This is a genomic window from Streptomyces sp. NPDC002513 (assembly GCF_053595355.1).
This window is the reverse complement of the sequence record NZ_JBSFXK010000010.1, coordinates 115,344-171,137: the sequence shown is the minus strand read 5'-3', so window position 1 is coordinate 171,137 and position 55,794 is coordinate 115,344. Positions and strand designations below refer to the sequence as shown.

Below are 55,794 nucleotides of genomic sequence, written 5' to 3'. Positions count from 1 at the left end.
GTCGCGATGCGGTCCGCGACGGGCTCGGCGACTCTGGAGACGTAAGCCAGGCGTCGGGAGGAGCGCCCCATGCACTGGGAGACGATCCGCAAGGACGCCGCGCCCCGTGTGCCGCCGAATCTCGCCGACTACGACCAGGCCCGCACCGATTTCACCTGGTCACAAGCGCGTAGCTCGCTGGCCGGCCTGCCCATCGGCGGTCTGAACATCGCACACGAGGCAGTCGACAAGCACGCCGGTCCGGAACGCGCGGACAAGCCCGCTCTGCGGTGCGTCTCCCGGGACAACACCGTCTCGACCGTCACCTACGGCGAACTGGCCCGTCGTGCCTCCCGCTTCGCGAACGTCCTGCAGTCGCTCGGCGTCGGCCGTGGCGACCGCGTGTTCACCCTGCTCGGCCGCTGTCCCGACCTCTATGCGGTGGTGCTGGGCTCGCTGAAGAACACCAGCGTGCTGTGCCCGCTGTTCTCCGCCTTCGGCCCCGGTCCGGTGGAGCAGCGGCTGCGCCTCGGTGATGCCCGGGTCCTGGTCACCACCGCCGCCCTGTACCGGCGCAAGGTGGCCGACCGGCGGTCCTCTCTGACCGGGCTGGAACATGTGCTCATCGTCGGACCGGACGCCGGCGAACTGCCGGGAACGGTCTCCTTCGACGACCTCGTGTCCGGCGCTCCGGAGACCTTCGCCATCCCACCCACCTCCCCCGAGGACATGGCCCTGCTGCACTTCACCAGCGGTACCACCGGCACCCCCAAGGGCGCCATCCATGTCCACGAGGCGGTGGTGGCCCACTACGCCACGGCCGCGTTCGCGCTCGACCTGCACCCCGAGGACGTGTACTGGTGCACGGCCGACCCCGGCTGGGTCACCGGCATGTCGTACGGCGTCATCGCCCCGCTCGTCCACGGTGTGACGGTGGTCGTCGACGAGGGTGACTACGACGCCCGGCGCTGGTACCGGATCCTGGGCGAGCAGCGGGTCACCGTCTGGTACACCGCGCCCACAGCCCTACGCATGCTCATGCGTGCCACGCCCCGGGAAGGCCCCTACGACCTGCCGCGCTCCTACGACCTGTCGGCGCTGCGCTTCATCGCCTCCGTCGGCGAGCCCCTCAACCCCGAAGCGGTGGTGTGGGGCCAAGAGGTGCTCGGGCTGCCGGTGCACGACAACTGGTGGCAGACCGAAACGGGCTGCATCATGATCGCGAACTTCGCTGCAAGCGAGATCCAGCCCGGCTCGATGGGACGGCCGCTGCCGGGCGTCGAGGCTGCCGTACTGCAGCAGGGGGAGGACGGCCGGGCACTGATCACCGACGGCAGGGTCACAGAGGTGGAAAGCCCCGGTGCAGAGGGTGAGTTGGCGCTACGCCCGGGCTGGCCGTCGATGTTCCGTGGCTATCTGCACGACACGGAACGGTACGAGGCCGCGTTCGCGGACGGCTGGTACCTGACCGGCGACCTGGTCAAGCGGGATGCAGACGGCTGGTACTGGTTCGTGGGGCGCGCCGATGACGTGATCAAGTCGGCGGGGCACCTCATCGGCCCGTTCGAGGTCGAGAGCGCGCTGATGGAGCACGCGGCGGTCGCTGAGGCCGGGGTGATCGGGCGACCGGATCCCGTGGCCGGGAACATCGTCAAGGCGTTCGTGTCACTGCGCCCCGGCATCGAACCAACCGCGGATCTGGAGCGGGAGTTGCTTGCCTTCGCCCGTCGGCTGCTGGGTCCTGCCGTCGCGCCGAGAGAGATCGTCTTCGACCAGAACCTGCCCAGGACCCGCAGCGGCAAGATCATGCGCCGACTGCTGCGCGCGCGTGAACTCGGCTTCCCTATAGGGGACTTGTCCACCTTGGAGGGATCGGTATGAGCCTGGCGCGACCCGCCCCCGTCCCGAAGACCGCGGCTGCCCCGAAGCCTGCGAAGAAGATCTCGAAAAGCAAGCAGGGCGCAAGGACCGGGCTTCCTGCCGACCGGACGGCCGCCCGGCACCGAGTGGACCTGCTGGAGGCGATGCTGCGCATCCGCCACTTCGAGGAACGCTGCGTCGAGTTGTACAGCGCCGCGAAGATCCGCGGTTTCGTCCACCTCTACATCGGCGAGGAGGCCGTAGCCGTCGGCGTCAACGAGGCACTGACGACGGACGACGCTGTGGTCTCCACCTATCGCGAGCACGGTCACGCGCTGGCCCGGGGCATCCCGGCCGGGGCCGTGATGGCCGAGATGTACGGCAGGACGACCGGGTGCAGCGGCGGTCGGGGCGGGTCCATGCACCTGTTCGACGCGAGCCGCCGCTTCTACGGCGGCAGCGCGATCGTCGCCGGCGGCCTGCCGCTGGCCGCGGGTCTCGCCCTCGCCGACCACATGCGCGGGCAGGACCGCGTCACCTGCTGCTTCTTCGGCGACGGTGCCTTCGCCGAAGGCGAGTTCCACGAGACGGCGAACCTCGCGGCCCTGTGGAACCTGCCGCTGCTGCTCGCCTGCGAGAACAACCTCTACGCCATGGGCACGGCCCTCTCGCGGGAGCACGCGCAGACCGACCTGGCCATGCGCGCCGCCTCCTACGGCATGCCCGCCTGGGCCGTGGACGGCATGGACGTCGAAGCCGTCGAGCGGGCGGCCCGTTTGGCCACCGAAGGCATCCGGGCCGGCACCGGACCGCACTTCCTGGAGCTGCGCACCTACCGCTTCCGCGCCCACTCCATGTACGACCCGGACCGCTACCGCGACAAGGCGGAGATCGAACAGTGGAAGGCCCGCGACCCGGTCAACCGGCTCGTGGACCGCATGCGCCAGAACGGTGAGCTGGGCGACAAGGAGCTCTCCCGGATCGAGCACCACCTCGTCGAAGAACTCGAGAGCGCCGTCGACGCGGCCGAACAGGCGCCTGAGGAGCCGGTCGAGAACCTGCTCCACCACGTCACCAGTGCTTCGACGGGGATGGTGAGTTGACCATGGGCGCCGGCGTGACCGAGACGTCGAAGACGACCTACCGGGAGGCGATGCGCGAGGCTCTGCGGGAGGCCCTGCAATCCGACGACCACGTGTTTCTCATGGGCGAGGACGTCGGCCGCTACGGCGGATGCTTCGGCGTCAGCCTCGGCCTGCTGGAGGAGTTCGGCCCCGAACGCGTTCGCGACACCCCGCTGTCGGAGTCCGCGTTCGTGGGAGCGGGTATCGGTGCCGCACTGGCCGGGATGCGGCCGATCGTCGAGATCATGACCGTCAACTTCAGCCTGCTCGCCCTCGACCAGATCCTCAACAACGCTGCCACCCTGCTGCACATGTCGGGCGGCCAGCTGCCCGTCCCGCTGGTGATCCGCATGACGACGGGCGCGGGCCGTCAGCTCGCGGCACAGCATTCGCACAGCCTGGAAGGCTGGTACGCCCATATTCCCGGCATCCGGGTGATCGCCCCGGCCACCATTGAGGACGCCCGCCACATGCTGGCACCGGCGCTCGCCGACCCCGACCCTGTGCTGATCTTCGAACACGGAAGCCTCTACAACGCCTCCGGCGAACCCGCCCCGGCCACCGCCTCTGTGGACCTGGACCACGCAGTGGTCCGCAGGCCCGGCACCGACATCTCCGTGATCACGTACGGCGGTTCGTTGCCCAAGGCCCTTGTCGCGGCGGACGAGCTGGACGCCGAGGGCATCAGCGCCGAGGTCGTCGACCTGCGCACGCTCCGTCCTCTCGATGACGAGGCCATCGGCGCCTCCGTGGCCCGCACCCACCATGCGGTCGTCGTCGACGAAGCATGGCGCACCGGGAGCCTCGCCGCGGAGGTGTCCGCCCGCATCGCCGAGCGGTCTTTGTACGAACTGGACGCGCCCGTCGAACGGGTGTGCAGCGCGGAGGTGCCCATTCCCTACGCCCGGCGGCTGGAGGAGGCGGCCCTGCCGCAGACCGCCGACATCGTCGCGGCCGCGCACCGGGCGGTGGATTGAACCATGGCCGAGTTCACCATGCCGTCCCTGGGCGCCGACATGGACGAGGGAACGCTCCAGGAATGGCTCGTACAGCCCGGTGACCCGGTCCACAAGGGAGATCCGGTGGCCGTCGTCGAAACCGCGAAGTCCCTGATCGAGGTGGAGTGCTTCGAGACGGGGACGATGGAAGAGCTGCTCGTCGAGCCGGGCACGACGGTGCCGGTGGGCACTCCGCTCGCGCTGATCGAGCCGACGACGGCAGAACCCAGGAGACCCGAGAAGGCCGAGAGGAAGCCTGAGAAGGCCGTGGAGGAACCACTGGTCCGACCTTCACTCAGGCGCCCGAGACCTCCCCTTGGGGCGGGCCCCTTGGTCCGACACCTCGCGGAGCAGAGCGGCATCGACCTGGAAACCCTCCGCGGATCCGGGCCCGGGGGGCGCGTGACCCGAACCGACGTCGAGGAGGCAGCGGCCGCGGCTAATGCCGCTCTGCCCTCGCGCGTACGGGCCACCCCCCTCGCCCGCCGCCTCGCCGCCGAACTGGGCGTCGACCTCACCTCGGTGATCGGGACCGGCAGGGAGTCCGCCATCCGCGCCGCGGACGTGCGCGAGGCCGCCCCCGTCCGTGCGGCTGCCGCCCAGCCCCCACGCCACGTCACCGCACCCGTAGGAGCTTCACGTCCTTCAAAGGACCGGACGGCGGCCATGCGTCAGGCGATCGCCGGCCTGATGGCCCGCGCCAACCGGGACATCCCGCACTACTACCTGGCCACCACCGTCGACATGGCCGCCGCGATGGACTGGCTGCACGAGCACAACCGGCGCAGCCCGGTCGCCGAGCGCCTGCTTCCCGCCGCCCTGCTGCTCAAGGCGGTCGCCCTCGCGGTCCGAGAGGTACCCGCGCTCAACGGTTTCTGGACCGACGACCACTTCGCCGCAGGCGAGGGCGTACACCTCGGCATAGCTGTATCCCTGCGCGGCGGAGGGCTCGTGGCCCCCGCCCTGCACGATGCCGACACCCTCGAACTCCCTCGGCTGATGACAGCCCTGAAGGACCTGGTCGCGCGTGCCCGCACGGGCAGGCTGCGCAGCTCTGAGGTCTCCGACTCCACGATCACCGTCACCCATCTCGGTGATCAGGGCGTGGAAGCGGTCCTCGGCGTGATCTACCCGCCCCAAGTGGCCCTGGTCGGCTTCGGGCGGATCGTCGACCGGCCGTGCGCCGTCAACGGCCTGCTGGGCGTGCGGCCGGTCGTCACGGCCACCCTGTCGGCAGACCACCGAGCGACGGACGGTGTCGTCGGGTCCCGCTACCTGACGGCGGTCGACCGCCTCCTGCAGAACCCGGAGCGACTGTGAACCGAACTGATGCACTGGATGTGGTCAAGGAGTCGATCGCCTATGTCATCCCGGGCGCCGACGTGGACACGCTAGGGCTCGACGACGCCTTCCGCGACGCTCTCGAGATGGACTCGCTGGACTTCCTCAGCTTCATCGAGACCCTCAGTGAACGTACCGGCATCCGCATAGACGACGAGGACACGCCGCAGCTCACCACGCTGTTCGGCTGCGCCGACTTTCTCGTCGCCCGTACGACGTGAGGTGCCGTGGCCTGCGGCAGCCAGGGTCCTGTCCTCTTCGTCGACGCATCATGGGCCATGGAGGATCCGCATACGGCCAACGGCTCGTAGGCCCAGTGGCCGCGCCTCCGTGTTCACCCGGGTCAGCGCACCCTCCCCCGCGGCTTCAGCGGCACGGGCGGCAGTTCCGGTGCCGGCAGCGGAGCGCCGTCGTACCCCTTCACCTCGCCGAAGCGCGAGCCCGCCATCCAGTCGGTACGGGCCTGCGCGATGTCCTCCTGAGTACGGCCGAGGAAGTTCCACCACATGATCAGCTCCTCCGCGAACGGCTCGCCGCCCAGGAGCATCAGCTCCGCGTCCGACTCCGCGCGCAGCGGGAGTCCGGTGCGGCCGCAGCCGAGGTAGAGCATCGACCCCGGCAGGACCGGAACTCCGTCGACATGGGCCTCGCCGGACATCGACAGCACCGCGTACTCGAAGTCCGCCTCCAGCGGAAGTCGTACGTCCGCGCCGCGCGCCAGGGCCAGATCGGCGCCGACGATCGGGGTGAACGCCGTGCCGGGGGACCGTGCGCCGTCGATCTCGCCCAGGATCAGGGTGGCCCTGAGGCCCGGGGCCGTGACCATGGGCAGTTCGGGGTGGTACTCGAAGTGCGGGTCGGTGTGCCGGTGGCTGTCCGGCAGGGCCACCCACAGCTGGGCCCCGTGCAGGAAGCGCGCATGGGGCCGTGGGCTCTCCTCGGAGTGGCTGATCGCCCGTCCCGAGGTCATCAGGCCCAACTGACGCGGGCGGATGGTCCGGAGGCTGCCCGTCGAATCGCGGTGCAGGACCTCGCCCTCGTGCAGCCAGCTCACCGTCTGCAGGCCCATGTGCGGATGCGGGGGGACCTGCATGCCCGGCTCGTCGGCGATGTCGTCCGGACCGTAGTGATCGACGAAACACCAGGCGCCCACCATACGGCGGCCCAGGTTCGGCAGCAGTCGTCGGACCTCCGTCGACTCGCCGAGCCGGACGCGGCGCGGACTGAGGAGCTCGCGCACCGGTTCCGCCACCACGAACCCGCGGCCCCCGCACACGGCGGGCACCGCCTCGCGATCAAGATTGCTCATGCCGCCCAACCTAGCCCCGCGCGCACACCCACGTCTGCCATCGACCGGCCCGTCGAGGGGCTCGTCCCGTCGAGCCGACCAGTCGGCCCAACCGGCCGGTCCGCCCCGGCCCGCCCCGCAGGCCCGCTCCCCCGGCCATGGAATATTCGACCCACCCCTGAGGTTGTGGGGGCCATAAGGAGGTCAGAGTGGAAAAGACGTACTACGACTACGGGACGCACTCGGAGCGTTGGGAGCGGGCCCTGAAGTACTTCGACGACAAGGACTACACCGCGGCCGCGCGCGTGCTCAGTACTCTGGTCGAGGAGGTGCCGGAGCAGAGCGGAGCGCGACTGCTGCTGGCCCGCGCCTACTACCACTCGGCCCAACTGCGGCGCGCTGAGGACGAGTTGCGCGGCATCGTGGAGCGCGACCCGGTGGAGCACTACGCCCGCCTGATGCTCGGGCGCACGCTCCAGCGCCAGGGGCGCGAGGCCGAGGCCGAACCGCATCTGCGGATCGCCGCCGCGCTCGCGGGTGACTTCGCGGAGGTGTGACCCCCGGCCCGCCGGGGACTGACGGCCCGTGTCCGGTACCACCGGACACGGGCCGTCGTGCGTGTTCCGGCTCCCTCACAGAGTCGTCGCCGCGTTCAGGATCAGGAACATTGTCACGGCCGCGTTCGCCGACGACATCGCCGACAGCACGGTGCCGACGGCGGCGCCCCACGCCGCGAGTCCCACCGCCGTGCCCACCGGCGGCCAGGAGCGGGCCACGGGCGCGGGCGCGAGCAGGGCCGCCACCCGGCGCGGCACCGGCCCCGCGGCGGCCAGCCCCGCCAGTGTCGGCGCCGGGGTGCCGCGGGACAGCAGCGCGGCCCGGCCGATCGCCCGCGCGACCACCCGGCGGCTGCCGACCGTCCGGGCCGCCTCCTCGTCGGCCCACCGCTCCGTGGTGTAGACGACGGCCGTACGCAGCGGGGCCAGGAACGGGTTCGCGCGCGCCGCCAGCCGCACCGCCAGCAGATACCGGTGGTGACCGGATGTCAGATGGGCGCGCTCATGGGCGAACAGGGCCCGGCGCTCCGCCGGGGCGAGCCCGTCCAGCAGGGCCGTGGTGACGACGACCCGGCCGGGCAGGTGGGCCGCCGGACGAGCTGCCGTGCGGCCACGCCTCGTCGCCCGCCCCCGCCGGCCACCGCGTCCACCGCCGGGCAGCGCATAGGCGTAGGGCTCGGTCTCGGGCAGCACGGCCACCGAGCGGCCGGGCAGCCCGGCGAGGGTGCGGCGGGCCCTGCGGACGATCCTCCGGTGGCGCCGCACGGTCGCCGCGCACGCCCCGGCGACCAGGGTCAGCGCGGGGATCGCCGCCGTGCCCGCGATCTCGTCGTGCGGGACGGCGGAGCGCACCTCGGGGTCGGACCAGCCGTCCGGAAGGGGGTTCCCCGGCAGCCCGGCGGTGCCGACGACCATGAGCAGCGCGAGGCAGAGCGTGCTGCACACGGCCATCACGGAGGCGACAGCGGTCAGCAGCCGGGTGGCCGTACGCGGATGCAGATGCAGTTCGGCCAGGCGTGCCACCGGCCACGCGCTGAGCGGCAGGACCAGCGGGAGGAAGACGAAGACCCCCATGTCAGTGCTCTGTGCCGCCGTCCGCCGGGTCCGCCCCGTCCGCCGCGTCGAGGAGGGCGCGCAGAAGCTGCTCGTCGTCGGGCGGCAGCGCGGTGACGAAGCGGGCGAGGACGGCCTCCCGGTCGCGTTCGCCGTCGAGCAGGCGGCGCATCTTCAGCGCCGCGAGACCCGCCACGTCCGCGGTGGGTATCCAGACGAAGGAACGTCCCTGCCGTTCGCGGGCGACAGCGTCCTTGGCGAGCAGCCGGGTCAGGATGGTGACGACGGTGGTGTACGCGAGGTCGCCGCCGAGGCGCTCCTGCACCCAGGCCGCGGTCACGGGCGCGTCCGCCTGGCGCAGCGCGCTGAGCACCTGCCCCTCCAGCTCGCCCTGTCCACGCCGCCGGGGTCCGCGCCGCGGCTGTTCGCGCTGTGCCATGTCCGTCTCGGCTCCCTCCGGCGTCCGCGTACCGGATCACGCTACCCGGCCCGCCGTGGGAGCGTGCCGCGACGGTGGCCGATCTCGCCGAGGACGACGTCCACGGCGAGGAAGGCCGCGAGCGGGACGCCGAGCAGCGGAATGGAGAAGCCGAGGACCGCGACGGCCGCCAGGCCGGGGACGGGGACCCGCGGCGGAACCCGCTGCCTGTGCCACAGGAGCGTCCCGCCGTCGCGTCCGCCGTCGACCCGCCTGTCATGCTGGCGCGATGGCATCCGATATCGCCCGCACCGGCGCCCACGACCGCCCGCTCGTCGACCTGATCGAGCAACTCCTCGCGGCGGGCGGTCCGTTGCCGATCGTCGCGGCGGGTGATCCGGTGCTGCGCCGTGGCACCGAGCCCTTCGACGGGCAGGTGGACCCGGCGCTCCTCGCGCGCTTCGTCACCGCCCTGCGCGAGACGATGCACGCGGCGCCGGGAGTGGGGCTCGCGGCGCCGCAGGTCGGGGTGGCGTTGCGGATCGCGGTCATCGAGGACCCCGCGCCGGTCCCCGAGGAGATCCGGGTGGCGCGCGGGCGGACGCCGCAGCCCTTCCGGGTGCTCGTCAACCCGTCGTACGAGGCGCTCGGCACCGAACGGGCCGCCTTCTTCGAGGGCTGCCTGAGTGTGCCGGGCTGGCAGGCCGTGGTGGCCCGGCACGCCCGGGTGCGGCTGCGGGCGCTGGACGAGCACGGGGCGACGGTGGACGAGGAGTTCACGGGCTGGCCGGCCCGGATCGTCCAGCACGAGACGGACCATCTGGACGGCATGCTCTACCTGGACCGGGCGGAGCCGCGCTCGCTCTCGTCGAACGAGGCGATGGCCGCCCGGTGGATCCAGCCGACGCCGGAGCGGGCCGCCGCGGAGCTGGGGTTCACACTGCCGGGCTGACCGGCGACGCCGTCCGGCGGGGGACGGCGCGGGGAGCCGGGCCCGCGCACGGGTGTTCGGGCCCAGGATCCCTCGGTGCGAGCGGTGCGATGGGGTCAGCCCCGGTAGGCCTCCAGCAGGCGCAGCCACACCTCGCTGATGGTCGGGTACGAGGGCACCGCGTGCCACAGGCGGTCGATCGGGACCTCGCCCGCGACGGCGACGGTGGCGGAGTGGATCAGTTCCCCGACGCCGGGGCCGACGAACGTGACACCGAGCAGCGTCTCGCTGTCCAGGTCGACGACCATGCGGGCGCGGCCCCGGTAGCCGTCGGCGTACAGGCCCGCCCCCGCGACCGACGACAGGTCGACGTCCACGCCGCGGACCCGGCGCCCCGCCTGCTCCGCCTCCGCCAGGGAGAGGCCCACGGCCGCCGCCTCCGGGTCGGTGAACACCACCTGCGGGACGGCCCCGTGGTCGGCGGTGGCGGCATGGGCGCCCCAGGCATTCGTCTCCAGGAGCGGGACGCCCGCCGCGCGGGCCCCGATCGCCGCGCCCGCGATGCGCGCCTGGTACTTGCCCTGGTGGGTGAGGAGCGCGCGGTGGTTGACGTCGCCGACGGCGTACAGCCACTCGCTGTCCGTCACCCGCAGGCTGTCGTCGACCGACAGCCAGGAGCCGGGCTCCAGGCCGACGGTGTCCAGGCCGATGTCCTCGGTGCGGGGTGCCCGGCCGGTGGCGAAGAGAATCTCGTCCGCCTCGACGCGGTCGCCCGCGTCCGTGACGACGACGACGGTGTCGCCCTCGCGCCGGACCGACTCGACCGAGGTACCGGTGCGCACATCCACGCCCGCGTCCGCGAGGGCCTCGGCGACCAGTTCCCCGGCGAAGGGCTCCATGCGCGGCAGCAGGCCCTTGCCCCGCACGAGGACGGTGACCTGGGAGCCCAGGGCCGCCCAGGCCGTGGCCATCTCGGAGGCCACCACGCCGCCGCCCACCACGATCAGCCGTGCGGGCGCGGCCTTCGCGCTCGTCGCCTCCCGGCTGGTCCAGGGGCGTACCTCGGCGAGCCCCGGCAGGTCGGGCAGCAGGGCCCGGCTGCCGGTGCACACGGCCACCGCGTGCCGGGCGGTGAGCACCTGCTCGCCGTCGGGGCCGCTCACCGTGACCCGGCGGGGTCCGGCCAGCCGCCCCTGCCCCCGGTAGAGGTCGGCCCCGGTGCCGTCCAGCCAGCGGACCTGGCCGTCGTCCTGCCAGTCCGACACCTCGTAGTCGCGGTGGGCCAGGACCGCGGGCACGTCGAGGTCGCCCTGCGCCAGATGGGCGAGGCCGGGGACGCGCCGTGCGTCGGCGCGGGCGATCACCGGGCGCAGCAGCGCCTTGCTGGGCATGCACGCCCAGTACGAGCATTCGCCGCCGACCAGTTCGCTCTCGACGACCGCGGTGGAGAGTCCGGCGGCCCGGGTGCGGTCGGCGACGTTCTCGCCCACCGGCCCCGCACCGAGCACCACGACGTCGTACGCGATGGATTCCGTTTCCGTCATGGGCCCAGTCTGGTTGGTGGTGTGCTTGCTCCGCCACACGGGTAGGCGCGCGGAATACATGACCCTGACGTGCCGTTGTGGACAGCGGCCCAGCCAGACACCAGGAAGAGGGAAGCAGATGACCAACACCGTGGAGCTGACCAAGGAGAACTTCGACCAGACGGTCACGGACAACGAATTCGTCCTGATCGACTTCTGGGCGTCCTGGTGCGGGCCGTGTCGTCAGTTCGCCCCGGTCTACGAGAAGGCCGCGGAGCAGAACCCGGACCTGGTGTTCGCCAAGGTCGACACCGAGGCGCAGCCCGAGCTGGCCGCGGCCTTCGACATCCAGTCGATCCCGACGCTCATGATCGTCCGGGACCAGGTCGCCATCTTCGCGCAGCCCGGCGCCCTGCCGCAGGCCGCTCTCGACGACGTCATCGGCCAGGCCCGCAAGCTGGACATGGACGAGGTCCGCAAGTCCGTCGCCGCGCAGCAGGAGAAGGCCCAGCAGAACGGCGAGTGACGTCGGGGGCCGCTCCACCGCATGTCGAGCCGCCCCCTCCCGCGTTACGCGACGCCGTCGCGGCGCGGTGGGGGCTCAGCTCGATCCGCGGTGCACGATCCGCGCCCCGAGGACGGTCGTCGGCGCCGACCAGGGTCGTCTCCCAGCCCGTTCTGGTGCCGTCGGCGGCTCAGTTGGAGGCGGACCGAAGAGGGCACGAGCGGTGTCCGCCGGCCGCCGACGCGCGGGCCCCGCAGGCGCGTTCGGGCCGTACGCTGGGCCCATGGACGATGCGTCGATGGTGGGCTTGATGGGACGTGTCACCGGCACCGTCGGACCCGGACTGGTCGGCGAGGTGATGGTTCGCGCACGCGGCGGCGCCGAGCACTTCCTCGCGTATCCCGCGGACGGCAAGAGCCGGATGGAGCGGGGCACGGTGGTCATGGTGGTGGAGCATCTGCCGCCGCGGACCGTGTACGTCGAGGCGGCGTACGGCAGTTGAGCCCGCCGCCGCCCAGGTGAGGCGCCCGCATCAAGATTGCAACAAGGATCCCTCAGCGTCTTCACCCCCGCCCTGCGAGGGCGGACACTCCCTTCGTTCGGTGCCGACCCGGCACCAGGCAAAGGGGGCGTATGCCGATGGTCATCGGCGTCGTCGCGGGGGCTGTCGTCCTCGCGCTGGTCTTCATCGTTGTGGTCTTCAAGCTCATGTGGCGCGTCGCGGAGCCCAACGAAGCACTGATCATCTCCGGTTCGAAGCATCGGACCGAGGGCCTCGAGGAAGGCATGGGCTTCCGCATCGTCACGGGGCGCGGCACGCTGGTGCTGCCGGGTGTGCAGGCGGTGCGCAAGCTCTCGCTCGACCTCAACGAGACCGAACTGCAGGTGGACTGCGTGACCCACCAGGGCATCCCGCTGAAGGTGCGGGGCGTGGTCATCTTCAAGGTGGGCGACGACTTCGTGTCGATCGCCAACGCGGCCCGCCGCTTCCTCGACCAGCAGCGGCTGATGTCGGACCGCGTGCACAACGTGTTCGCGGGTCATCTGCGGTCGATCGTGGGCGGGCTGACGGTCGAGGACATGATCCGCGACCGGGAGAAGCTCGCCGGCCAGACCCGCGCCGCGTCCGGCACGGAGATGGAGAAGCTGGGCCTGATCGTGGACTCGCTGCAGATCCACGAGATCGAGGACCCGACGGGCTACATCCAGAACCTCGCCATGCCGCACGCGGCGGCGGTGCAGCGGGACGCGCGCATCGCGCAGGCGGAGGCGAATCGTCTCGCCACCGAGGCGGAGCAGCAGTCGTTCGCGCGGATGGCGGAGGCGACCCGGGACAGCGAGATCCTGCAGGCCGGCTACCAGGCCGAGCGTGACAAGGCGGCCGCGAAGGCGCATCAGGCCGGCCCGCTCGCCGAGGCGGCGGCCCGCCAGGAGGTCGTGGTGCAGGAGACCCGTGTCGCGGAGCTGGAGGCGCAGCGGCGCGAGCAGCAGCTCCAGGCGGACGTCCGCAAGCCCGCGGACGCGAGGGCGTACGAGAAGCGCACGCTGGCCGAGGCCGAGCGTGACGCGCGGATCTCGGCGGCACAGGCCAAGGCGAGGGAGACCGAGCTGGCGGCCGGGGCCGAGGCGACGCGGGTGAAGACGGCCGCGGGTGCCGAGGCGGAGGCGACGAAGACGCGGGGCGCCGCCATGGCGCAGGCGACCCGCGACACCGGTGAGGCGGAGGCGGCCGCCGCCCAGGCGAGGGGGCTCGCCGAGGCGGAGGCGACCCGGGCCAAGGGTCTGGCGGAGGCGGAGGCCATCAAGGCACGGGCCGCGGCCCTCGCCGAGAACCAGGAGGCCGTGGTCGCGCAGCAGCTCGCCGAGAAGTGGCCGGAGATCGTCCAGGCGGGCGCGTCCGCCTTCGGCAATGTCGACAACATGGTGCTGCTCAACGGCGCAGACGGCATGGCGGATGTGTTCGCCAAGGCCCTGACGATGGGCGGCGCGGGCCTCGGTCTCGCACGCCGGCTGCTGTCGTCGATGAACGGCGACGAGACGGCCGCGAACGGCACGCCGGCGCACCCGGCCGCCGGGCTCGACAGGTTCGCCCCGCCGCGGCCGGAGAAGGTCACGGTGGAGGGGGGCGAGGGCTGAGCCCGGGAGGCGTCGACCGGTAGGACGCCGTGAGGCTTGGGGCGTACGGCGATCGGTCGCCGTACGCCTCAGGCGTGCCGGGCGCCGGGTGCCCGGCGGGCGGCCGATCGTGATGCCGCACCGCTTGCATCACCGTCCTGACGGGTGATGGCGGGCCGCGGCGAGACGGCCGGACACGCCGTGCCGGCCCGCGGTCACGGGCCTCGCCAGATGTTGTCGAAGGCCGCCTTCTCGACGGCCCGCCGCTGTCGTACGGCGGTCAGTTCCGTCACCGCGTCGTCGACGGCGGCCAGTACCGTCCCCGTCGCGCCCTCGGTGACCTCCGGGGGCTCCTCCGCCGGCGCCTCACGGACGCCGATGGTCGCTGCGAGCGTGGCGAGCACGGGTTCCCCGGCGGCCCATCGGTCCGCCGCCTGCCGGCGGGCCGGGGAGTCGACCGGCGTGGCTTCGCCGGTCCAGGCGGGCAGCCAGCGGCGGCGCTGCCGGGCGAGCAGGCCCTCCTCCTCGAACGCGGCCAGATACACCGAGGACAGGCCCTGGCCCCGGCGCCACAGCCAGTCCTCGACCGACTCGTACGGCGGTTGCCGCGTGAGCGCCGCCGCGGCCTCCCGCAGCAGGCGGTCGTCCGTCACCGGCGGGTCGCTCGGCGCGATGAGGACGCCGTCCAGGGTGAGGGCCCGTAGGTCCATGAGGTCCAACAGCTCGGCGCCCGCGAGCGCGAGCGACAGGTCACCCGTTTCGGCGCGCCGGCCGGGGGCGGCGTCCAGCGCCACAGTCAACAGGTCCCGTGCAGTGGCCATGCGTGCCTCCACGACGCTTGCCCGACGATCTCCTGGACATCATGCCCGCGTTCTCATGGCGGCGTGCCCCAGCTCGTCCGGCCTCACGTCCACGACCGCCGCGTCGCCACACCGCCGATCGGGCCCCTCGGGCACTGCGTCCGGCGATCACCGGGCGTCGCGCCGCGGTGCCGCAGGGGATGCACCCGCAGCGTACGGCGCCGATGCTGGAGGGAGGGGGAACCTTCCGCGAGGAGGCCACGATGTCCATGATGGACAAGCTCAAGCAGATGCTGAAAGGGCACGGGGAGCGCATCGGCCACGGGGACGACACGGCCCGCCGGACCGCCGACGAGACGATGCGCAACCGCCCCGCCGGGCAGGCCGACAAGGGCCCGGATGCGCTCCGGGACCAGTTCCAGCCTCCGCGGGACCAGGACAACCCGCCCCGGCCGTAGCACGGGGCGGCGCCCACGGTCAGGACACGCGGCGGCCGTAGGCGCCGGGCGGTCACGCGACCGGCGTTCTCGTCCTCCCCCGCGCTCCCCTCGCGAGCCCCGTCGGCCCGGCCGGCGGGCCTGGTTGACGGCGTCTCAGGTCGCCGACCCGGTGCGGACCCGCTTCCGGCCGGGCTCTACCGTGAGCCGCGTGACTGCGTTTACCGATGAAGACGTCCCCGGCCGCCACGGCCCCTCCGCGACCACCGAGGCCGACCCCCGGGCGGTGGGCCGGGTGCGGACCGAGTACTCCCCCGCGCACGACGGTGATCCCGACCCGGGAGAGATCGTCTGGACCTGGGTGCCGTTCGAGGAGAACGACGGGCGCGGCAAGGACCGCCCGGTGCTCGTGGTCGCCCGGGAGCCGGGCGGCACCCTGCTCGCCGTACAGCTGTCCAGCAAGCGGCACGACGGTGACCGGGAGTGGGTGCCGATAGGCAGCGGTCCCTGGGACCGGTCGGGGCGTGACTCCTGGGTGGCCGTGGACCGTGTGCTGCGGCTGCACGAGGACGGGATGCGGCGGGAGGCGTGCGCGCTGGACCGGATGCGCTTCAATCTCGTGGTGCACCGGCTGCGGGAGCGATACGGCTGGAGCTGAGGGGCCGGGTCAGGCGGCGCCCACAGCCGCGAGCGTCCGTCCGAAGGCGGACGGCCACCGGTTCACCCGAACGGTCCATCAGGCGCCGGGCGGCTTCCGGGCCGCTTTCCCCTGCTCATCCCGAAAGCCGTGGTCACCGGGCGCACCGGCGGCGTCTCCACCGGCCCGGGCCCCTGCTCCGCGTGCCGACGCGGGCGGCCTCCAGCGCCGCCGCGACGGCCGCCGGACGCCCCTCGGGCGTGCGGTGGGCGCCCGCCGTGACGATGGCCCTGTGTCCGCTGCGCGATCCCGCGCAGGCGCGTGCTCACGGCGCCACCCCCGTGGGCGCCGTGAGCACAGGGCGCGCGGTCGCCCGCGGCGCTCCGCCGGTCTCCCCCGTCGTGCTCATGAACGCATGGTGAGCGATGCTGGTCCTACGTCGCAACAGAGTTTCCCAGCGCCGGGAATCACCGTTTCCGGCCCGGGAAACAGGGAGGAAGCAGTCCGCGAAGCTCCGCTGCGCACTCTTGTGCGCATGCACACGAGGGTCTTGGGTGGGACGAGCGACGCCGGCCCGGCCCATCCGATGCCGGGCCGACGGCATGGTGGAATCTCAGGAGGATCCCGACATGTCCGATTCGGTGAGTGACCGTGCGGAGCCCCGCTCCGCGGTCACCGAAGCCGAGGTGGAGGCGCTGGTCCGCGGTATCTGTTTCAAGACCGGACCTCCTCGCGCGCTCGGCGTCGAAGTGGAATGGCTCGTCCACGAGCTGCGCCGGCCGTGGCTCCCGGCGCCTCCCGAACGTCTTCGCGCGGTCTACACCGCGTTGCGGACCCTGCCCCTGCGTTCGGCCCTCACCGTCGAACCGGGCGGCCAGCTGGAACTCAGCTCCGCCCCCGCCGCCTCCCTCATGGAGTGCATAGGGTCCGTCTCCGCCGACCTCGATGCGGTCCGCGCCCTGCTGGCCGAGGCGGATCTCGGCCTGAGCGGCTACGGCCACGATCCCTGGAACCCCCCGCGCCGCTTCCTGCGCGAGCCCCGCTACGACGCCATGGAGCGCTACCTCGACCGCACCGGTCCCGAGGGGCGGTCGATGATGTGCTCCTCGGCCTCCGTCCAGGTGTGCCTGGACGCGGGCTACGAGGAGCCCGGCCCGCTGGGGCACGGACGGCGCTGGTGGCTGGCGCACCGGCTGGGCGCGGTGCTGGTCGCGGCGTTCGCCCACTCCCCGCTGTCCCGGGGCCGGCCCACGGGCTGGCGCTCGACCCGGCAGTCCCTGTGGGCCGCCATGGATCCGGGGCGTTCCGGCGCACCGCCCCTCGTGGGCGATCCGCGGGCCGCCTGGGCCCGGCATGTGATGGACGCGCCCGTGATGTGCGTCCGCGGCGGGCCCGGCCCCTGGCATGTGCCCGACGGCCTGAGTTTCCGTGCCTGGGCCCGGTCCGCGGACCCCCCGGACCGCAGCGACCTCGACTACCACCTCACCACGCTGTTCCCTCCGGTCCGGCCCCGCGGACACCTCGAACTCCGCATGATCGACGCACAGCCCGGCGACGACGGGTGGATCGTGCCGCTCGCCGTGACGACGGCGCTGTTCGACGATCCCGAGGCCGCCGAGACCGCCTACCGGGCCGTCAAACCCCTGGCCGAGCGGGCGGACTCGCTGCCCCCGCCGCGCCATGCGCTGTGGGTGACCGCCGCGCGGAAGGGGCTGGCCGACCCGGAGCTGCGCGAGGCCGCCGTCGCCTGTTTCGCGGCCGCGGCCGACGCGCTGCCGAGGCTCGGCGCCACCGACGACGTCCGGGAAGCCGTCGCGGAGTTCACCGACCGCTACGTGGCCCGGGGCCGCTGCCCCGCCGACGACCTGCTGCTCCGGTTCCACGGGAAGGACACCCGTTCCGGCGGGGACGACACCCGGTTCCACGGGAAGGACATGCGCTCATGACCGACGCCCGGCCCCCGTTCGCCCCCGGCACGCTGCGGGAGCGCGCGCTGGACGCACTGACCACGGCGCGCGACCGCACCGCGCTCCTGACGACCTGTGTGGACGACCCCGATCTCACCGCCCAGCACTCCCCTTTGATGTCGCCCCTGGTCTGGGACCTCGCGCACATCGGCAACCAGGAGGAGCTGTGGCTGCTGCGCGCGGTCGCCGGACGCGAGGCCATGCGGCCCGAGATAGACGGGCTGTACGACGCCTTCGAGCATCCGCGCGCCGAGCGGCCCTCGCTGCCGCTGCTGTCGCCCGGCGAGGCCCGCCGCTATGCCGCGGAGGTACGGGGGCGGGCCCTGGACGTGCTGGAGAGCACGCCGTTCGAGGGCCGTCGGCTGACGGAGGCGGGCTTCGCCTTCGGCATGATCGCCCAGCACGAACAGCAGCACGACGAGACCATGCTGATCACCCATCAGCTGCGCCGGGGGCCGCAGGCGCTCACCGCCCCGGACCCGGCACCCGCACCGCCGTACACCGGCCCGTCCGAGGTCCTCGTGCCGGGCGGCCCGTTCACCATGGGCACCTCGGCCGAGCCATGGGCGCTGGACAACGAACGGCCCGCGCACCAGCGTGAGGTGCCGGCGTTCTTCATCGACGCCCTGCCGGTGACGAACGCCGCCTACCAGGCGTTCATCGAGGACGGGGGCTACGGCGACGAGCGCTGGTGGACGCCCGAGGGCTGGGCCCACGTCCGCACCCACGGTCTGACCGCGCCGCTGTTCTGGCGCCGCGAGGGCGGCCAGTGGCTGCGGCGGCGCTTCGGCGTCACCGAGGCCGTACCGCCCGGCGAGCCCGTTGTGCACGTGTGCTGGTACGAGGCGGACGCGTACGCGCGCTGGGCGGGGCGCAGGCTGCCCACCGAGGCCGAGTGGGAGAAGGCCGCCCGCCACGACCCGGTCACGGACCGGTCCCGGCGCTACCCGTGGGGTGACGCCGATCCGACGCCCGAGCACGCCAACCTCGGGCAGCGCCACCTGCGTCCGGCGCCGGCCGGCAGCTATCCGGCGGGCGCGTCCGCGCTCGGCGTACGGCAGCTGATCGGTGACGTGTGGGAGTGGACGTCGGGCGACTTCACGCCCTACCCGGGGTTCACGGCGTTCCCGTACAAGGAGTACTCGGAGGTCTTCTTCGGGTCCGCGTACAAGGTGCTGCGCGGCGGTTCGTTCGCCGTGGACCCGGTGGCCTGCCGGGGTACGTTCCGCAACTGGGACCACCCGGTCCGGCGCCAGATCTTCTCGGGTTTCCGCACCGCCAGGGACGTGTGATGTGCCGCCATCTCGCCTGTCTGGGGCCTGAGGTGCCGCTCGGACGCCTTCTCATGGAGCCTCCGCACAGCCTGTACCGGCAGGCGTGGGCGCCACGGCGGCAGCGGCACGGGTGCGTCAACGCCGACGGGTTCGGGGTCGGCTGGTACGCCGCGGGCGACCCCGTGCCGGCGCGCTACCGCAGGTCCGGCCCCATCTGGGCGGACACCTCCCTCACCGACCTGGCGCGGGTCGTGCGCTCGGGCGCCGTCCTGGCCGCGGTACGCGACGCGACACGCCCCGACCCCGACCTCGAGGCCGCGGCGGCGCCGTACGCCGGGGACCGATGGCTGTTCAGCCACAACGGAGCCGTCCGGGGATGGCCGGATTCGATGGCCGCACTCGCCGGTGCGCTGCCCCCGGTGGAGCTGCTCTCGCTCCAGGCGCGCTGTGACTCGGCGTTCGTGTGGGCGCTGCTGCTGAACCGGCTGCGGGCCGGTATCGAGGACGGGAAGGCGCTGGCCGACACCGTGCTGGAGGTCGCCTCGGCGGCCCCCGGCTCCCGGCTGAATCTGCTGATCACCGACGGCGAGACGATCACCGCGACCGCGTGGGGCGACACGCTGTGGTACCTCACCGGGCCCGGCGAGCGCGTCGTCGTGGCCTCCGAACCGTACGACGACGACCCGCACTGGCAGGAGGTACCCGACCGCACCCTGCTCTCGGCCACCCGCTCCGGCGTCGTGCTGACCGCGCTCAAGGACCCGCGCGACGACACGGCACCCGCACCACCCGAGGAGTCCCGCACGTGAGCCCGTTCCTTGTCACCCGCACCCTGCCCGAGGACGCCACCGAGGCCGCGCTGCGCGCCGATGTGCTGCACGGCCTCACGAACACGCCGAAGACCCTCCCGCCGAAGTGGTTCTACGACGCGCACGGCAGCGAGCTGTTCGAAAAGATCACCGAGCTGCCGGAGTACTACCCCACGCGCGCCGAGCGGGAGATCCTGATCGCCCGCTCCGGGGAGATCGCGGCCGCGACCGGCGCCCGGACGCTGGTCGAGCTGGGCTCCGGCTCCTCCGAGAAGACCCGCCATCTGCTGGACGCGCTGACCGGCCTGCGCACCTATGTGCCGGTGGACGTCAGCGAGAGTGCGCTGACCCAGGCGGGACACGCGCTGATCGCGGAGCGGCCCCGCCTCGACGTCCACGCGCTCATCGCCGACTTCACCACGGGGCTCGCCCTGCCGGACACGCCCGCGCCGCGGCTCGTGGCGTTCCTGGGCGGCACGATCGGCAATCTGCTGCCCGCCGAGCGGGCGGTGTTCCTCACCTCCGTACGGGCCCTGCTGTCGCCCGGGGACGCCCTGCTGCTCGGCACCGACCTGGTGAAGGACGAGTCGGTGCTGGTCGCGGCGTACGACGACGCGGCCGGGGTGACGGCCGCGTTCGACAAGAACGTGCTGACCGTGGTCAACCGGGAGCTGGGCGCGGACTTCGACCCGGACGCGTTCGACCATGTGGCCCTGTGGGACGCCGGCAACGAGTGGATCGAGATGCGGTTGCGGGCCCGGACGGCGCAGACCGTGAAGATCCCCGCGCTGGACCTGGCGGTGGAGTTCGCGGCCGGGGAGGAACTGCGCACGGAGGTGTCGGCGAAGTTCCGTAAGGACGGGGTCCGGCGTGAACTCTCCTCCGCCGGACTCGGGTTGACGCACTGGTGGACGGACGCGGAGGGGAGGTTCGCCCTGTCCTTGAGCGTGGCGCGCTGACGTACGGCACGGGGCATCCGTGCCGCCACCGGCACCCGTCGTCACGGGCCCCGCTCGCTGACAGCCTCACCTGGCCCACTCCCGGTCACGGCAGGCGGAACCGCCCGCGGGCGCAGACCCGCCCGCCATCGGGAGTGGGCCCGCGGCGGCTCCGGCCGCGGGCCGAATTCAGGGCCGACCGGCCCCCACCGGACCCCGGACAGCCCATGGGATCGCCCTCCGATCCGCTGGATGCTCGAGGTGTCGAGAGATGGGGAGGAGGGACCCGTGAGGGCGGCCGGCGCGCTCAGCCGACACCCTGTCCACGCCCCGCTCGCGGACCACGCCACCTCGCGCATCCGCCCGCGACGCCGAGTGATCGCGAGCTGATGCGGGGGGTTCTGCGGCCGAGACGCGCGCGGGCACCTGCCACGCGGACCACAGGACCCGTATCCGCGCCGACGCCGCTGAGGAGGAACAGCCATGAAGCACAACAAGGTGGGCTCGGTGATGACCTCGGATGTCGTCCGGGCCGAGTACGGCACTCCGTTCAAGGAGGTCGCGCGGCTGCTCGCCGACCACGGGATCAGCGGACTGCCGGTCGTCGACGAGGACGACAAGGTCATCGGCGTGATCTCCGAGACGGACCTGGTGGCCCGGCAGTCGGAGGCCCTCGACGCGGACCAGCCGAGGCGCCACTTCGGGATCACCGAGTTGACGCCCAGGACCCGTAGGCAGGCCGCCAGGTCCAGGGCCTTCACCGCCGGCCAGCTGATGGCCGAACCGCCCGTCACCGTGCACGCCGGGGAGACCATCGCCGAGGCCGCCAGGAGGATGGCGCAGCGGCGCGTCGAGCGGCTGCCCGTGGTGGACGAGGAGGACCGTCTCGTCGGCATCGTCACCCGCCGGGATCTGCTCCAGGTGTTCCTGCGGTCCGACGCGGAGATCCGCAACGAGGTGATCGGGGACGTGCTGGGGCGCGCCCTGCGACTGGCGCCCCGAACCGTCGACGTCTTCGTGGTGGAAGGCGTGGTCACCCTCGCCGGCCGGTTGGCGCGCAAGAGCGAGACGGAGATCGCCGTCTCCATGACCAGGCAGATCGACGGCGTGGTCGCGGTGATCGACCAACTCGCCTACCGTTTCGACGACTCCCTTCCGCCACCCGAGGAGCGGTCACGGCACGCCATCGCCGACGACTGGCCGCGCCATCGCTGAGAGGAGGTGACGGGTCCATGGCCGCACAGCCGTCGCCGGACGCGCCGGGAGGCCGCCCCGCGAGCGACCTCGGGCGGCGGATCACGCGACGGCGCGAGGAGTTGGGCGTGTCCCGGGAGGAAACCGCCGCGCGGGCGGGCATGGCTGCCGGCTACCTCCAGTACCTGGAGGAGCAGCCCGCCGCCGCACCCGGCGCCGCCTCCCTGCTGAGGCTGGCCGGAGCGCTGGAGACCACCGTCCGGGAACTCAACGGCGGCGACGTCGGTCTTCCGCCCGCCCTGGGACAGGCGGCGCGTCACCCGAAGTTCACCGAACTGGACCCGCGGGAATGCTGGGACCTGCTCTCGACCCACGGGGTGGGGCGGCTCGCGGTGCCCACCGCCTCCGGGCCGGTGATCGTCCCGGTGAACTACAGCGTCGTCGAGGGGGCGGTCGTCTTCAGAACACACCTCCACGCGGCTCCGGCCAGGGCGCGGGGCTCCCAGGTGGCCTTCGAGGTCGACCGCGTCGACGGAGCGTTGAGCGAGGGCTGGAGTGTCCTGGTGCGCGGACCCGCCGACGCCGTGACGGATCCCGACTCCGTACGACGCCTTCAGGAGGGGGCGCACAGCAAGCCCTGGGCGGGCGGACGGCGTGAGCTGTGGATCCGCATCGAGCCGCTCAGCGTCACCGGACGCAGGATCACCGTGTGAGGGACGGATCCGGTTCGGGACAGGTGGAGGGAGCCGCGCGGCTCCGGATCTCGGTACGGCCCCATGCCCGGGCCAAGGGGACGTCTGTATCGCGGACCGCCGCCCGGTGCGGCACGGTGGAGGGACGTGTGACACCCGCCGCGCGGAGAGGAGCACCCGCATGACCGACCACACCTACCGGGTCACGGAGATCGTCGGCAGCTCGCCCGAGGGCGTCGACCAGGCCGTACGCAACGCCATCGCCCGCGCCTCACAGACCCTGCGCAATCTGGACTGGTTCGAGGTCACGCAGGTCAGGGGCCGGATCGAGAACGGGCAGATCGATCACTACCAGGTCGGTCTGAAGGTGGGCTTCCGCCTGGAGGGCGGCGAGTAGTCCCGCTCCTCTCAGGTGCGCCCCTCCCGCTCCTGAGCGTCCCTCAGCGCGGCGGAGGGCGATGCCCAGCGGGCGCGCACGACGGTGAACCCCGCCCGTTCGGCGTCCTGACAGACGAGCTCGTCGTCGTCGACGAGCATACGGACCGCACGGCCCCGGGCCAGCTCGCGGAGCAGTTCCAGCTTCGTGACGCGGGCGGGCCTGCGGTCGCCGTCGGACCGCATGTACACCCGCCCCCCGGGCAGTCCGTGAGCGGCGAGCCAGTCGACCGTGTCGCGCCGGCAGCGCGCGGGCCGCCCGGTCAGATAGACCAGCTCGCACTCCTCGGCGGTGCGCAGCGCGAGCGCGACCCCCTCGGCCAGCGGCGGATCGTGCGGCGCGGACGCGAAGAACGCCTTCCAGTCGCGCGGCTTCCGCTCCAGGAAACGCTGCCGGTGGGCGGTGTCGGCGAGGGTGTTGTCGATGTCGAAGACGGCAACCGGCCCGCTGCTGTTCGTCACCGGCCCACTCTACGAGGGCCCCCGAGCCCTGGAGCATGCGGCCCCTCAATCGGCCGGCCCCGCGGGCACCGGGGAGCACGTTCCGGGGATGTGCACGCCCGCCACGGACGCGCGCGGCGGGCCGTGTGCCCCGTACGGCGCAGCGTGCGACACGGCCGTCCCGCGAGGCCTCCCTCACCTGGCTCAGCACTGCGTCACGACAGATTCTCGTACAGCAGTGGTATATGACCCATCCATGGCCAATCCTCACGTTGCGGACCGCATGCCGATAACGCAGGGTCAAGGTGTGAGAGCACTCTCGCCCGCCCCCGCCGCCGAAGAGGCCGGGGGCACAGACCGTCGCGTCCGCCTTCCCTTGCGCTTCCGGCTCCTGCCCGGTGCCGGACCGGCCCTCGGCCTGTTCGCCGCCATCCGTCTCACGGGGCTCGTGGCGATAGCCCTGGCGAACCACTCCCTGGGCCATCCGCTGCTCAAGGGTCTGGCCCACTCATGGGACTCGCGCTGGTATCTGCACATCGCCCAGCACGGCTACGGCACCCAGACCCACGTCCTGGCCTCCACCGGCGCCGTGCAACGCGACTGGGCGTTCTTCCCCCTGTATCCGGCGCTCATCCGTGCCGTGTACACCGTCCTGCCGATCACTCCGGGCGCCGCCGCCCTGCTGATCGCCTGGAGCGCCGCGGCGGTGGCCGCGTACGGCATCTACACGATCGGCTACCACCAGTACGGCCGAGCGGTCGCCACCGCACTCGTCGCCGTCTGGGCCGCCCTGCCCCACTCCGTCGTCCTCGACATCGCCTACACGGAGCCCCTGCTCACCGCGCTCGCCGCCTGGTCCCTGTACGCCGTGCTCACCGGACGCTGGCTGTGGGCCGGGGCGCTGGCCGCCCTGGCGGGCCTGTCCCGGCCCACGGGGTTCGCCGTGGCCGCGGCGGTGGCCGCCGTGGCGGTCCAGGAGATCGTCAAACGGCGCGGCCGGGTGCCCGCCCGCCTGTGGATCGGCACCGCGCTCGCCCCTCTCGGCTGGGTGGGCTTCGTCCTGTGGGTGGGCGCGCAGACGGGTGATCTGTTCGGCGGCTACTTCACGGTGCAGCGCGCCTGGGACTCCCGCTTCGACTTCGGCCTCGGCTCCCTGCACTTTCTGAAGGGGCTGCTCGAACACGGCGGCCGGGCCGTCTACCCGCTGGCCCTGGTGATCGTCGTGGCGGCGGTCCTGCTGTTCTGTCTGCTGTGCCTCGAGCGCGCCCCCCTGGCGCTGATCGTCTACGCGGGTGTGCTCGTGCTGATCACGGTCGGCGGCTCGGGCCCGTACGCGTCGAAGCCGCGCTTCCTGCTGCCGGCCTTCCCGCTGCTGATCCCGCTCGCGCACGGCCTCGTGCGCAGTTGGCGGCGGCGTCCGAAGCACGCCCTGCTGATCGGGGCCACCCTCGCCGCCGCCTCCGTGGCCTACGGCACCTATCTCCTGGCCGCAGGCCACACCCCGCTGTGAGGCGCGGGCCTCAGCGGTTCGGCTCGGCCCTGCTGATGTCCGCGAGGGCGGAGCGGGGGTCCTCCACGGCGGCGAGGTCGCCGAGGCTGACGATGCCGACCGGGCACCCGCCGCTCTCGACGACGGGGAGCCGGCGCACGGCATGCCGGCGCATCAGCTCGACCGCGTGGTCGGTGGTGTCGTCGGGCGAGAGGGTGATCACGGGCGGACGGGTGCACACCGAGCCCGCGGTCACGGTGTCCGGGTCGCGGTCCCCCGCCATGGCCCGGACCACGATGTCGCGGTCGGTGAGCACGCCGAACAGGTCCCGGTCGTAGGTCACCAGGACGTCGCCGACGTCCTGCTCGCGCATCAGACGGGCCACCCGGGTCACCGACGTCATCGGCTCGACGGCGACCGCGCCCCGGGACATCACGTCACGTACCTGTCTGCTCATGGGAACCTCCCGGATCGTCTCGTCGGAGCACGCCCCCGGCTCCGCACCCGGCCGGGTGCGGCCCGGCGGCGGCACTCCAGCCGCTCCAGCGGCGGACGGCGACCACGATCACCGGTCCGTCCGGCGGCGTCGTGCGGTACTGGGGGTACTTCTGTGCCAGCAGAGTCAGGGCCGCCCCGTACTCCTCGCGGTCCCGCGTCGCCGGCGCACCGGGCGGCACCGTCCGCGCGTCTCCGTCGGCCCGTACCCACCACAGCCGTTCCCAGTCCTCGTCGTACGCGTCCGCCAGCAGGCAGACGGCCGGCTGGACGGCGATGTTGCGCAGCCGCTTCAACCGGTGGGACTGCTTGGGCTTGCGGTCGACGGCCATGACGATCCCGTCGTCGCCGCGCCGTGCGAACACCACCGGTACGAGGTGGGGCCGTCCCGCGGAGTCCACGGTCGCAAGACGCGCCACCCGGGCATCCGTGAACCGTCGTCGTGCCTCGTCCTCGGGCATCCGTGGCACCGTCCGGTCCTCCTTCCGGCGCGTCCCCGGGTACCCGGCGTCCGGCCTCCTACACGATCACCGGGCCCCCGCACGCTGCCGCCCGGTGCGGATGTCGGCTCCGGGGCGGCGGGGCAGACTGGAAGGACAGATCCGTGCTTCACGGGCCGCCCGGCAAGGAGGCCGCCGTGGAATTCGACGTGATCGTGGAAATCCCGCAAGGATCACGCAACAAGTACGAGATGGACCACGCACTGAACCGCCTCCGCCTGGACCGGATGCTGTTCACGTCCACCCGGTATCCGGCCGACTACGGCTACATCGAGCACACCCTGGGCCGGGACGGCGACCCGCTCGACGCCCTCGTCCTGGTCGGCGACCCCACCTTCCCGGGCTGTGTGATCGAGTGCCGTGCCGTCGGCATGTTCGTGATGAAGGACGAGAAGGGGCCCGACGAGAAGGTCCTCTGCGTCCCGGCACACGATCCGCGCTACTCCTCCGTGCAGGACATCGACGACGTCCCCACCTTCGACCGGCTGGAGATCACCCACTTCTTCGAGGTCTACAAGGAACTGGAGCCCGGCAAGTCGGTCGAGGGCTCCCACTGGGAGGGACGCGAGCGGACGTACGCGGAGATCGACGCCGCCCGTCGGCGTGCCGCGGAGCAAGGAGGGACCGCGGCATGACGGCCGATCCTCACTCCCTCTCCGAGAGGCTCACCCTCGTCTGCGGCGACTGCGGGTGCGTCTGGGACCCGGTGTTCCGGGTCGTGCACTTCACCGACCGGGCCGGGTTGACGTCGCAGGCCTACGTCGACGAGCGGGGCCGGGTGCTCAGGTCGCCGCCGGCCGACGCGGTCTGCCCCGGGTGCGACGGCGTCAGGGTGCACGCCCTGCCGCCGGGCCTCGCCGCCCGGGCGCACGCCGCCGAAGACGCCGTCCACGAGCGCTGTGACCACCAGCCGCGTCCACGGCACTTGTCCCGGGTTGTTCAGCCGTGGGCGCCTTCCCGTGCGCGGGGAAGCACCGTGACGCGACGGAAGTTGCATGCGTCGCGGGGAAGGGACGGAAGGGGCGGAAGAGACTCGGACGGGGGATGGGTCTGGTGGGCCTGCAGCGCCATGCTCACCAGGCTCAACAGCAGGTCGACATCGGTGTCGCAGTCCAGGTGCACCGTCACCCAGCGCGAGCCGGGCACCATGCGGATGGCGGTCGACCCGGCGAGGTCGCCGGAGAAGCGCCGCAGGGCCCCCCAGGTCAGATGCAGGTCCGCCTCGCGGTCGGTGTGGAAGTGGACGATCTCGCTGTACCGGGAGCGAAGTCCCCGCCCGGTGCCACAACTGGCAGGCTCCGCCGTGAGGTCGGGCCAGGCCTTGAGTCGCTCCAGGGCGCGTTGGGCCAGAGTCATGAGCCCATCGTCGCCTTCTCACCCCCCGGACACCAGAGGTTGAGCGTTCCGTAACCGGGACGTGAGGTTACCGACCGTGACGGAGCGGTCCGGAATGCGACAAGGAAGCGGGTGGCCCCGGCCTGTTACGGGGGAGGTGGCCGGGGCTCGTCACCGACGCTACGCCGGCCGGTCCGGCCGTTTTGACGTCATGACGGAACGCTGACGGCGAACCGGCCGACGCTGACGCGTTGTTGACGCTCCCGCGCAGGCGCGTCAGCGGGCCGGGGATCACTGCTCGAAGCGATAGCCCATCCCGGGCTCGGTGATGAGGTGGCGGGGGTGGGCGGGGTCCGTCTCCAACTTGCGGCGCAACTGGGCCATATAGACGCGCAGGTAGTTGGTCTTCTCGCTCCGGGTCGCTCCCCAGACCTCCTGGAGCAGGTGCTGCTGGGTGACCAGCCGCCCCGGGTTGGTGACCAGGATCTCCAGCAGCTGCCACTCGGTCGGGGTGAGCCGCACCTCGCTGCCGTCACGTGCCGCCTTCTTGGCCAGCAGGTCGATGGTGAAGCCCTCGGTCGTGATCCGGTTCGCCTGGGGGGCGATCGGCGCCTCCTCCGAGCGGCGGACGGCGGCCCGCAGCCTGGCGAGCAACTCGTCCAGGCTGAACGGCTTGGTGACGTAGTCGTCGGCGCCCGCGTCGAGGGCCGCCACCTTCTCCCCCGAGGACTGACGGGCGGACAGCACCAGTATCGGCACGCGGGTCCAGCTGCGCAGTGCCTTGATGACGTCCACACCGTCCATGTCGGGCAGCCCGAGATCGAGCAGGACCGCAGCGGGCTGGTGGGCCGCTGCGAGACTCAGGGCGGTGGCGCCGTCGGGGGCCGCGTCCACGTCGTAGCGGCGGGCTTGCAGATTGATCACGAGGGCCCGGACGAGCTGCGGGTCGTCCTCCACCACCAGCACCCGGCTCATGGGGGTTTACCTCTCCTTCCGTACGGAATCACCGATATCGGCGGTCGACCGCCGCAACGCAGGCAGAAGCCGGCCGCGCCGGAGCATCTCCGGGACCGCCGGCTCCGTGGGGGCGTGCGCCCTCAGTGTTTCGCCACGAGTTCCTTCAAAACGATATTGAGCTGAAGGACGTCCACACGGGGTTCGCCGATGAAGCCGAGGCCGCGACCCTGGGGGTAGTCCCTGACCAGGATATCGACCCGGGCGACGGGCAGGTCTTCCTCGGCGGCGACCGGGTGGACCTGGAGGCCGGTTCAAGCCGTGGAGATGTCCGGGTGTACGAGCCGCCGCCGTCCGGAAAGGCGCGACGACCTGGCGGTACGAGGCCACGAGCACCGCCGGCAGGGCCGCGTGCGGAACGGCACGCGGTGCACTCAGGTTCTGGCCGCCTCGGGCCGGTTCCCTACGCTCATTGCGCGTTCTTCGCGCCGCGAGCGGCGACCTTGACGCTGCTTGACATCCCGTGTGACGCGGGCGACACGGGACAGCGCTGCCTCGGCGTCAAGAAGCGCGGGGGTCTCGTCAGGGTCGTATCAAGGCGGCTCTCTCCCGGCTCCCCCGCTGGTTACCGTCGGCGGTATGGAAGGCCGCGACCACACGCGACACAAGGTGACCTGCGCGCCTGCGGGAGAACCCGGGAGGACGGTGTCCGACCGCCGCTGGGCGAAGGAGCTGTACAGCTCGGTCCGCTGCGCGGTCGCGCTCCTGGCGATGCTGCTCCTGATCGACTGGGGCGTCGGCGACGCGACCCCGTGGCGCACCGCGCTGTGGTGCGCGCTGTCCCTGCTGCTCTTCGTGGTGCTGTGCCCCCGGCGGATCTCCGCGGGCGAGGGCTGGCTGTCCTCGCGCGGGCTGCTGCGCACGCGGCGCGTCCGCACCGACCTGCTGGTGTCGGTGCGCTGCCTGGACGGCGTCTCCCAGCGGCTCGTGCTGCGGGACGCGTTCGGCGAGCGGGTCGAGCTGGATCCCCGGGTGCTGGTGGACAATCCCGACCTGTGGCACCGCCTGTACGAGGACGCGCGTGCTTCGGCGCAGCGCGGCTGTCTGATGTGCGGGGAGACCGCGCTGCGCCGCGTCCAGCGGCGGATCGACCGCGAGACCGCCCTGACCGTGTTCAAGGTGTCGGGGCTGGAATAGCGGCGTCGAGGCGCCGAAGGTGCCGGGCCCGCGGCCGGGGCGAGCCGGTCGCGGGCCGCCGGCGGGCGGCCGTGGGACCGCGGATGCCCCGGAAGAGGTGGGGCCGGCGCAGGACGGTGTCGGTGCTCATGGGGCACCTCCTGCGCTGAGCGCACCCTGCGGGTGCCGTTGTTCGGCGGGCTCGGCGACGGGCAGGGCCAGCACCATGGTCAGGCCGCCGCCGGGGGTGTCCTCGGGGGTGAGGGTTCCGTGCATCGCCTCGGCCAGGCCCTTGGACAGGGCGAGGCCGAGGCCGAGGCCGGTGGTGTTGTCGCTGTCGCCGAGACGTTGGAAGGGCTCGAAGAGCCGCTCGCGCCCGGCCTGGGGCAGGCCGGGACCGCGGTCCACGACGCGCAGTTCGACGCGGCCCGCCAGAGCGCTCGCGGTCACCAGCACCGGGGCGCCGGGCGGGGTGTGGCGGGCGGCGTTGCCGGCCAGGTTGGCGACGACCCGTTCCAGCAGGGGCGGATCGGCCAGTACCGCGGGGATCTCCTCCACGGCGGCGGCCTCCACGCCGGGGATGTCGGCGAGCGCGGCCGGCAGCACCTCTTCCAGCGTGGTGGCGCGCAGGTTCAGGTTGAGGGCGCCCGCTTCCAGACGGCTGAGGTCGAGCAGGTTCTCCACCAGCCGGTTGAGCTTCGCCATGGACTCGTCGGCGGTGGCCAGCAGTTCCTCCCGGTCCTGCGGTGAGAAGTGCACGTCATGGCTGCGCAGCGAGGTGACGGCGGCCCAGCCCGCGGCCAGCGGGGTGCGCAGGTCGTGGCCCACGGCCCGCAGCAGCGCCGTACGCAACCGGTCGGCGGCCCGCACCGGTTCGACCTCGGCGGCGGCCTCGGCGAGCCGGGCCCGCTCGACGGCGGATCCCACGTGCGCGGCGAAGGCGCCGAGGACCCGCCGCTCGGAGGCGGACAGGGTGCGGCCGTGCAGTGCGAGGAAGGCCCCGGGGCCGGCCGGTACGGCGGTGACGCCCTCGGCGTCGGGTTGCTCGTCCACCAGTTCGACCGACGTCATGCCGAAGGTCTCCCGCGTGCGTTCCAGCAGGGCCGGGATCGTCTGGCCGCCGCGGACGATGCTGCCCGCGAGCGAGGACATGGTCTCCGCCTCGGCGGTCGCGCGGGCCGAGCGCCGCGACAGGCGCAGCGAGCGGTCGACGGCCCCGGCCACGGTGGCGGCCACCACGACGAAGACGCCGAGGGCGAGGAGCGCGTTCGGATCGTCCAGGGTGAACTGCCCGACGGGCGGGATGAACCAGTAGTTGAGCAGCAGGGAGGCGGTCACGGACGCGATCACGGCCGAGGCGACCCCGCCGATGCAGGCCACGCCGACCACGGCGAGCAGAAACAGCAGGGTCTCGCTGGTGAGGTTCACGGTGCCGCGGACCTGGGCGAGGACGGCGGTGAGCAGCAGGGGCAGCACCAGTCCGGCCACCGGGCCGGCGACCAGGCGGGCCGTCGAGAGTGTGCGGCGCCGCGACGGCAGCAGCGTGCCCCGTCCGGCGCGCTCGTGCGTGACCCGGTGCACATCGATGTCCCCGCTGAGCGCGGTCACGGTCTCCGCCGTGCCGAGACCCGTCAGGAACCGCTCCAGGCGCCCGCGGCGGCTGCTCCCCAGGACGAGCTGGGTGGCGTTCTCGGCCCGCGCGAACTCCACCAGGGCGGTCGCGATGTCGTCGCCGACGATCGAGTGGTAGCTGCCGCCGAGGTCCTCGATGAGCCGCCGCTGCCGGGCGAGGGAGGCGTGCGAGGCGCCGGCGGCCAGCCCGTCGCTGCGGGCCACGTGCACGGCGGCCAGATCGCCTCCGGCCGACCGGTCGGCGATCCGGGCCGCCCGCCGGATGAGCGTGTCGCCCTCCGGGCCGCCGGTGAGGGCGACCACGACCCGCTCCCGGGTCTCCCACACCCCGCCGATCGCGTGCTCGGCCCGGTACGTCTGGAGCGCGTCGTCGACCCGGTCGGCCACCCACAGCAGAGCAAGCTGGCGCAGCGCGGTCAGGTTTCCGGGCCGGAAGTAGTGGGCGAGGGCCGCGTCGATCTTCTCCGGCGGGTAGATGTTGCCGTGCGCCATACGGCGGCGCAGCCGCTCGGGCGAGATGTCGACCAGTTCGATCTGGTCGGCGCGGCGTACGACGTCGTCCGGCACCGTCTCGTGCTGCGGCACCCCGGTGATCTTCTCGGCGACGTCCTTGAGGGACTCCAGGTGCTGGATGTTGACCGCGGTGACGACCTCGATCCCGGCCGCCAGCATCCGTTCGACGTCCTGCCAGCGCTTGGGGTTGCGGCCGCCGCCGGGCACATTGGTGTGGGCCAGGTCGTCGACGAGCACGACGTCGGGCCGGCGGCGCAGCACCGCGTCCAGGTCCAGCTCGGAGAACTCCGCCGTGGGCGAGACGCACCGGGCCCGGGGCACGACCTCCAGGTCCCGCAGCATCTCCTCGGTGTGCGGTCGCGCGTGGCACTCCGCGAAACCGACGACGACGTCCGCGCCGCGGGCAGCCCGGCGCCGTCCCTCGTCGAGCATCCGGCAGGTCTTGCCCACCCCCGGGGCGGCTCCGAGGTAGACCTTCAGTTGTCCGGGCCGTACATCACTCATAGCAGCCGAAGCGCTCCGCTCACTGACTCAACACCCCCGCGGGCAAGGGTGACTTCTTGTGTCCGCTGCTCTCACGGAAGCCCCCTCCGGGGCCGGTCGGCACCGTCGTTAGCGCATCCTTGGCGCGGCCCACCTGGACCTTGACATGGTCTTGACGTGTCCGGGGTCCGAGAGCGCGAAGGCGGGTGCCGGAACGTCCGGCCGACGGGGGAGCCCGAGCGGGACACCACGGCCGGCCGCTCCCTGGGCGGGACGGGTTCGCGGTCGCGACGACCTCGGCCGCCCTCACCGGCCGACGGGATGTCCATGGGAGGTGCGCCCACCGGCCGCGCCCTCACCTCGGCACAGGGGACGGAAGGGGAGGCCGGGCAGGTACCGCCACCACGGCCGGGGGACGGGGCGGCGGCACACGCTCCGGCGCCCCGAGCACACCGGCGGACGGGCCCGGCCGGCCGCGCCGCCTGACCACGCCGGAGCGAAGGAGGCGGCAGGGCGGGAGAACCGTGGTGGACGACATGACGCTCCGTGTTCACTCCGGCAGGGATCGGCCCCGCCTGCACGCCTGGCCGCCTCCGGGGCCGGAACTCGCCTTTTGATGCGTCCCTGATGTCGGTTTGCCACTTCACTGACGCCGGTCCGGGGTCTTTAACGGAAGCTTGACGTGGGAGCCCGCCATATCTGTGAGCCAAAGCGTCACTCTCTGCTTACGCTGGTGCGGCCGTCCGCGTGATGGCCGAATCCCTCACCGAGCCGTACCTCAGGAGTGCACGCCGATGGCCACCACCGAACACCCCCCTGCGCGCCGCTTGCGGGCGTGGATGCTGGAGGGGCTGTCCGACATGGGCAAGGGCTCCGTCCAGGGCACGCGCACCGAGCCCGAACCCGTGCACCGGGGCCAGCGCTGGTGGCGGGTGATGTGTCTGACCGGTGTCGACTACTTCTCCACCCTCGGCTACCAGCCGGGCATCGCCGCGCTCGCCGCCGGTCTGCTCTCCCCCATCGCCACCATCGTGCTGGTGATCGTCACCCTGGCCGGCGCCCTGCCCGTCTACCGGCGCGTCGCCGAGGAGAGCCCGCACGGCGAGGGCTCCATCGCCATGCTGGAGCGGCTGCTGTCCTTCTGGCAGGGCAAGCTCTTCGTGCTGACCCTGCTCGGCTTCGCCGCCACCGACTTCCTGATCACCATCACCCTCTCCGCCGCCGACGCCTCCACCCACCTGGTGGAGAACCCCCACCTCACCGGCACCCTCCACGGCCATCAGATGCTGATCACCCTGCTGCTGGTCGCGCTGCTGGGCGCGGTGTTCCTCAAGGGGTTCCTGGAGGCGATCGGTGTCGCGGTCGTCCTCGTCGGCGTCTATCTCGCCCTGAACGCCGTGGTGGTCGTCGTGGGCCTGTGGCACGTCGCCACCGCCGGGCATGTGGTCACCGACTGGTCCGGCGCCCTGACCGCCCAGCACGGCAACGTCTTCGTGATGATCGGCCTGGCGCTGCTCGTGTTCCCGAAGCTGGCGCTCGGCCTGTCCGGCTTCGAGACCGGCGTCGCCGTCATGCCCCATGTGCAGGGCGACCCGGCCGACACCGAGGAGAAGCCCACCGGCCGGATCCGGGACACGAAGAAGCTGCTCACGACCGCCGCCGTCATCATGAGCGGCTTCCTGATCACGACCAGCTTCATCACGACGCTGCTGATCCCAAAGAAGGAGTTCCAGACCGGCGGCCAGGCGAACGGGCGCGCGCTGGCGTATCTGGCGCACGAGTATCTGGGCGGCGGCTTCGGCACGGTCTACGACGTCTCGACGATCGCGATCCTGTGGTTCGCGGGCGCCTCCGCCATGGCCGGCCTGCTGAACCTGATGCCGCGCTACCTCCCCCGCTACGGCATGGCCCCGCACTGGGCCCGCGCCGTACGGCCCATGGTCATGGTCTTCACCCTGGTCGCCTTCGTCGTCACCTGGATCTTCGACGCCAACGTCGACGCCCAGGGCGGCGCCTACGCCACCGGTGTGCTCGTGCTGATCAGCTCCGCGGCGATCGCGGTGACCATCGCCGCCCGCAAGGCCCGCCAGCGCAACTGGACGATCGCGTTCGCGGTGATATCCGCGGTGTTCCTCTACACCACCGTCGTCAACGTGATCGAGCGGCCGGACGGTGTGAAGATCGGTGCCTGCTTCATCGCCGGGATCATCCTCGTCTCGCTGCTGTCCCGCCTCGCCCGGGCCTTCGAGGTGCGGGTGACCAGCGTGACCCTGGACGACCTGGCGGAACGCTTCGTCCGGGACATCGCCAGCCGCCGTATCCGCTTCATCGCCAACGAGCCCGACAACCGGGACGCCGCCGAGTACCGCGAGAAGATCGAGCAGATCCACACCGACAACGACATGACCCCCCAGGACGACTTCGTCTTCGTGGAGGTGACCGTCACCGACCCCTCGGAGTTCGAGGCGGGTCTGACCGTGCGCGGCGAGGTCCTGCACGGCCGCTACCGCGTGCTCACCCTGGAGTCGTCCTCCATCCCCAACGCCCTCGCCGCGCTGACGCTCCACGTCCGCGACACCACGGGCTGTATCCCGCACATCTACTTCGAGTGGACCGAGGGCAGCCCCTTCGCCAACTTCCTGCGGTTCTTCCTCTTCGGCCAGGGCGAGGTCGCCCCGGTGACCCGGGAGGTGCTGCGCGAGGCGGAACCCGACCGCAAGCGCCGGCCCCGCGTCCACGTCGGCTGACATCCCGGAACTGCCGGAGGGCGGGAATCACCGTGTCCGCGGAGCGTTGGAACGTATGTGGGCTCAGTGATCGCAGACACCCGGTTCTCCGTCCTGGACCGCTCGCGCATCCGTGAGGGGCACGAGGCGTCCGAGGCGCTGCGGGACACCGTGCGGCTGGCGCAGGAGGCCGAGGCGCTCGGCTATCACCGGTTCTGGGTCTCGGAGCACCACGGCGTGCCCGGGGTCGCCGGTTCCGCGCCGACCGTGCTGGCCGCGGCCGTCGCGGCGGCCACCCGCCGTATCCGTGTGGGGACGGGCGGCGTGATGCTGCCCAACCACCGGCCGCTCGTCGTGGCCGAGCAGTTCGGCGTGCTGGAGTCCCTGTTCCCGGGGCGGATCGACATGGGGCTCGGCCGATCCGTCGGCTTCACGGACGGGGTGCGCAGGGCGCTCGGCCGGGACAAGGACGACGCCCACGACTTCGCCGCCCAGATCGCCGAGTTGCTGGACTGGTTCCGCGGCACCTCCCCCACCGGTGTGCACGCACGGCCCGCGGAGGGTCTGACCGTACCGCCGTTCGTGCTGGCCCAGGGCGACGGTGCCGCGATCGCCGCCCGCGCCGGGCTGCCCCTGGCCATCGGCGACCTGCGCGACCGGGAGAAGATGCTGCGCGGGATCGAACGCTATCGGGAGACGTTCCGGCCCTCCGGGTGGGCGCGGGAGCCGTACGTCGTCATCTCGGGCACGATCGCGGTCGCCGACACCCCGGACAACGCCCGCCGCATCCTGGTCCCCGAGGCCTGGTCGACGGCGTTCGCGCGAACCCATGGCACCTTTCCGGCGCTGTCGCCCGCCGAGCGGATCGAGTCCCTGCCGATGAGCGCCAAGGAGCGCGGCTTCTACGAGGCCGGGCTCACCGGTCCCCTCGCGGGCACCGAGGAGTACGTCGTCCAGGAGCTGGAGAGCCTGCTGACGGAGACCGGGGCGCAGGAGGTGCTGGTCACGACGAGTACGTACGACCGCACGGCGCTCGTGGACTCCTACCGCCGCCTGGCCCGCATCGCCCGGCTGGGGGCGGTCTGGGAGTAGTGCCAAGGCCGGGCCCGGCAAGAGCGCGCGGCCCGGGTGTCCGGGACGACGGCCGGCGTCCCCCGGCCGGCTGCACTGCGCAGCTCTGAGCCGACCGGACCAGCACCCCCTGTTACCACTCCCGTGGTCGGCGCCGCCGGGCGCATTGTGCATTCGTATAGGACGGTACGCCAAAGTGTGACATCGGGCGGCTGTTGCGCGGTGCCACGGCGCCATGAGACTGGGCCGAAATCACTGGCCCACCCCTGGAGGTCACCGCAATGGGACCAGCCAGCCCTGAGAGAACCGCCGACCGCGTGGTCGTGTCGCCGCCGGACGGCGGCCACAACGTACTGAACCGCGGGTTCGGGTTCCGCTCCGCACTGTCGCTCGCCTTCGCCGACATCTCGCCGATCGTGGCGCTGTACGCCATCTTCGCGCTGGGCCTGTTCGCCGCCGGCCCGCGCTTCTTCTGGGCGTTCCCCATCGTGCTCGGCGGCCAATTGCTCGTGGCGCTCGTCTTCGGCGAGCTCGCCTCGCGCTGGCCGTACGCCGGCAGCGTCTACCAGTGGGCCCGGCACGCCCGCGGCACGGCCTGGGGCTGGACCGCCGCGTGGGCGTACATCTGGGGCCTCACCCTCACCCTGTCGACGATGGCGTACGCCGCGGCGGGCTTCCTGCTCGAGGTCTTCGGCGTCGCCGCGCCGGGCCGGCTGCAGCTCGCCCTGGTCTCGATGGCCATCATCGGCCTCGGCACCGCGGCGAACATGATCGGCCGCCAGGTCCTCAAGGTGATGATCATCGCGAGCATCCTGTGCGAGATCGTGGGCTCGGTCGGGCTCGGCATCGTGCTGCTGGCCTTCCACCGGGTCAACCCGGTCTCGACCCTCTTCGACGGCCTGCCCCACGCGAACGGCGGCACGCTGAGCACGATGCTCGTCGCGATGGCCTTCGTCGGCTGGGCGTTCCTCGGCTTCGAGTCCGCCGGGTCGATCGCCGAGGAGGTGCAGGATCCGGAGCGCAACGTGCCCAAGGCCATCGTCTTCGGCCTGCTCCTGGTCGGCACGATCGTGATGTTCTCGGCGGTCGCGGTCATCCTCGCCATCCCGGACCTGCCCGCCGTGCTGAACGCGCAGAGCGGTGACCCGGTCTCCGCGACCCTGACCGAGCAGCTCGGCGCCTCGATCGCCAAGCCGCTGCTCATCATGTTCGTGATCGGCTTCGTCTCGGCGTTCCTCGCCGTCCAGTCGGCCGTCTCGCGCGCCGTCTACGGCATGGCCCGCGACGGGGCCCTGCCCGGCGCGGCCTCGCTCGCCAAGCTCGGTGGCCCGGAGCGGATGCCGATCCGCGCGATCGGCCTGACGGCCGTCGTCTCGGCGCTCTTCCTGCTCTTCGCCGGCTCGGACCTCTACAACGTGCTGGTGAACTTCTCCGTGCTGGGCCCCTACATCGCCTTCGCGGTCCCGGTCTTCGCCGCCGTCCTGCTCCGTCTCAGCGGGCGCTGGGTGCCCGGGCCCTTCTCCATGGGCCGCTGGGGCGGGATCGTCACGTACGCCGCCGCGGCGTGGCTGGCCTTCGAGATCCTCAACGTCCTCTGGCCGCGCACGATCGCCGGTCAGCCGTGGTACATCAACTGGAGCATGGTGATCAGCTTGGTCGCACTGGGCATCGTCGGCGTCGCGGTCTACGCGAGCCGCCGCAACCGGATCAGTGAGCCGGTGGGCGAGCGGGAGGTCGTCCGATGAGCGCGCGCGTCGCGGTCGTCACGGGTGCCGCCTCCGGCATCGGCGCGGCCGTGTGCCGGTCGCTGGAGGGGACGGGCTGGACCGTCTGCGGTCTCGACCTGCGTCCCGTCGGGCACCTGAAGCACTCCTACGTATGCGACGTCGCCGACCCGGCGTCGGTGTCCGCCGCCTTCGGCCGGATCGAGGCCGAGGTCGGGCCGGTGGGCGTGCTGGTCACGGCGGCGGGGCACTACGAGCTGGTGCCGGTCGGCGAGATCAGTGAGGAGGCCTGGAACCGGATGATGCACGTCCACGTGGGCGGCCTGCTCAACCCGGTCCGGGCGGTGCTGCCCGGGATGATCGACAGGGGTGAGGGCGCCGTCGTGGCGATCTCCTCCGAGCTCGGCATCGGCGGCACCGAGAGCGAGGCGCACTACTCGGCGGCCAAGGGCGCGATCCTCGGCTTCGTGCGCAGCCTCGGCGCGGAGGTCGCCGAGCACGGCGTCCGCGTCAACGCGGTCGCGCCCGGCCCGACCGACACGCCCCTGCTGCCGGCGGCCCAGCGCACGCCGGAGTACCTGGCGTCCCTGCCGGCGCGGGCCCTCGGCCGGCCCGAGGACATCGCCCAGGCCGTGCAGTTCCTGGTCGACGAGGGCGGGTTCTGCTTCGGCGAAGTGCTTTCCCCCAACATGGGAGCGGTGATCTGATGAACGAGCCGAACGTACGACGTCACCAGGAGGGCCGGGTCGCCGTCGTGACCGGCGCGACCCAGGGGATCGGCCGGGCGATCGCGCTCCGGCTGGCCGCGGAGGGCGCGAAGGTCGGCGTGAACGGCCGGGCCGACACCCCGCAGATGCGCGAGGTGGTCGAGCTGACCGGTGGCTTCCCGGTGGTGGCCGACATGGCAGACCCCGAGGCGGTGCGGACCGCGTTCGCCGCGGTCGAGCGCGAGCAGGGACCGGTCGACGTACTGGTGTGCAATGCGGCGTACATGTCGATGAGCCCGATCCTCGACCAGCCGCTCGACGACTGGTGGCGCAATATCGACACGAACCTGTCAGGCACCTTCCGGTGCGTGCAGGCCGTGCTGCCCGGGATGCGGCGCAAGGGGCGCGGCAACATCGTCGTCATCACCTCCGAGTGGGGGGTCGTCGGCTGGCCGCGCGCCACGGCGTACGCCTCCTCGAAGGCGGGGCTCATCGCGCTCACCAAGTCGCTGGGCCGTGAGCTGGCGCCCGAGAACATCACCGTCAACGCGGTCGCGCCGGGCATCATCGACACGCCCCAGCTGCAGGTGGACGCCGACGACGCCGGCCTGAGCCTGGAGGAGATGCACGCGCAGTACGGCGCCGAGATCCCCGCAGGCAGGATCGGCCGTCCCGAGGAGATCGCCGCCACCGTCGCCCTGCTCTCGCGGCCGGGTCTGACCGCGTTCGTCGGCCAGACCGTCTCGGCCAACGGCGGCAGCACCCGCGCCCGCGCCTGAGCTCCTGCTTCTCTCGATCTGAAGGGACCGTCATGACCACCCCCACCGGCGACGCCACCCAGCCGGCCGCCCCGATCGCCTGGCCGACGGGCTTCCGGGCCGCGGCCAACATCGGCTTCGACCTCGACGCCGAGGACGTCGCCCTCACCATCGACCGTGGCACCCGGGACCGGCTGTCCGTGATGAGCCACCAGGCGTACGGCGCGCTGACCGGCGTACCCCGCGTGCTAGACCTGCTCGACCGGTTCGACCTCAAGGCGACCTTCTTCGCGCCCGGGTACACCGTCGAGCGCTACCCCGACCTGCTCCGGCGGATCCGCGATGCCGGCCACGAGATCGCGCACCACGGGTACATGCACGAGGCGATGGCCGGGCTGTCGTACAAGGAGGAGGCGGCCGTCATCGACCGCGGACTCGAGTCGCTCGACAAGGTGCTCGGCGTCCGGCCCGTGGGATACCGCGCGCCGCTGTGGGAGACGTCGTACTCGACGGCGGAGATCCTGCTCGACCGCGGCTTCCTCTACGACTCCAGCCTGATGGACTCCGACCTTCCCTACGAGCTCGCCGAGCGGCCCGGCGACGGCGCCCGCTCGATCGTCGAGATCCCCGTGTCGTGGGCGCTCGACGACTGGGAGCAGTTCGCCTTCGTCCCCGAGGTCTTCGGCCCCGGCGTCATCGAGGACCCCGCCAAGGCACTGTCGATGTGGACCGGCGAGCTCGCCGAGGCCTACCGCTACGAGTCCTGCTTCACCCTCACCATCCACCCGTTCCTCAGCGGCCGGCTGGGGCGGCTGCGCGCGCTGGAGTCGCTGCTGGAGACGATGGCCGGGTTGCCGGAGCTGTGGGTCACCACGTGCGGGGAGATCGCGGAGCACGTGCGGTCGCTGGACCTGACGCCGCGGGTGTTCCCGCAGCCGGAGGTGGACTGACCAGAGGATCGACGTTCTGCGTACCCCGCCTGCCGGCAGATTCCGCGAACGACTTGGCTGAAGGCCATGCGCGGCGCATCCGCGCGTTCTCGGGCGCTCACCGGCAAGGCGGGTGACCGGAAGGCAGGCGGGTCGAGCGCCGGGGAGTCCACGACGGAGTCGGCGCTCACCGCGAACTTCCCCGGCAAGGGCACCGGCTACCGGACGCGTAAGACCTGGTTCCGCTTCAAGTCGTATTTGATCGCCTGTTTCTCCTCCGGTGGCTGTCCGGGCGCCCCGGTGGTCTCCTCTGTGCGGCACGCACGGCGATCCGGGCTCGGCCCCCAGGACTCTCGTCGCGCGCAAGAACCGCCCGGCGCATCGCGGTCACCTGCTCGTCCGTCGCCTCGCTCAGCACTGATTCGACGGCAGGCTCCTGAAGCTCGGACTCGACGGCGGTCTCGGTCATCTCGCGTCGCTTCCATGATCGTCAGACCCGCCGTCGATGAGACACTCCCCGTTCAGGAGGAGCTGGGATCACGGGATCTCCAGCCGTGGAGGAAAGGGCTTCGGTCCTTTCCGAGGGCTCGCCCTCACATAGCCTTCAGAGCGAGCCACAGCGCGGCCAGATCACCTGTTTCCGCGACCCGTTTCCCGGTCAGCTGCTCGATCCGCCGAATGCGGTAGAGCACCGTCTGCCGGTGAACGTGCAAGGCCTCGGCCGTCCGCTGCCAAGACCTGCCATTTTCGAGGAACACCTGCAAAGTCATCAACAGTTCGCCGGCCTGCCCAGACGGCAGTTCGACAATGCGGCCGAGTACGCGATCGACGAGTGCCCGTGCCTCGACCGGGTTGCGCGGACCGAGCAGGGGATCCGCGTCGGCGTACCGCAGCAGCGGGGTGCCTTGATCCCGCGCGACGTCGAGCGCCCATGTGGCTTCTCGTGCCGCGTCGACCACGCGCTCAGGGCGGACGACCAGGTCGCTGACACCCGTCTGACCGCCCTGCCCGAGAGCCTGCACCCATACCTGCACGGCGTTGTCGGGCAGAAGCGTGAGCGACACGCCGCCGCGGTGCACCGTGACGTGGGGCACGGCCGAGCGCCATAGGTTGAGGTGCGTATTTCTGAGCAGGTCCGTGTCGTCGTCGTTCCGTGCCGCCACGCACACCACCTCCGCGAGCCGCAGGCCCGACTCCTCCAGCTGGCGCTGGGCCACGGACGGTGGCAGCTCTGCGTCGAGGATCTGGAGCAAAAGCTCCGCACCCGTCCTGCGGTCGTGCTCGATGGTCAAGCGGGCCTGGGAAAGCGCCAGCGCACAGACGGTCGCGGCGTGCTGCAGCAGCAGCGCGTCCGGCTGCTCGGTCGGCTCGGGCAGGGCGACGAGGACCGCGTCCGGATGCACCGGCACGTCGACCAGCAGCGCACGGCGGTCTCCGTGGAGACGGACCGCGATGACGCCGGCTCGGAGCTTTCCGCGACGCTCGGCCACAGCGGTGCGGATCTCTTCGGGGAGCGGGGCGACTCCCGGGTACCAGTCGTGGCCGGTCAGCCGGTCGCACACCCGGACGCCGCAGCCGAGCTCGCGGGACAGTGCACTCGCGAGCGTCTTGAGCCCGGAGCTCTGCGAGGAGACCTGCTGGAGCGCCTGGTAGATCCGTTCGGTCCGGATCAGACGCTTGGACTGTTCCAGGAGGGTCGCCTCGGCGACCGCGCGGGAGATCGCGACGAACGGCATGGGGTAGGCGATCCAGAGCACGGGGAAGCCCAGCTCTTCACTCGTCTGCGCCAGCCGCTTGGTCAGCGGCGGGGCATACATCTGCTCGCCGATGGCAAGCGCGGCGGCGCCATGTTCGGCCAGCTGCCGGACCAGCTCCTCCTGGCCGGACGCACTCCGCGGAATCGGCATGCCGTTCGTCATCAGGAGTTCACCGCCGGTCACCCACCGCCACGGCTCAGGCAGGTCGGTCGTGTGCGTCCACGAGACCGGCCGGTCCAGTGCGCCCGCCCCCGAGTGGAGCCGCAGGCGCAGGTGCGGCATCTCGAGCAACTCTCCCACCGTGATCGGCATGGCATCACGGTACGACAGAGCTTGACCGTCTGCATAGCGGCGTTGAGCGAATGTACAAGCGGCCGGGCGAACATTGAGCGCGGTGAGCCTGCACGGCCCCTGCGGCACCGACGTACACCTTGAGGAGTACCTCCGCCCGGCCGTCCCGAGCCAAGGACTTCTGCATGGCTGCTGGATCGAACCTCATTGACGACGCGCCCCTGACGCGCTTCCACACGAAGCTGACCGCCTACTCGTCGGGCGGGCCGTTCATCGACGGATACGCGATCGCGATCATCGGCGTCGCGTTCACCACGCTCACCCCGGCGCTGGACATGACCACCGGCGACAAGGGTCTGGTCGCGGCCTCCAGCCTGATCGGCATCTTCTTCGGCGGGGCGGTCTTCGGATACGTCACCGACAAGATCGGCCGGCACGTCATGTACATCGCCGACCTGGCCGCGCTGGCGTTGTTCTCCGTTCTGTCCGCCTTCGTGACCGAGGTCTGGCAGCTGGTCGTCCTGCGCTTCCTGCTCGGTTCGGCCATCGGTGCCGACTACCCGATCGCCACGTCCCTGCTGGCGGAGTACCTCCCGCGGCGGTACCGCGGCCGGATGCTCGGCGCCACCTTCGTGGTCTGGGCGCTCGGGGCCGCGGCGGCGTACCTCGTGGGCGTTGGTCTTGAGGAACTCGGCGTGAACGCCTGGCGCTTCATGCTCGCCAGCCCCGCCGTGTTCGCCGTCGTGACGCTGTTCCTGCGGCTCGGCACTCCAGAGTCGCCGCGCTGGCTGCTCAGCAAGGGCCGTACCGAGGAGGCCGACCGGTCGATCAAGAAGGTCTTCGGCTCGCGGTACGGCGTGGCGGACCTGGCCGCGGAGCTGGCTGCCGCGAGGACCAGCTACGCCACGGTGTTCCGCAAGCCATACCTCGAGCGCACCCTGTTCGTCGGTATTTTCTGGACCGCCCAGGTGATTCCGCTGTTCGCGCTGTATTCGTTCGCCCCGGACCTGCTGGCGGGCATGGGAATCACCGGCAACGTCGCGGAAATCTTCCTCGCCGCGCTGTTCGTCATCGGCGGCGTCCCCGGGCTGTGGCTGGTCGAGCGGATCGGCCGACGGGCGCTGCTGCTGTGGTCCTTCGGGATCATCGGGATCGCTCTCGGTATCCCCGGGCTGGCGCCGGGAGCGCCGGCCTGGGTCTCCTTCGCCGCGATCTGCGTCTTCGCACTCGCCTCGGGCGGCTCCAGCTTCCTCGAGGTGGTCTACCCCAACGAACTCTTCCCGACCGAGATCCGCGCCACCGCCGTCGGCGTGGGCACCGCGTTGTCCCGCATCGGGGCGGCCGCAGGCACCTACCTGATGCCGTTCGCCCTGGCCAGGAGCCAGAACCTGCCGCTCCTGGTCGGCGCCGTCGTGTCGGTCGTCGGGCTCCTGGCCACGCTGGCCTGGGGCACCGAGACCCGAGGCCGATCGCTGAGCGACACCTGCCTCGGCCGACAACCCTGCTGAGACTCCCGGACCCCGCCTCACCACCACCGCGAACTGACAGGAGACCGTGATGAACCACGACAACCGGCCCACCCCGATCGGCGCCCTCGACGCCACGAAGGTCCCGCGCTTCGCCGGTCTGGGCACCTTCGCCCGGATCCCGGACATCGGCTCGGTCAGCGACTACGACATCGCGGTCCTGGGCGTGCCGTTCGACGGGGGCACGTCGTACCGGCCGGGCGCCCGCTTCGGACCGATGGGCGTCCGTCAGGCCTCCCGTCACCTGCGCCCGAAGTTCCACGTCGAGCTCGACACCGCGCCACTGGAAGCACTCCAGGTCGTCGACGCCGGCGACGTTCCCTGTACGCCGTTCAGCATCGACGAGGCGGTCGCCCAGATCGAGGGCTACGCCCGCGACATCGCGGGCCGGTCCGACCGGCGCATCGTGAGCATCGGCGGAGACCACACCATCGCGCTGCCCATGTTGCGCGCGGCCAAGGACAAGTACGGCCCGATCGCGCTGGTCCACTTCGACGCGCACCTCGACACCTGGGACACCTACTTCAACGCTCCGATCACGCACGGCACGGTGTTCCGCCGGGCCTTCGAAGAGGGCCTGCTCGCCGAGGACAAGTCCATACACCTGGGCATCCGCGGACCGATCTACGACCAGATGGACCTGGTGAACGACAAGGCGTTCGGCTTCCGGGCGATCCGTGCCGGGGACCTCGACGTGATCGGGATCGACGGGGCGGTGGACGCCGTACGACGACGCGTGGGCGACGCACCGGTGTACATCTCCATCGACATCGACGTGCTCGACCCCGCATTCGCACCGGGAACGGGAACGCCGGAGATGGGCGGGTTCAACAGCCGAGAGCTGCTTCGCCTGCTGCGCAGCCTCGACGGACTCGACATCGTCGGCGGGGACGTGGTCGAAGTCGCTCCTGCCTACGACCACGCCGAGATCACCTGCGTCGCCGCCGCCACCGTGGTGTTCGACCTGGTCACGCTCATGACGAAGCACCGCGTGGCCAGTCCCGTGCTCCCGGCATCGGAGCACGCCTGATTCCGGACGTGATCGACGGTCACCAGGGTCGTCAGGGTGCCGACCCGCCCTGACGGCGCCTCCACCCGGCCTTGCGGTCCGGCTCGACAACTCAACACAAACGCTGCTCGAACCGGAGCGGGAGAGCCCTCGCCCAGTCCTGGCGAGGCGCCGAAGGAGCAACTCTCCCCAGAATCTCTCAGGCACAAGTACCGCTCCGGTGAAGCGACTCTGGAAAGACGGGACGTCAACGTCCTGCGCCCACGGTGCAAACCGCCGGACCCGGTGGTGAAGCTCTCAGGTACCGATGACAGAGCGGGGAGGTCACCCGTCCACGGCGCCGCGTCCGCGGCGCCCCCCATCAGGGAGCCTCCCGCCATGACCTCACCCGGATCCTCCGCGTCCGGCGAGTTCGCCGCCCGTCACATCGGTGTCGGCGACGCCGACCGCGCCAAGATGCTCGCCGACGTCGGCTACCCGACACTGACCGAGCTGATCGACGCCGCTGTCCCGAGCGGCATCCGGAGCACCTCCGACCTGAACCTGCCCGCCGCCGCCACCGAGGCCGAGGCGCGCGCCGAGCTGCACGAGCTCGCCCGTAGGAACACCGTCGCCGTCCCGATGATCGGCCTCGGCTACCACCCGACCATCACACCCGCGGTGATCCGGCGCAACGTGCTGGAGGATCCGGCGTGGTACACCGCCTACACGCCGTACCAGCCGGAGATCAGCCAGGGCAGACTCGAGGCGCTGATCAACTTCCAGACCATGGTCGGCGATCTCACGGGACTGCCGACGGCCAACGCGTCCCTGCTCGACGAGGGTACGGCGGTCGCCGAGGCGGTCACGGTCATGCGCCGTGTCGCCGGCGAGAAGAGGTCCACCCGCGTCCTGGTCGACCGCGACACCCTGCCGCAGACCCTCGACGTCCTGCGCACGCGTGCCGACGCGGTCGGTGTCGAGGTCGTCGAGATCGATGTCGCCGAGCCGCTGCCGGAGGACGACTTCTTCGGGGTGGTGCTGTCCTACCCCGGCTGCTCGGGCGCGGTCCGCGACCTGCGCGAGGTGACCGCTGCGGCACGGGCGCGCGGGGCGCTGGTCACGGTCGCCGCCGACCTGCTGGCGCTCACCCTGCTCGTGCCGCCGGGCGAGTTCGGCGCCGACATCGTCGTGGGATCGTCCCAGCGCTTCGGTGTCCCCTTGTTCTACGGCGGGCCGCACGCCGGCTACATCGCGGTCCGCGAAGGGCTGACACGCCATCTGCCCGGCCGGCTCGTGGGCGTGTCCATGGACGACGCCGGCCGGCCGGCGTACCGCCTCGCCCTGCAGACCCGCGAGCAGCACATCCGGCGCGACAGGGCGACTTCGAACATCTGCACGGCGCAGGTGCTGCTGGCCGTGGTCGCGTCGATGTACGCCGTCTACCACGGCTCCGACGGTCTGGCCGAGATCGCCCGACGGACGCACCGGCACGCCACGCTCATCGCTGCGGGTCTACGGGCGAGCGGGATCACGGTGGTGCACCGCGCGTTCTTCGACACTCTGCTGGTGCGGGTCCCCGGCCGGGCCGAGGAGGTCGTCGCGGCAGCGCACGGCAAGGGTCTGCGGCTGCGGCTGGTGGACGAGGACCATGTCGGCGTCTCCTGCTCCGAGGTCACGACGCAGGAGCACGTCCGCCTCGTGCTCGACGCCTTCGGCCGGGCCGGCGACGGCGACCTGGACGGGCCGGCAACCGGCGCTTCGGCAGCACTTCCGTCGGGGCTGCGTCGTACCTCCCCTTTCCTCACCCACCCGGTCTTCCACCAGCACCGTTCCGAGACCGCGATGCTGCGCTACCTGCGCAAGCTGTCCGACCGTGACTTCGCGCTGGACCGCGGCATGATCCCGCTCGGGTCCTGCACGATGAAGCTCAACGCGACCACGGAGATGGAACCGGTCAGCTGGCCCGCCTTCGCGGACCTGCACCCGTTCGCCCCCCTCACGGACGCGACCGGGTACCTGACCCTGATCGAGCAGCTCGAGACATGGCTGGCCGAGGTCACCGGTTACGCCAAGGTCTCCATCCAGCCGAACGCCGGATCGCAGGGCGAGCTCGCGGGCCTGCTCGCGATCCGTTCCTATCACCGGAGCAACGGCCAGTCCGGGCGCGACGTGTGCCTGATCCCGGCGAGCGCGCACGGTACCAACGCGGCCTCCGCGGTCATGGCCGGGATGCGCGTCGTCGTGGTGGCGTCACGGCCAGACGGCACGGTCGACCTCGCCGACCTCGCGGCCAAGTGCGCGAAGCACGCCGAGGACCTGGCCGCGATCATGGTGACCTACCCCTCGACACACGGTGTCTACGAAGAGAGCATCACCCGGCTGTGCGAGCTGGTTCACGAGCACGGCGGACAGGTGTACGTCGACGGTGCCAACCTCAACGCGCTGCTCGGGGTCGCCAAGCCGGGTGAGTTCGGTGGCGACGTGTCCCACCTCAACCTGCACAAGACGTTCTGCATCCCGCACGGCGGCGGCGGGCCGGGCGTCGGCCCGGTCGCGGTGGCCGAGCACCTCGCACCGTACCTGCCCACCCACCCGCTGCACCCCGACACCGGCCGCCGCGGCGGGACCGGGTCGGTGAGCGCCGCACCGTTCGGCAGTGCCGGCATCCTGCCGATCCCGTGGGCCTACATCCGGATGATGGGCGCGGAGGGGCTGACCGAGGCCACCAAGACGGCCGTGCTGAGCGCCAACTACGTGGCCCGTCGGCTCGCGCCGCACTTCCCCGTCCTGTACTCCGGGGAGGCCGGCCTCGTCGCGCACGAGTGCATCCTCGACGTACGCCCGATCACCGCCGCCACGGGTGTGACGGTCGACGACATCGCCAAGCGGCTCATCGACTACGGCTTCCACGCGCCGACGACGAGTTTCCCGGTCGCCGGCACGCTGATGGTCGAGCCGACGGAGAGTGAGAGCCTTCAGGAGCTGGACCGCTTCTGCGAGGCGATGATCGCGATCCGCGCCGAGATCGACCTGGTGCACCAGGGCGCCTGGACCCTCGAGGGGAGCCCGCTGCGACGGGCGCCGCACACCGCGGCCGCGATCGCCGGTCAGTGGACCCGGGCCTACTCGCGCGAGCGGGCCGTCTTTCCGGCGGGCGTCACGCCCGACAAGTACTGGCCGCCGGTCGGCCGGATCGACCAGGCGCACGGCGACCGGAACCTGGTCTGCGCCTGCCCGCCCCCCGAGTCGTTCGAGTCGTGATCCGACCGGTCACGGTCTGAGGGAACCACCATGTCCAAGAAGACACCACTGCACGGCATCCACGCCGAACTCGGAGCGTCGTTCACCGACTTCGCCGGCTGGTCGATGCCGCTGCGCTACACCTCCGAACTGGCCGAGCACCACGCCGTACGGACCACCGCCGGAATCTTCGACCTCACCCACATGGGCGAGATCGAACTGTCCGGTCCCGAGGTGGGCCGGGCCCTCGACCACGCGCTGGTCGGGAAGCCGTCGAAGATCGCCGTCGGCCGCGCCCGCTACTCCATGCTGGTCCACGACACCGGCGGAGTCCTCGACGACCTCGTCGTCCACCGCCTGGCCGAGGAGAAGTACCTCGTCGTGGCCAACGCCGGCAACGCGCTGGTCGTGCTCTCCTGCCTGCGTGACCGGATCGACGGCTACGTCGCCACGATCCGGGACGCTTCCAGCGAGTGGGCGCTGATCGCGGTCCAGGGGCCGAAGTCGCCGACGATCCTCAGCGAACTGGCCGACGTCGACGTGCCGTCGCTGAAGTACTACGCGATCGACCGGGCACGGCTGGCGGACCGCGAGGTGCTGCTCGCCCGCACCGGCTACACCGGCGAGGACGGCTTCGAGATCTACTGCCGCCCCGAGGACGCGGTGGCCCTCTGGCGAGCCGTCAGCGCCGCGGGCGCGGAGCACGGCCTTCTCCCCTGCGGCCTGGCCTGCCGCGACACGCTGCGCCTCGAAGCCGGCATGCCCTTGTACGGCCAGGAACTCACCGTGCGCACCACGCCGTTCGACGCGGGACTCGGCCGCATCGTGGTGTTCGGGAAGCCCGGCGGGTTCGTCGGCGAGGCGGCCCTGGCCGCCTGCCGTGACAAGGGGCCGGACCACGTGCTCGTCGGGCTGACCTCGACCGGCCGACGAGCTGCGCGCACCGGCTACGCCGTACTCGCCCCGGACACCGGCGAGCGCCTCGGCGAGGTCACCTCAGGCGCCCTGTCGCCCACCCTCGGCCACCCCGTGGCGATGGCCTACCTGCCGGCCGGCCGGAGTGCACCCGGCACGAAGGTGCTGGTCGACATCCGAGGCAGCCAGGAGTACGCCGAGGTCGTCCCGCTGCCCTTCTACCGCCGCCAAGCCTGACCGCGTCCCAAGGGCCCCCACATCAGCCACACCCGGTCCTCCCGGACCGGCCGACATTCCCAGGGAACCCATCATGAGCCTGCCCACCGACCTGAAGTACACCAGCGACCACGAGTGGATCGCGACCGACGGCGACGTGTCGACCGTCGGAGTCACGGCCCACGCGGCCGACGCGCTCGGCGACGTGGTCTACCTCGACCTGCCCGTCGTCGGCGCGACGATCAAGGCCGGCGAGGCGTGCGGAGAGATCGAGTCGACCAAGTCCGTGAGCGACCTGTTCGCTCCCGCGGACGGCGAGGTCGTCGAGATCAATGAAGCCGCGGTAGCCGATCCCGGCCTGGTCAACTCCGACCCGTTCGGAGCGGGCTGGCTGTTCCGGTTGCGGATCACCGGCGCGCCCGACTTGCTGGACGCGACCGCCTACACGACTCTCACCGAAGGAGCCTGAGATGTCCGTGCTGGACCGTCGGCTCGCCGACTTCGACCCCGAGGTGTTCGCCGCCGTGCGTGCCGAGCTGGTGCGCCAGCAGAACACGCTGGAGATGATCGCCAGCGAGAATTTCGCACCGGTGGCGGTGATGGAGGCTCAGGGCTCCGTCCTGACCAACAAGTACGCCGAGGGCTACCCGGGCCGCCGCTACTACGGCGGGTGTGAGCACGTCGACGTGGTCGAGTCCCTCGCCATCGAACGGGTGAAGGGATTGTTCGGTGCGGCCTTCGCCAACGTGCAGCCGCACTCGGGCGCCCAGGCGAACGCCGCCGCGATGACGGCGCTTCTCGAGCCGGGAGACACCATCCTGGGCCTGGACCTCGCGCACGGTGGTCACCTCACCCACGGCATGCGCATCAACTTCTCCGGCAAGCTCTACAACGTCGTCGCCTACCACGTCTCCGCGGAGGACAACCGCGTCGACATGGCGGAAGTGCAGCGACTCGCCGAGGAGCACCGGCCGCAGCTGATCATCGCAGGCTGGTCGGCGTACCCCCGGCGGCTCGACTTCGCCGCCTTCCGGCGGATCGCGGACCGGGTCGGCGCGTACCTGATGGTGGACATGGCGCACTTCGCCGGGTTGGTCGTCGCCGGGCTCCACCCGAACCCGGTGGCGTACGCCGACGTGGTCACCACGACGACGCACAAGACGCTCGGCGGCCCGCGCGGTGGAGTCGTGCTGACCAACCGCGCGGACGTGGCGAAAAAGGTCAACAGCGCGGTCTTCCCCGGCCAGCAAGGCGGCCCGCTGGAGCACGTGATCGCGGCCAAGGCGGTTGCGTTCAAGATGGCGTCCGAGCCGGTGTTCCGCGAGCGCCAGGAACGCACCCTCGCGGGCGCACGGCTCCTCGCGGAACGGCTGAGTGCTCCCGACGTCGCGGGCGCGGGTGTGTCCGTGCTGTCGGGTGGCACCGATGTCCATCTGGTCCTGGTCGACCTGCGTGAGTCCGAGCTCGACGGGCAGCAGGCGGAGGACCGCCTGCACCACATCGGCATCACGGTGAACCGCAACGCCGTACCCTTCGACCCCCGCCCGCCGATGGTGACCTCGGGGCTGCGGATCGGTACACCGGCCCTGGCCGGCCGCGGCTTCGCGGAGGCCGCGTTCGCGGAGGTCGCCGACATCATCGCGCAGGCCCTGAGGCCGGCGTACGACGAGGACCTCGCCACCGAGCTGCGGGCTCGTGTGGCCACGCTCGCCCACGCACACCCCTTGTACCCGGAGCTGTGAGATGAGCGGAACCAACACGCCTCCCGTGGCGCCCGACGGCCGCAGGCTGCTGCGGCTGGAGGTGCGGAACAGCCAGACACCCGTCGAGCGCAAGCCCGGATGGATGAAGGCCCGGGTGCGGATGGGGCCGGAGTACACCGCGCTGCAGTCGCGGGTGAAGGCCGAAGGGCTGCACACGGTGTGCCAGGAGGCGCGCTGCCCCAACATCTTCGAGTGCTGGGAGGACCGCGAGGCCACCTTCCTCATCGGCGGCGACCAGTGCACCCGGCGCTGCGACTTCTGCCAGATCGACACCGGCAAGCCCCAGCCTCTTGACCGGGACGAGCCGCGCCGGGTGGCGGAGTCCGTGGCGACGATGGGGCTGCGCTACGCCACCGTCACCGGCGTGGCCCGCGACGACCTGCCCGACGGCGGTGCCTGGTTGTACGCCGAGACGGTCCGGCGGATCCACGCGCTGAACCCGGACACCGGGGTGGAGATCCTGATCCCGGACTTCAACGGTGTCCCCGCATTGCTGACCCAGGTGTTCGAGTCCCGCCCGGAAGTGATGGCGCACAATGTGGAGACAGTGCCCCGGATCTTCAAACGGATCCGGCCCGCCTTCCGCTACGACAGGTCCCTCCGTGTGCTCACCGCGGCGCGGGAGTTCGGTCTGGTCACCAAGTCGAACCTGATCCTGGGCATGGGTGAGACCCGGGAGGAGGTCTCGACCGCGTTGCAGAACCTGCACGACGCCGGGTGTGACCTGATCACCATCACCCAGTACCTGCGGCCCTCAGCGCGGCATCACCCGGTGGAGCGGTGGGTCGAGCCCGAGGAGTTCGTCGAACTCCAGCAGGAAGCCGAGGAGATCGGCTTCGCCGGAGTGATGTCCGGTCCCCTGGTCCGCTCGTCCTACCGTGCCGGACGGCTCTACCGGCAAGCACTCGGCAAAAGACCTCCGCAAGACCCGAACAACTCAATACATCGCTAGGTGTACTGACCTGCGTCGCTCCGGTCCCGTCGGGCGGTCACAGACCCAGGTCGCCGAGGCCCGGGTGGTCGTCGGGGCGGCGTCCCAGCGGCCAGTGGAACAGTCGCTCCGACTCCTGGATGGGGAGGTCGTTGATGGACGCGTGGCGCCGGCTCATCAGGCCGTTGCCGTCGAACTCCCAGTTCTCGTTGCCGTAGGAGCGGAACCAGTTGCCCGAGTCGTCGTGGCACTCGTAGGCGAAGCGCACGGCGATGCGGTTGCCGTCGTAGGCCCACAGCTCCTTGATCAGCCGGTACTCCAGTTCCCGCCGCCACTTGCGGGTGAGGAAGGCGACGATCTGGTCGCGGCCGTCGGCGAACTCGGCGCGGTTGCGCCAGCGGGAGTCCACCGTGTAGGCGAGGGCGACCTTCTGCGGGTCGCGGGTGTTCCAGCCGTCCTCGGCCAGGCGTACCTTCTCCACGGCGGTCTCCCGGGTGAACGGGGGGAGTGGGGGGCGCGGTTCGTCGGTCATGCCGCCTCCAGGGGACGCGCGGGAAGGAGCTGCACGGGAGCGTGAGAACGGTCGTTCTCCACGTGGCGACCACGGTACACGAGAACGAGCGTTCTCACGCGGGGCCGCCCTGAGCGGCACGGGCGCGCCGTCGGCCCCCCACGTCCAGGTCACGCCGGCGGGATGGTCACCTCGCCCTCGACGGGCGGGTCGAGTTCCTGGCACGGGTTCCCCGCCATGCCTCATGTTTCCTGCCGGCGAGCAGGAATGACGGTATGTCAGCTCGGTACGGAAAGGTGCGGGTGCCCGTCTCCAGGGAGGTCCAGGGCCCGTTGAGCGGTCCGGGCGAGGTCCCGTCGGTCGGTCCCGGCGTCCGGTGCGAGCACCGGCGCGACCCGGACCTCCGCGACGAGCCGGCGCGCCGACACCACCCGCCACACCGACGACAGCAGGGAGTCGCTGCCGACGAACGCGGGCGCGGTGCTCGCCGGACCGCCGTCATGCCGGTAGTGGAGCCGCACCGGCTGGACGGGGACGTCCGCGTCCAGCGCCGCCTGGAAGGCCGCCCGCCGGAAGTACCCCTGCGACCGGCCGCACCACGTGCTGCCCTCGGGGAAGACCACGACCGCCGACCCGGCGCGCAGGCCGTCCGCGATCGTCGCGACCGTGTCGGGCAGCGCCCGCAGCCGGTCGCGGTCGATGAAGAGCGCGCCGCTGCGCGCGGTCAGCGCACCGGCCACCGGCCACTGCCGGACCTCGGTCTTGGCGAGCATCCGGCCGGGGCGGACGGCGGCGAGGAGCGGGATGTCCAGCCATGAGATGTGGTTGGCGACCATCAGCAGACCGCCGTGGGACGGGGCGGCCCCGGTGATCCGCACCCGGACGCCGGCGGCGCGCACCACCGTCCGGCACCAGGCCCGGATGATCCGCTCGCGGGCCGGGGCGGGCAGCCGGCACACGAGCGGGGAGAGCACGATCCCGGCGGACACCAGGGTCAGAAGAGCCGCGAGCCGCAGTACGGCGCGCGGTGCGGCGGCCGCCGACGCCGTGGCGTCGACACAGGACCGCGGGGAACAGGGGGCGCTGGGCAGCCAGGCGCTGACGGGAGCGGCGGCGTGGGGCCCCGCGTCGGTGGGGCGCGGCCCGGACGCCGCCGTGGTCGCGCCGGGGTGCGCGGGCGCCGGAGTTCCGCGCCGTGGGCGCAGGCCCGGCCGGGGACGGGACACGGCCTGCGCGCCGGTCCTGGACATGGTCCTCACGCCGGCACGAGCGAGAGGAAGTGCCGCAGATAGCGCGGGTTGACCCGGCGCATCGACAGCAGGACGTAGAGGTCGGCGACGCCGAAGTCCGGGTCGTGCGCGGGCTCCCCGCAGACCCAGGCGCCGAGCCGGAGGTAGCCGCGCAGCAGCGGGGGCAGCTCGGTGTGCCCGGCCGGGGCCGGGGTCCCCGGCCGCCAGGGCAGCAGCGGACGTATGCGGTACTCCTCGGGCGCCATGTGCTTGGCCTTGACCCGCTCCCAGGTGCCCGCGGCGAGCGTGCCGCCGTCGGCGAGCGGCAGGGAGCAGCAGCCGGCCAGCCACTCGTGACCGCCATCGATCATGTAGCGGGCTATCCCCGCCCAGATCAGTCCGATGACCGCGCCGTCGCGGTGGTCGGGGTGGACGCAGGAGCGGCCCACCTCGACGAGCCCGGAGCGGATCCCGGCCAGCGGGCCGAGGTCGAACTCGCTCTCCGAGTACAGCCGGCCCGCGATCGCGGCCCGCTCGGGCGGCAGCAGGCGGTAGGTGCCGACGGCCTGGCCGGTGACCGTGTCGCGGACGATCAGGTGGTCGCAGTACGCGTCGAAGGCGTCGACGTCGAGGCCGGGCTGCGGGGTGGACAGGAGCGCGCCCATCTCCCCGGCGAAGACGTCGTGGCGGAGCCGCTGGGCGTCCCGGACGTCGGCCTCGTCGCGGGCGAGGGTGACGGTGTAGCGGGTCGGTGCCATGTGCGGTGGGGGGCCGGCGAGGGCGGAAACGGCGGTCATGGCTCTCTCCTGGTCACGTGCCGGTTCGGCGGGGCAGCAGACCCGGGCTGTGCGGTCTGTGCGCTCCTGTTCTTCCGATGCAGGTTGGCCTGTGCGTGACCGCAGCCAGGAGGGTGGATGTGGGAATGCTGAATGCCAGGGGCGGCCGGTGGCGCCGGGCGACCGTCCCGGCGGGCCCGCGGGGCCCACGCAACTGGTGGCGGGACCGGGGTTGAGCACCACGCCCGGTCCCGCCCGTCCGCACCTTGCCGGCGAACGTCATACGGCCGGCGCCGCCCGTCCCCAGCGGCGCCGGCCCGTGGTGGTGCCGGCGGACGGCCTAGGGACAGGCCCTAGCGGCGGCCCGCCTTGCGGGTGGCTCGTAGCCACTCCTTGTTCATGCCGGTGATGGAGACCAGCGGGATGCCCTTCGGGCAGGCGGTGGCGCACTCGCCGGTGAGGGTGCAGCCGCCGAAGCCCTCCTCGTCCATCTGCGCCACCATGTCCAGCACCCGGGTCTCACGCTCGGGCGCGCCCTGCGGCAGCACATTGAGGTGGTTGATCTTCGCCGAGGTGAACAGCATCGCCGCGCCGTTCGGGCAGGCCGCCACGCAGGCCCCGCAGCCGATGCACTCGGCGTGCTCGAACGCGAAGTCGGCGTCCGCCTTGGGGACGGGCGTCGCGTGGGCCTCGGGTGCGGAGCCCGTCGGGGCGGTGATGTAGCCGCCGGCCTGGATGATCCGGTCGAAGGCCGAGCGGTCGACCACCAGGTCCTTGATCACCGGGAAGGCCGCGGCCCGCCACGGCTCGATGTCGATCGTGTCGCCGTCCTTGAAGGACCGCATGTGCAACTGGCAGGTGGTGGTGCGCTCCGGGCCGTGCGCGTCGCCGTTGATGACGAGCGAGCACGCCCCGCAGATGCCCTCGCGGCAGTCGTGGTCGAAGGCGACCGGTTCCTCGCCCTTGAGGATGAGTTCCTCGTTGAGGGTGTCCAGCATCTCCAGGAACGACATGTCGGAGGAGATTCCGTCCACCTCGTAGGTGGACATGGCGCCTTCGGCGTCGGCGCTCTTCTGCCGCCAGACGCGCAGGGTGAGCTTCATGCGTAGCTCCGCTGGGTGGGGTGGACGTACTCGAAGACCAGGTCTTCCTTGTGCAGGGTGGGAGCCTCTCCGGTGGCGGTGAACTCCCAGGCGGCCGCGTAGGCGAACTCGTCGTCCTTGCGGGCCGCCTCGCCGTCCGGGGTCTGGGACTCCTCGCGGAAGTGTCCGCCGCAGGACTCGGTGCGGTGCAGCGCGTCGAGACACATCAGCTCGGCGAGTTCCAGGTAGTCGACGATGCGGTTGGCCTTCTCCAGCGACTGGTTGAACTCCTCACCGGTGCCGGGGACCTTGATCCGCCTCCAGAACTCCTCGCGGATCTGCGGGATGCGCTCCAGCGCCTTGCGCAGGCCCGCGTCCGTACGCGCCATGCCGCAGAACTCCCACATGAGTTCACCGAGTTCGCGGTGGAAGGAGTCGGGGGTACGGTCGCCGTCGACGGACAGCAGCAGGTTCAGCCGGTCCTCCGTGTCCGCCAGCAGCTCCTGGACGGCGGGGTGGTCGGCGCTCACCTGGTCCTGGTGCGGGTTGCGGGCCAGGTAGTCGCTGATCGTCGACGGCAGGACGAAGTAGCCGTCGGCGAGGCCCTGCATCAGCGCGGAGGCGCCGAGGCGGTTCGCGCCGTGGTCGGAGAAGTTCGCCTCGCCGACCGCGAACAGGCCCGGGATCGTGGTCTGCAGGTCGTAGTCGACCCACAGGCCGCCCATCGTGTAGTGCACGGCGGGGTAGATCCGCATCGG

General features: G+C 71.9%; 52 protein-coding genes, 2 pseudogenes and 1 riboswitch (1 of these 55 cut by a window edge). Of the genes and pseudogenes, 35 read left to right on the top strand and 19 right to left on the bottom strand.

The features are described from left to right. The first annotated feature begins 69 nt into the window (after positions 1-69). Genes acsA through ACWD5Q_RS10280 form a run of 5 tightly spaced genes read left to right on the top strand, consistent with a single transcriptional unit; the run spans position 70 to position 5,523 of the window. The gene (acsA, locus tag ACWD5Q_RS10300; RefSeq protein WP_451426584.1) at positions 70-1,860 is read left to right on the top strand and encodes an acetate--CoA ligase; all 1,791 of its coding nucleotides are present in this window, start codon (positions 70-72) and stop codon (positions 1,858-1,860) included. Further along, entirely contained in the window at positions 1,857-2,942 is a 1,086-nt protein-coding gene (gene pdhA / locus ACWD5Q_RS10295) for a pyruvate dehydrogenase (acetyl-transferring) E1 component subunit alpha (protein ID WP_451426583.1), read from the top strand. Before acsA ends, pdhA begins: the two co-directional genes overlap by 4 nt. A 2-nt stretch (positions 2,943-2,944) precedes the next feature. Further along, complete coding sequence (locus ACWD5Q_RS10290) at positions 2,945-3,940, top strand: alpha-ketoacid dehydrogenase subunit beta (protein WP_451426582.1); 996 nt, start codon at positions 2,945-2,947, stop codon at positions 3,938-3,940. A gap of 3 nt (positions 3,941-3,943) precedes the next feature. Continuing rightward, positions 3,944-5,281: a 2-oxo acid dehydrogenase subunit E2 gene (locus tag ACWD5Q_RS10285; RefSeq protein WP_451426581.1), complete on the top strand. Its 1,338-nt coding sequence runs from the start codon at positions 3,944-3,946 to the stop codon at positions 5,279-5,281. Beyond that, positions 5,278-5,523 carry an acyl carrier protein gene (locus ACWD5Q_RS10280; RefSeq protein ID WP_451426580.1) on the top strand — a complete coding sequence of 82 codons (246 nt, stop codon included), beginning with the start codon at positions 5,278-5,280 and terminating at the stop codon, positions 5,521-5,523. Before ACWD5Q_RS10285 ends, ACWD5Q_RS10280 begins: the two co-directional genes overlap by 4 nt. A 122-nt stretch (positions 5,524-5,645) precedes the next feature. Here the strand turns inward: ACWD5Q_RS10280 and ACWD5Q_RS10275 are convergent, their stop codons facing one another. Further along, positions 5,646-6,611, bottom strand: a complete 966-nt coding sequence (locus ACWD5Q_RS10275; RefSeq protein WP_451426579.1) for a pirin family protein — start codon at positions 6,609-6,611, stop codon at positions 5,646-5,648. 188 nt (positions 6,612-6,799) lie between these two features. Between ACWD5Q_RS10275 and ACWD5Q_RS10270 the strand changes: the two genes are divergently transcribed. Further along, entirely contained in the window at positions 6,800-7,147 is a 348-nt protein-coding gene (locus tag ACWD5Q_RS10270) for a tetratricopeptide repeat protein (RefSeq protein ID WP_451426578.1), read from the top strand. 75 nt (positions 7,148-7,222) lie between these two features. Here the strand turns inward: ACWD5Q_RS10270 and ACWD5Q_RS10265 are convergent, their stop codons facing one another. The 3 genes and pseudogenes from ACWD5Q_RS10265 to ACWD5Q_RS10255 form a co-directional block, all read right to left on the bottom strand. Beyond that, positions 7,223-8,221: a M56 family metallopeptidase gene (locus ACWD5Q_RS10265; protein WP_451426577.1), complete on the bottom strand. Its 999-nt coding sequence runs from the start codon at positions 8,219-8,221 to the stop codon at positions 7,223-7,225. 1 nt (position 8,222) lies between these two features. Continuing rightward, complete coding sequence (locus ACWD5Q_RS10260; RefSeq protein ID WP_451426576.1) at positions 8,223-8,639, bottom strand: BlaI/MecI/CopY family transcriptional regulator; 417 nt, start codon at positions 8,637-8,639, stop codon at positions 8,223-8,225. 41 nt (positions 8,640-8,680) lie between these two features. Beyond that, positions 8,681-8,845 (bottom strand): annotated as a pseudogene (locus ACWD5Q_RS10255) (PepSY domain-containing protein); the annotation flags it as partial. Between the two features lie 62 nt (positions 8,846-8,907). On the opposite strand from ACWD5Q_RS10255, the gene ACWD5Q_RS10250 reads away from it, so the two are divergent. After that, positions 8,908-9,570, top strand: coding sequence for a peptide deformylase (locus ACWD5Q_RS10250; protein ID WP_451426575.1), 663 nt, complete (start codon positions 8,908-8,910; stop codon positions 9,568-9,570). Between the two features lie 95 nt (positions 9,571-9,665). On the opposite strand, the gene ACWD5Q_RS10245 is transcribed toward ACWD5Q_RS10250, so the two are convergent. Beyond that, complete coding sequence (locus tag ACWD5Q_RS10245; protein ID WP_451426574.1) at positions 9,666-11,093, bottom strand: dihydrolipoyl dehydrogenase family protein; 1,428 nt, start codon at positions 11,091-11,093, stop codon at positions 9,666-9,668. Between the two features lie 118 nt (positions 11,094-11,211). Here ACWD5Q_RS10245 and trxA point away from each other — a divergent pair, with 118 nt between their 5' ends. The 3 genes from trxA to ACWD5Q_RS10230 all read left to right on the top strand — a co-directional run bounded on the left by trxA (position 11,212) and on the right by ACWD5Q_RS10230 (position 13,713). Further along, positions 11,212-11,598 carry a thioredoxin gene (gene trxA / locus ACWD5Q_RS10240; protein WP_451426573.1) on the top strand — a complete coding sequence of 129 codons (387 nt, stop codon included), beginning with the start codon at positions 11,212-11,214 and terminating at the stop codon, positions 11,596-11,598. Between the two features lie 262 nt (positions 11,599-11,860). After that, positions 11,861-12,079, top strand: coding sequence for a hypothetical protein (locus tag ACWD5Q_RS10235; RefSeq protein WP_451426572.1), 219 nt, complete (start codon positions 11,861-11,863; stop codon positions 12,077-12,079). A 137-nt stretch (positions 12,080-12,216) separates the two neighbouring features. Continuing rightward, positions 12,217-13,713 (top strand): flotillin family protein, encoded by a 1,497-nt coding sequence (locus tag ACWD5Q_RS10230; RefSeq protein WP_451426592.1) that lies wholly within the window; start codon positions 12,217-12,219, stop codon positions 13,711-13,713. 194 nt (positions 13,714-13,907) lie between these two features. On the opposite strand, the gene ACWD5Q_RS10225 is transcribed toward ACWD5Q_RS10230, so the two are convergent. Beyond that, positions 13,908-14,513 (bottom strand): GOLPH3/VPS74 family protein, encoded by a 606-nt coding sequence (locus ACWD5Q_RS10225; RefSeq protein ID WP_451426571.1) that lies wholly within the window; start codon positions 14,511-14,513, stop codon positions 13,908-13,910. A gap of 242 nt (positions 14,514-14,755) precedes the next feature. On the opposite strand from ACWD5Q_RS10225, the gene ACWD5Q_RS10220 reads away from it, so the two are divergent. The 9 genes from ACWD5Q_RS10220 (at position 14,756) to ACWD5Q_RS10180 (ending at position 22,837) form a co-directional block, all read left to right on the top strand. Beyond that, a complete protein-coding gene (locus ACWD5Q_RS10220; protein WP_451426570.1) occupies positions 14,756-14,950 on the top strand; it encodes an antitoxin in 195 nt (64 codons plus the stop codon). A gap of 190 nt (positions 14,951-15,140) precedes the next feature. Further along, positions 15,141-15,587 (top strand): type II toxin-antitoxin system PemK/MazF family toxin, encoded by a 447-nt coding sequence (locus ACWD5Q_RS10215; protein WP_451426569.1) that lies wholly within the window; start codon positions 15,141-15,143, stop codon positions 15,585-15,587. 608 nt (positions 15,588-16,195) lie between these two features. Beyond that, positions 16,196-17,512, top strand: a complete 1,317-nt coding sequence (gene egtA / locus ACWD5Q_RS10210) for an ergothioneine biosynthesis glutamate--cysteine ligase EgtA (protein ID WP_451426568.1) — start codon at positions 16,196-16,198, stop codon at positions 17,510-17,512. Beyond that, complete coding sequence (gene egtB, locus ACWD5Q_RS10205; protein ID WP_451426567.1) at positions 17,509-18,825, top strand: ergothioneine biosynthesis protein EgtB; 1,317 nt, start codon at positions 17,509-17,511, stop codon at positions 18,823-18,825. Before egtA ends, egtB begins: the two co-directional genes overlap by 4 nt. Beyond that, entirely contained in the window at positions 18,825-19,616 is a 792-nt protein-coding gene (egtC, locus tag ACWD5Q_RS10200) for an ergothioneine biosynthesis protein EgtC (RefSeq protein WP_451426566.1), read from the top strand. The genes egtB and egtC overlap by 1 nt, the downstream gene beginning before the upstream one ends. After that, complete coding sequence (gene egtD, locus ACWD5Q_RS10195) at positions 19,613-20,575, top strand: L-histidine N(alpha)-methyltransferase (RefSeq protein ID WP_451426565.1); 963 nt, start codon at positions 19,613-19,615, stop codon at positions 20,573-20,575. The genes egtC and egtD overlap by 4 nt, the downstream gene beginning before the upstream one ends. A gap of 462 nt (positions 20,576-21,037) precedes the next feature. Beyond that, positions 21,038-21,769, top strand: a complete 732-nt coding sequence (locus ACWD5Q_RS10190) for a CBS domain-containing protein (RefSeq protein ID WP_451426564.1) — start codon at positions 21,038-21,040, stop codon at positions 21,767-21,769. Positions 21,770-21,786: 17 nt separating this feature from the next. Next, entirely contained in the window at positions 21,787-22,461 is a 675-nt protein-coding gene (locus tag ACWD5Q_RS10185) for a helix-turn-helix domain-containing protein (protein WP_451426563.1), read from the top strand. Between the two features lie 160 nt (positions 22,462-22,621). Further along, complete coding sequence (locus tag ACWD5Q_RS10180) at positions 22,622-22,837, top strand: dodecin (RefSeq protein ID WP_451426562.1); 216 nt, start codon at positions 22,622-22,624, stop codon at positions 22,835-22,837. 11 nt (positions 22,838-22,848) lie between these two features. On the opposite strand, the gene ACWD5Q_RS10175 is transcribed toward ACWD5Q_RS10180, so the two are convergent. Next, positions 22,849-23,337 carry a phosphatase domain-containing protein gene (locus ACWD5Q_RS10175; RefSeq protein ID WP_451426561.1) on the bottom strand — a complete coding sequence of 163 codons (489 nt, stop codon included), beginning with the start codon at positions 23,335-23,337 and terminating at the stop codon, positions 22,849-22,851. 286 nt (positions 23,338-23,623) lie between these two features. On the opposite strand from ACWD5Q_RS10175, the gene ACWD5Q_RS10170 reads away from it, so the two are divergent. After that, positions 23,624-24,826, top strand: a complete 1,203-nt coding sequence (locus tag ACWD5Q_RS10170) for a hypothetical protein (protein WP_451426560.1) — start codon at positions 23,624-23,626, stop codon at positions 24,824-24,826. Positions 24,827-24,836: 10 nt separating this feature from the next. On the opposite strand, the gene ACWD5Q_RS10165 is transcribed toward ACWD5Q_RS10170, so the two are convergent. Beyond that, entirely contained in the window at positions 24,837-25,262 is a 426-nt protein-coding gene (locus tag ACWD5Q_RS10165) for a CBS domain-containing protein (protein ID WP_451426559.1), read from the bottom strand. Next, positions 25,243-25,761 carry a TIGR03668 family PPOX class F420-dependent oxidoreductase gene (locus tag ACWD5Q_RS10160; RefSeq protein ID WP_451426591.1) on the bottom strand — a complete coding sequence of 173 codons (519 nt, stop codon included), beginning with the start codon at positions 25,759-25,761 and terminating at the stop codon, positions 25,243-25,245. The genes ACWD5Q_RS10165 and ACWD5Q_RS10160 overlap by 20 nt, the downstream gene beginning before the upstream one ends. Positions 25,762-25,937: 176 nt before the next feature. On the opposite strand from ACWD5Q_RS10160, the gene ACWD5Q_RS10155 reads away from it, so the two are divergent. Continuing rightward, positions 25,938-26,435 (top strand): inorganic diphosphatase, encoded by a 498-nt coding sequence (locus ACWD5Q_RS10155; protein ID WP_451426558.1) that lies wholly within the window; start codon positions 25,938-25,940, stop codon positions 26,433-26,435. A 304-nt stretch (positions 26,436-26,739) separates the two neighbouring features. On the opposite strand, the gene ACWD5Q_RS10150 is transcribed toward ACWD5Q_RS10155, so the two are convergent. The 3 genes and pseudogenes from ACWD5Q_RS10150 to ACWD5Q_RS10140 all read right to left on the bottom strand — a co-directional run. After that, positions 26,740-27,156 carry a luciferase domain-containing protein gene (locus tag ACWD5Q_RS10150; protein WP_451426557.1) on the bottom strand — a complete coding sequence of 139 codons (417 nt, stop codon included), beginning with the start codon at positions 27,154-27,156 and terminating at the stop codon, positions 26,740-26,742. A 270-nt stretch (positions 27,157-27,426) separates the two neighbouring features. Then, positions 27,427-28,110: a response regulator gene (locus ACWD5Q_RS10145; protein ID WP_451426556.1), complete on the bottom strand. Its 684-nt coding sequence runs from the start codon at positions 28,108-28,110 to the stop codon at positions 27,427-27,429. Between the two features lie 122 nt (positions 28,111-28,232). Next, a pseudogene (locus tag ACWD5Q_RS10140) lies at positions 28,233-28,385 on the bottom strand (potassium-transporting ATPase subunit C); the annotation flags it as partial. 409 nt (positions 28,386-28,794) lie between these two features. On the opposite strand from ACWD5Q_RS10140, the gene ACWD5Q_RS10135 reads away from it, so the two are divergent. After that, positions 28,795-29,286, top strand: a complete 492-nt coding sequence (locus ACWD5Q_RS10135; RefSeq protein WP_451426555.1) for a hypothetical protein — start codon at positions 28,795-28,797, stop codon at positions 29,284-29,286. 126 nt (positions 29,287-29,412) lie between these two features. Here ACWD5Q_RS10135 and ACWD5Q_RS10130 read toward each other — a convergent pair whose 3' ends face one another. Beyond that, complete coding sequence (locus ACWD5Q_RS10130; RefSeq protein WP_451426554.1) at positions 29,413-31,914, bottom strand: ATP-binding protein; 2,502 nt, start codon at positions 31,912-31,914, stop codon at positions 29,413-29,415. A 773-nt stretch (positions 31,915-32,687) separates the two neighbouring features. On the opposite strand from ACWD5Q_RS10130, the gene ACWD5Q_RS10125 reads away from it, so the two are divergent. The 6 genes from ACWD5Q_RS10125 to ACWD5Q_RS10100 all read left to right on the top strand — a co-directional run bounded on the left by ACWD5Q_RS10125 (position 32,688) and on the right by ACWD5Q_RS10100 (position 39,829). Then, the gene (locus ACWD5Q_RS10125) at positions 32,688-34,640 is read left to right on the top strand and encodes an amino acid transporter (protein WP_451426553.1); all 1,953 of its coding nucleotides are present in this window, start codon (positions 32,688-32,690) and stop codon (positions 34,638-34,640) included. A 57-nt stretch (positions 34,641-34,697) separates the two neighbouring features. Beyond that, a complete protein-coding gene (locus ACWD5Q_RS10120) occupies positions 34,698-35,711 on the top strand; it encodes an LLM class flavin-dependent oxidoreductase (RefSeq protein WP_451426552.1) in 1,014 nt (337 codons plus the stop codon). A gap of 260 nt (positions 35,712-35,971) precedes the next feature. Then, on the top strand, positions 35,972-37,435 hold the full coding sequence (locus tag ACWD5Q_RS10115; RefSeq protein WP_451426551.1) for an APC family permease: 1,464 nt from the start codon (positions 35,972-35,974) through the stop codon (positions 37,433-37,435). After that, positions 37,432-38,121, top strand: a complete 690-nt coding sequence (locus tag ACWD5Q_RS10110) for an SDR family NAD(P)-dependent oxidoreductase (protein ID WP_451426550.1) — start codon at positions 37,432-37,434, stop codon at positions 38,119-38,121. The genes ACWD5Q_RS10115 and ACWD5Q_RS10110 overlap by 4 nt, the downstream gene beginning before the upstream one ends. Next, complete coding sequence (locus ACWD5Q_RS10105) at positions 38,121-38,900, top strand: SDR family NAD(P)-dependent oxidoreductase (RefSeq protein ID WP_451426549.1); 780 nt, start codon at positions 38,121-38,123, stop codon at positions 38,898-38,900. Before ACWD5Q_RS10110 ends, ACWD5Q_RS10105 begins: the two co-directional genes overlap by 1 nt. Before the next feature lie 32 nt (positions 38,901-38,932). Beyond that, complete coding sequence (locus tag ACWD5Q_RS10100) at positions 38,933-39,829, top strand: polysaccharide deacetylase family protein (protein ID WP_451426548.1); 897 nt, start codon at positions 38,933-38,935, stop codon at positions 39,827-39,829. 572 nt (positions 39,830-40,401) lie between these two features. Here the strand turns inward: ACWD5Q_RS10100 and ACWD5Q_RS10095 are convergent. Further along, positions 40,402-41,985: a PucR family transcriptional regulator ligand-binding domain-containing protein gene (locus ACWD5Q_RS10095; RefSeq protein ID WP_451426547.1), complete on the bottom strand. Its 1,584-nt coding sequence runs from the start codon at positions 41,983-41,985 to the stop codon at positions 40,402-40,404. Between the two features lie 56 nt (positions 41,986-42,041). On the opposite strand from ACWD5Q_RS10095, the gene ACWD5Q_RS10090 reads away from it, so the two are divergent. The 7 genes from ACWD5Q_RS10090 (at position 42,042) to lipA (ending at position 51,459) form a co-directional block, all read left to right on the top strand. Continuing rightward, complete coding sequence (locus ACWD5Q_RS10090; RefSeq protein ID WP_451426546.1) at positions 42,042-43,364, top strand: MFS transporter; 1,323 nt, start codon at positions 42,042-42,044, stop codon at positions 43,362-43,364. A gap of 49 nt (positions 43,365-43,413) precedes the next feature. After that, on the top strand, positions 43,414-44,412 hold the full coding sequence (gene speB / locus ACWD5Q_RS10085) for an agmatinase (protein ID WP_451426545.1): 999 nt from the start codon (positions 43,414-43,416) through the stop codon (positions 44,410-44,412). A 108-nt stretch (positions 44,413-44,520) separates the two neighbouring features. Beyond that, positions 44,521-44,616: riboswitch (glycine riboswitch) on the top strand. Positions 44,617-44,769: 153 nt separating this feature from the next. After that, the gene (gene gcvP / locus ACWD5Q_RS10080) at positions 44,770-47,634 is read left to right on the top strand and encodes an aminomethyl-transferring glycine dehydrogenase (protein WP_451426544.1); all 2,865 of its coding nucleotides are present in this window, start codon (positions 44,770-44,772) and stop codon (positions 47,632-47,634) included. Positions 47,635-47,664: 30 nt separating this feature from the next. Further along, positions 47,665-48,765 carry a glycine cleavage system aminomethyltransferase GcvT gene (gene gcvT, locus ACWD5Q_RS10075; protein ID WP_451426543.1) on the top strand — a complete coding sequence of 367 codons (1,101 nt, stop codon included), beginning with the start codon at positions 47,665-47,667 and terminating at the stop codon, positions 48,763-48,765. 73 nt (positions 48,766-48,838) lie between these two features. Beyond that, positions 48,839-49,213: a glycine cleavage system protein GcvH gene (gcvH, locus tag ACWD5Q_RS10070; protein ID WP_451426542.1), complete on the top strand. Its 375-nt coding sequence runs from the start codon at positions 48,839-48,841 to the stop codon at positions 49,211-49,213. Position 49,214: 1 nt separating this feature from the next. Further along, positions 49,215-50,486, top strand: coding sequence for a serine hydroxymethyltransferase (gene glyA, locus ACWD5Q_RS10065; protein ID WP_451426541.1), 1,272 nt, complete (start codon positions 49,215-49,217; stop codon positions 50,484-50,486). Between the two features lies 1 nt (position 50,487). After that, positions 50,488-51,459: a lipoyl synthase gene (gene lipA, locus ACWD5Q_RS10060; RefSeq protein ID WP_451426540.1), complete on the top strand. Its 972-nt coding sequence runs from the start codon at positions 50,488-50,490 to the stop codon at positions 51,457-51,459. A 37-nt stretch (positions 51,460-51,496) separates the two neighbouring features. Here the strand turns inward: lipA and ACWD5Q_RS10055 are convergent, their stop codons facing one another. From ACWD5Q_RS10055 to ACWD5Q_RS10035, 5 genes are all read right to left on the bottom strand, one after another. Beyond that, on the bottom strand, positions 51,497-51,970 hold the full coding sequence (locus tag ACWD5Q_RS10055) for a nuclear transport factor 2 family protein (RefSeq protein ID WP_451426539.1): 474 nt from the start codon (positions 51,968-51,970) through the stop codon (positions 51,497-51,499). Between the two features lie 257 nt (positions 51,971-52,227). After that, complete coding sequence (locus ACWD5Q_RS10050) at positions 52,228-53,199, bottom strand: lysophospholipid acyltransferase family protein (protein WP_451426538.1); 972 nt, start codon at positions 53,197-53,199, stop codon at positions 52,228-52,230. Between the two features lie 5 nt (positions 53,200-53,204). Continuing rightward, a complete protein-coding gene (locus tag ACWD5Q_RS10045; RefSeq protein ID WP_451426537.1) occupies positions 53,205-53,975 on the bottom strand; it encodes a GNAT family N-acetyltransferase in 771 nt (256 codons plus the stop codon). Between the two features lie 332 nt (positions 53,976-54,307). After that, positions 54,308-55,057 carry a succinate dehydrogenase/fumarate reductase iron-sulfur subunit gene (locus tag ACWD5Q_RS10040; protein WP_451426536.1) on the bottom strand — a complete coding sequence of 250 codons (750 nt, stop codon included), beginning with the start codon at positions 55,055-55,057 and terminating at the stop codon, positions 54,308-54,310. Further along, a protein-coding gene (locus ACWD5Q_RS10035) for a fumarate reductase/succinate dehydrogenase flavoprotein subunit (protein WP_451426535.1) crosses the window boundary here: on the bottom strand, positions 55,054-55,794 show its 3' end. It continues 1,218 nt past the right edge of the window; 741 of the gene's 1,959 nt are visible here — the last part of the coding sequence; the start codon falls outside the window, past its right edge; the stop codon is at positions 55,054-55,056. The genes ACWD5Q_RS10040 and ACWD5Q_RS10035 overlap by 4 nt, the downstream gene beginning before the upstream one ends.

Excerpts from the sequence above, each read along its gene's own strand:
- ACWD5Q_RS10100 (WP_451426548.1), top strand. The coding sequence starts at position 38,933 with ATGACCACCCCCACCGGCGACGCCACCCAGCCGGCCGCCCCGATCGCC.
- ACWD5Q_RS10185 (WP_451426563.1), top strand. The coding sequence starts at position 21,787 with ATGGCCGCACAGCCGTCGCCGGACGCGCCGGGAGGCCGCCCCGCGAGC.
- ACWD5Q_RS10260 (WP_451426576.1), bottom strand. The coding sequence starts at position 8,639 with ATGGCACAGCGCGAACAGCCGCGGCGCGGACCCCGGCGGCGTGGACAG.
- egtB (WP_451426567.1), top strand. The coding sequence starts at position 17,509 with ATGACCGACGCCCGGCCCCCGTTCGCCCCCGGCACGCTGCGGGAGCGC.
- ACWD5Q_RS10165 (WP_451426559.1), bottom strand. The coding sequence starts at position 25,262 with ATGAGCAGACAGGTACGTGACGTGATGTCCCGGGGCGCGGTCGCCGTC.
- ACWD5Q_RS10285 (WP_451426581.1), top strand. The coding sequence starts at position 3,944 with ATGGCCGAGTTCACCATGCCGTCCCTGGGCGCCGACATGGACGAGGGA.
- ACWD5Q_RS10250 (WP_451426575.1), top strand. The coding sequence starts at position 8,908 with ATGGCATCCGATATCGCCCGCACCGGCGCCCACGACCGCCCGCTCGTC.
- gcvH (WP_451426542.1), top strand. The coding sequence starts at position 48,839 with ATGAGCCTGCCCACCGACCTGAAGTACACCAGCGACCACGAGTGGATC.
- ACWD5Q_RS10290 (WP_451426582.1), top strand. The coding sequence starts at position 2,945 with ATGGGCGCCGGCGTGACCGAGACGTCGAAGACGACCTACCGGGAGGCG.
- ACWD5Q_RS10130 (WP_451426554.1), bottom strand. The coding sequence starts at position 31,914 with ATGAGTGATGTACGGCCCGGACAACTGAAGGTCTACCTCGGAGCCGCC.
- ACWD5Q_RS10125 (WP_451426553.1), top strand. The coding sequence starts at position 32,688 with ATGGCCACCACCGAACACCCCCCTGCGCGCCGCTTGCGGGCGTGGATG.
- ACWD5Q_RS10160 (WP_451426591.1), bottom strand. The coding sequence starts at position 25,761 with ATGCCCGAGGACGAGGCACGACGACGGTTCACGGATGCCCGGGTGGCG.
- ACWD5Q_RS10235 (WP_451426572.1), top strand. The coding sequence starts at position 11,861 with ATGGACGATGCGTCGATGGTGGGCTTGATGGGACGTGTCACCGGCACC.
- ACWD5Q_RS10150 (WP_451426557.1), bottom strand. The coding sequence starts at position 27,156 with ATGACTCTGGCCCAACGCGCCCTGGAGCGACTCAAGGCCTGGCCCGAC.
- ACWD5Q_RS10220 (WP_451426570.1), top strand. The coding sequence starts at position 14,756 with ATGTCCATGATGGACAAGCTCAAGCAGATGCTGAAAGGGCACGGGGAG.
- ACWD5Q_RS10045 (WP_451426537.1), bottom strand. The coding sequence starts at position 53,975 with ATGACCGCCGTTTCCGCCCTCGCCGGCCCCCCACCGCACATGGCACCG.
- ACWD5Q_RS10245 (WP_451426574.1), bottom strand. The coding sequence starts at position 11,093 with ATGACGGAAACGGAATCCATCGCGTACGACGTCGTGGTGCTCGGTGCG.
- ACWD5Q_RS10190 (WP_451426564.1), top strand. The coding sequence starts at position 21,038 with ATGAAGCACAACAAGGTGGGCTCGGTGATGACCTCGGATGTCGTCCGG.
- ACWD5Q_RS10230 (WP_451426592.1), top strand. The coding sequence starts at position 12,217 with ATGGTCATCGGCGTCGTCGCGGGGGCTGTCGTCCTCGCGCTGGTCTTC.
- gcvT (WP_451426543.1), top strand. The coding sequence starts at position 47,665 with ATGTCCAAGAAGACACCACTGCACGGCATCCACGCCGAACTCGGAGCG.
- ACWD5Q_RS10110 (WP_451426550.1), top strand. The coding sequence starts at position 37,432 with ATGAGCGCGCGCGTCGCGGTCGTCACGGGTGCCGCCTCCGGCATCGGC.
- glyA (WP_451426541.1), top strand. The coding sequence starts at position 49,215 with ATGTCCGTGCTGGACCGTCGGCTCGCCGACTTCGACCCCGAGGTGTTC.
- ACWD5Q_RS10225 (WP_451426571.1), bottom strand. The coding sequence starts at position 14,513 with ATGGCCACTGCACGGGACCTGTTGACTGTGGCGCTGGACGCCGCCCCC.
- ACWD5Q_RS10115 (WP_451426551.1), top strand. The coding sequence starts at position 35,972 with ATGGGACCAGCCAGCCCTGAGAGAACCGCCGACCGCGTGGTCGTGTCG.
- ACWD5Q_RS10275 (WP_451426579.1), bottom strand. The coding sequence starts at position 6,611 with ATGAGCAATCTTGATCGCGAGGCGGTGCCCGCCGTGTGCGGGGGCCGC.
- ACWD5Q_RS10055 (WP_451426539.1), bottom strand. The coding sequence starts at position 51,970 with ATGACCGACGAACCGCGCCCCCCACTCCCCCCGTTCACCCGGGAGACC.
- ACWD5Q_RS10105 (WP_451426549.1), top strand. The coding sequence starts at position 38,121 with ATGAACGAGCCGAACGTACGACGTCACCAGGAGGGCCGGGTCGCCGTC.
- egtC (WP_451426566.1), top strand. The coding sequence starts at position 18,825 with ATGTGCCGCCATCTCGCCTGTCTGGGGCCTGAGGTGCCGCTCGGACGC.
- acsA (WP_451426584.1), top strand. The coding sequence starts at position 70 with ATGCACTGGGAGACGATCCGCAAGGACGCCGCGCCCCGTGTGCCGCCG.
- ACWD5Q_RS10050 (WP_451426538.1), bottom strand. The coding sequence starts at position 53,199 with ATGTCCAGGACCGGCGCGCAGGCCGTGTCCCGTCCCCGGCCGGGCCTG.
- gcvP (WP_451426544.1), top strand. The coding sequence starts at position 44,770 with ATGACCTCACCCGGATCCTCCGCGTCCGGCGAGTTCGCCGCCCGTCAC.
- egtA (WP_451426568.1), top strand. The coding sequence starts at position 16,196 with ATGTCCGATTCGGTGAGTGACCGTGCGGAGCCCCGCTCCGCGGTCACC.
- lipA (WP_451426540.1), top strand. The coding sequence starts at position 50,488 with ATGAGCGGAACCAACACGCCTCCCGTGGCGCCCGACGGCCGCAGGCTG.
- trxA (WP_451426573.1), top strand. The coding sequence starts at position 11,212 with ATGACCAACACCGTGGAGCTGACCAAGGAGAACTTCGACCAGACGGTC.
- ACWD5Q_RS10090 (WP_451426546.1), top strand. The coding sequence starts at position 42,042 with ATGGCTGCTGGATCGAACCTCATTGACGACGCGCCCCTGACGCGCTTC.
- speB (WP_451426545.1), top strand. The coding sequence starts at position 43,414 with ATGAACCACGACAACCGGCCCACCCCGATCGGCGCCCTCGACGCCACG.
- ACWD5Q_RS10265 (WP_451426577.1), bottom strand. The coding sequence starts at position 8,221 with ATGGGGGTCTTCGTCTTCCTCCCGCTGGTCCTGCCGCTCAGCGCGTGG.
- ACWD5Q_RS10145 (WP_451426556.1), bottom strand. The coding sequence starts at position 28,110 with ATGAGCCGGGTGCTGGTGGTGGAGGACGACCCGCAGCTCGTCCGGGCC.
- pdhA (WP_451426583.1), top strand. The coding sequence starts at position 1,857 with ATGAGCCTGGCGCGACCCGCCCCCGTCCCGAAGACCGCGGCTGCCCCG.
- ACWD5Q_RS10180 (WP_451426562.1), top strand. The coding sequence starts at position 22,622 with ATGACCGACCACACCTACCGGGTCACGGAGATCGTCGGCAGCTCGCCC.
- ACWD5Q_RS10040 (WP_451426536.1), bottom strand. The coding sequence starts at position 55,057 with ATGAAGCTCACCCTGCGCGTCTGGCGGCAGAAGAGCGCCGACGCCGAA.